Source organism: Streptomyces sp. NPDC001852 (assembly GCF_042891825.1).
Classification (GTDB): domain Bacteria; phylum Actinomycetota; class Actinomycetes; order Streptomycetales; family Streptomycetaceae; genus Streptomyces.
The window spans coordinates 1-51,145 of sequence record NZ_JBIATN010000042.1; the positions used below are offsets into that span (position 1 = coordinate 1).

The window sequence follows — 51,145 nt, forward strand, 5'->3', positions numbered from 1 at the left end:
CAAACACCGGGCCAGGCACCACGACGTCGGCAAGACGCTCAAACGCGCCGAGTCAATCAAGGAACACCAAGCCCGCCGAGGATAAACGCCAAGCTAAGAAGCTGTATCTCAACCGAACGTGATCCCTTGATTTCCGCTGTTCAGGCATGGTTTCGCTCAGGGTGAGGGAGGCATCCGGCGTCTTGTGTGCGCTTCATGACGAGGGGTGCACGGTGGTGTCGGTGCTGGGAATGCTGGAGGGGCTGCCCGCGTGCGGGTGGAGGGTCTGCGGGAGGAAGCGGCGCGGTTGGCTGAGGTGTTGGAGGCCGCGGAGATCGAGCTGGACCGGCGAGTGATCGCGCGGGAGGAGTTGGTCCAGGCCCTGGCTGTGTCCGCCACCGGAACGACTGCCGTGACCGAGGCGGAGCTGGAAACGGCCTGCTCACCGGTGCCGGTGCCGGGCTCGACGGTGCCGCCCTGGCGGGACGGGCTGCCGTTGACGGTACTGGCACCGGACTGCTGCAAGGACGTCCAGGTGGACACCGAGCACGATGCCGGGATCCGCCGGGAGTTCGTGGACGGTCGAAGTACGCGTCAACCGGCCCGAAGACCGACCGCCAGCGTCAGTTCAAGGACCCGGTGTGGCGATGCGAGATCCGGAAACAGCTCCCGCAGCTGCGACATCCGGTACCGGACTGTCTGGGGATGGACGAACAGCGCCGCCGCCACCTCGTCCCGCCTGCCCTGGTGCAGCAGCCACGCCCGCAACGTCTCCTCCAGCCGCCGTGCGGTAGCGACAGGCAAGGTGCGCAACGGTGCGAGGGCTCGGACACGCAGGTCTGCGAACGCGTCCACGTCGGCGCTCAGCACCAGCTCGGGCAGGTGGTCCTCGGTGTCGCGGATATCAGAGGAGAGGGAGCGCGCGCGTACGGCTCGTGCGTACGAGGCGGACGCACGAGTCCATGGCCGGGCCGGGCCGACCACGGCGGTGCGGTCGGTCAGCTGCCGCAAGAGATGTGATCGGTCGGAATCGGGGACGAGCAGCACACCGGTGGCGTCCGGCAGATCGTCGAGGACGAGGGTGCTCGGGTCGAGCGCGCGGTAGGCAGGCCGGGCCTGGGCGGCAGGCAGCAGGACCGCCGTCAGCGTAACCGGAGGCTGCCATCCGGCCCGTTGAGCAGAGGCCAGCAGCACGTCCGGGCTCGCGCCGGCGAGGAGGTCGCGGGCCAGGTGTTCCAGGTGGCGCTCGTGGGCCCTGCCCCGGGCGGCCAGTTCGTCGGCGTGGCCCGCGGCGCTCGCGGCGGAGAGCTCGTCGATGTAGGCGAAGGTCAGCTCGGCGAACTTGGCGACCTCGGCGGCGGGCAGACCTGCGGGCACGGCGCCCGCTGCCAGGCATCGCCAGGCCACGCGGGCGCCGACGCGGTAGGCGCTGAGCAGGGCGTCCATCGAACGGCCGTCGCGCACCTCGCCGCGGCCCAGCTCGTAGGCCGCGTCACCGCCGTCGCCGCCCGTGGCGTTCCCGCTCGCGAGGTCCAGGTAATGCCCGAGGGCGGTGCGAACGGCTCGGCGGATGGTGCCGCCCATGCTGCCCGAAAGGGCGTTGGCGTAGGGAGGGACCTCGTCGATGATCGCCTGGACGACCTCGTCGGCGGTGGTCTTCAGTGCGGCCCGAAGTGCGGTGACCGTCGTCTCATCCAGGGCCAGTTCGCTGGCTCTCTGGGTGACACGACTCACGTTTTTATTCCCTGCGAACAATTCCACCTACCAGATTCACGTCCTACGGTCAGGACTTTACGCCCTGAGACGCAGCAAGCTGGAGTCATGACGAGTGCAGCCCTTCGCAGCAGGGCGTGGAAACTGCTGGAGATGGTCACGACGCCGCTGCTGCCGTCGGACTACCTCGACCTGGTCAGCCCACTGCGTGCGGGCGCTGACCTGCGGGGGCGCATCGAGGCCGTGCACCCCGAGACGGATGACGCGGCGACCATCGTGATCAGGCCGGGACGGGGCTGGCGCGGCCACACGGCCGGTCAGTACGTGCGGATCGGGGTCGACGTCGACGGGGTGCGCCTGTGGCGTGCCTACTCCCTCACCTCGCCGACGAACCGTCAGGACGGCCGCGTCACGATCACCGTGAAGGCGATCCCGGACGGCAAGGTCAGCAACCACCTGGTCCGCAGGGCGAAACCGGGCACGCTGATCCAGCTCGACCAGGCGACCGGTGACTTCGTGCTGCCGCAGGCCACGCCCGCCAAGGTGCTCTACCTGACGGCCGGCAGCGGCATCACACCCGTGATGGGCATGCTGCGCGACACCGAGTTCGACGACGTCGTCATGGTCCACTGCGCGCCACGGCCGCAAGACGTGATCTTCCGCAACGAACTGCACGACCTGGTCGCGGACAAGAAGCTGCGGCTCACCGAGGTGCACACCGACACGGACGGCATGCTCGACATCGCCCGTCTCGACGAACTCGTGCCCGACTGGGCCGAGCGCGAGACCTGGGCCTGCGGACCCGCGGGCCTGCTCGACGCCGCCGAAGAGCACTGGAGCGAACACGGCGTCCAAGAGTGCCTGCACACCGAACGCTTCCGCCCCGGCATCGTCGTCGCCGGCGACGGTGGCGAGGTCACGTTCAGCGCCACCGGCAAGACCGTCGACGCGGACGGCGCCACGCCGTTGCTGGACATCGGCGAGGAGGCCGGCGTACTCATGCCGTCCGGGTGCCGCATGGGCATCTGCTTCGGCTGCGTCACGCCGCTCAAGGCGGGCGCCGTCCGCGACCTGCGCACCGGCGAGATCACCGAGGCCGAGCCGGGCGTCCTCATCCAGACCTGTGTGTCCGCCGCGGCGGGCCCCTGTGACATCGAACGGTAGGAGCACCTTGACCGCCATCGACCCCACCGCCCACCTGACGGCGGAGCAGATCGAGGAGCTCGGCCGCGAGCTGGACGCGATCCGTGACGAGGTGATCGCCGGCCGCGGCGAGAAGGACGCCGCCTACATCCGCAAGGTCATCTCGGCGCAGCGCAAACTCGAGCTGGTCAGCAGGGGCGTGCTGCTGTTCTCGATGTTCCCGCCCGCGTGGCTGCTCGGCACCGCCGGGCTGTCCGTGGCGAAGATCATGGACAACATGGAGATCGGCCACAACATCCTGCACGGCCAGTGGGACTGGATGCGAGACCCGAAGATCCACTCCACGACCTGGGAGTGGGATCACGTCTCGCCGGCCGACCAGTGGAAGCACTCCCACAACGAGCTCCACCACACGTACACCAACGTGATCGGCAAGGACAACGACCTCGGCTACGGCATCATGCGCGTCGACGAGGACCAGAAGTGGCACCCGTTCCACCTCGGCCAGCCGCTGTGGAACTTCGTCAACGCCTGCTTCTTCGAGTACGGCATCGCAGCGTACGACCTGGAGCTCGGCAAGAACCTGCACAAGCGCCGCCGCAACAACCCGGAGTTCCGCGCCCGAGCCAAGGCTGTGGGCCGCAAGATCCGCAAGCAGGTGCTCAAGGACTACGTGCTCCACCCGATGCTGTCGGGCCCCTCGTTCCTCACCACGCTCGCCGCAACGTTCACCGCGAACCTGGTCCGCAACATCTGGTCCCACTCGGTGATCATGTGCGGGCACTTCCCCGAGGGCGTACAGGTCTTCGAGCGCCGGTCCATCGACGGCGAGACCCGCGGCCAGTGGTACCTGCGCCAGATGATGGGCTCGGCGAACATCAGCGGCAGCAGGGCCATGCACTTCATGACCGGCAACCTGTCGCACCAGATCGAGCACCACCTGTTCCCGGACCTGCCGAGCAACCGGTACGCCGAGGTCGCGGTGAAGGTGCGCGCGCTGTTCGAGAAGTACGAGCTGGAGTACGTCACCGGACCGCTGCCCAAACAGGTGTTCTCCGCGTGGCGCAAGGTCTTCCGGCTCTCGCTGCCGAACAAGAAGCCCGAGGTCAAAACGCCGGACCGTGAACAGGAGCTCGTCGCCGCCTGATGGTTACAAGCGCCTGGCTCAGGCCTTCCAGGGTTGGATGACCGCACAACGGCATCGCGATGGCAGTCACAGCCGAGATCCCCATGCCGCTGCCATGCCGGGCCGGACGCACCGCGCGAGGCCGCCGCCCGGGTGCAGCTCGCGACGTACCAGGCCGAACATCATCGGGACCTCAGCAGGGCCCGGTCGTGCCTTCCGGTCAGTGTGTGCCGGAAGGCAGGCGTGCGCTTCCCTGCACGGCCCGGGCGGGGCGGTCGGCATGGTGAGGGAAGACCGACCCGCCCGGGAGTCATCTGGGGCTACAGGCCCACGTCACGGCTGCGGATGTCCTCCAGGGATTCGCGGCGTACGAGAAGGCGGGCGGATCCGTCGCGCACGGCGACCACCGGCGGGCGGCCGACCAGGTTGTAGCCGGAAGCCATGGACAGGTGGTAGGCGCCGGCCACGGGGACGGCGAGCAGGTCTCCGGGGCGTACGTCTGCGGGGAGTTCCGCGTCGGCGGCCAGGGTGTCCCCCGCCTCGCAGTGCCGGCCGACCACGGTGACCCGGGCGCGGTCCGCCGTGCTGTGCCGGCCGATCAGGCGGGGTGCGTACCGGACGCCGTACAGGGCCGGGCGCGGGTTGTCGCTCATGCCGCCGTCCACGGCCACGAACACGTACTCACCCGTCCGCTTCACGGACAGGACGCGGTACACGGCGATACCGGCGGGGCCCGCGATGGCCCGGCCCGGCTCGATGATCAGCCGGGGAACGGGCAGCCCGGCCGTCGTGCAGGCGTCGGCGAGTTCCGCGCGGACCTTGCGGGCCAGCGCCGTCAGGTCCAGGGCCGGCTCACCGGGGCGGTAGGCGATGCCGTGGCCGCCGCCGAGGTCGAGTTCGGGCAGGACCAGTCCGTGCTGCTCGTGCAGGCGGGCCATCAGGCCGACCAGGCGGCGCACGGCTCCGAGGTACGGCTTGACACTCGTGATCTGGGAGCCCAGGTGGCAGTGCAGGCCGGTGAGTTCGAGCTGGGGCTGGTCGAGGATGCGGGTGATGGCGTGCTGGGCGTAGCCGTCCGCGATCGACAGGCCGAACTTCTGGTCGTCCGTGCCGGTGCGGATCTTCTCGTGTCCGCCGGCGCTGATCCCGGGCACCACACGCACCATCACCTTCTGGTGCCCGTCCGGCCCGACGGCCGCCGCCAGCCTCGCGATCTCAGAGGGGCTGTCGATGACGACGCGTCCGACGCCCAGGCGCAGCGCGGTGTCCAGGTCGCGCGGCGACTTGGCGTTGCCGTGCAGCACGATCCGCTCGGCCGGGAAGCCGGTGGTGACGGCGAGTTCGAGTTCACCGGCGGAGCAGACGTCGAGGCCGAGTCCCTCCTCGGCCGTCCAGTGGGCCATGGCCCGGCACAGGAACGCCTTGGCCGCGTACACGATGTCAGCGTCGGGGAAGGCGTCCCGGTAGGTGCGGCAGCGGTCGCGGACCTCGGCCTCGTCCAGGAGGTAGACGGGGGTGCCGAAGCGCTCGGCGGCCTCGGCGAGTGGTACGCCGCCCACGGTGAGGTCGCCCGGGCGGGGCTCGGTGGTGGAGGCGGGCCATACCGCCAACTCGGCGGCAGCAGTGATGGGTTCGTGAACCGTGGTCATCGTGGCCTCCCCTTTCAGGCGGCGAACGCGGGTGCCGGCGCGGGCATCGGCCTGGGAGCCGGGGCGGTGAACTGCGGGTCCACCGTGACGGTGGTGACCCCGAGCGGGGCTGCCAGCGCCCGCAGTGCGGGCTCGGCGAGACGGATCCACGCCTGGTCGGGTCCGAGCATGGCGGTCAGCCGGAGTGCGGAGGTGAAGCCGACGGCCGTGCGGTCGCCGAGCGGGGTGCGGAAGAGCCGGGCCGCACAGCCGGAGGGGCCCGGCCGGACCGGGACGTACAGGGGTCCGGCCGGGGACGGATCGGAGGGCTCGGGGTCTTCGCCGTAGCGGAGTTCTGCCATGGGGTGCCTCCCGATAGGCAAGGAGCGTGGGATCTGGGTGCCCCGGACGCGGGGAGGCGGACCGGGGCTCGCCCTCGACGGTATGCCCGGTGTTCCCAGGTTCCGGACCTGCCCTGACGGGATGCTGATGGTGATGGGGACGACCTTGACGGGACGCTGACGCCCTGGCGAGAGGGCGTGGAACGGGACGTCAGAAGGGTGCCAAGAACGGGCGTGCGGACTGTTCGAAAGCCTCGGGCAGAGGTGAGATGGAAGCGGTTCCGAGAAGGATCGCCGGCCCGGAAGCCGCTGCCGGCGCGTGCAGAACGGTGAAAGCGATGTCCGAGTCCCGTCCGTCCTCAGCAACTCGTTTCGTGGTGGGGGTGAGCGGCTCGCCGGGCAGTCTCACCGCCATGAGCCGGGCGGCCGACGAGGCCCGGCGCCGAGGGGCGGAGCTGTGGCCGGTGCTGGCCTGGGAGCCGCCCGGCGGGGATCCTGCCGCCCGCAGGTTCCCGGCCGCGGCCGTCATGGTCGAGGAGTGGGACCGGCTGGCGCGGGAGCGGTTGCTCAAGGCGCTGTGCGACGTGTTCGGCAGCACGGACACCGGGCTGCCCGGACACGCGCTCGTCGTACGAGGCGCCCCCGGGCCGGCTCTGGTGCGGACAGCCGGCCGGGAGGGCGACGTCCTCGTGGTCGGCGCGGGCGGTCGTGGCCGACTGCGCCGTGCGCTGTGGCCTTCGGTCAGCCGCTACTGTCTCGCCCGCGCCGCGTGCCCCGTGCTCGCGGTGCCGCCGTCGCCGCTGCAGACAGCTCTGGCAGCCGTGCGCCGGAGGAATGCCTTGCGGCTGCCGCTGGACATGGAGCGTCTTCAGCGGGAGTTCGAGTCCGTGCCGCCCGGCGCCTGATGTCCTCAGTGGGCAGCGGTGGCCGGCAGGTCCGGCTGCTCCGGACGCCGTGCCGGGGCCGTCGGCACGGCGAGCACCATGGTGAGGCCGCCGCCGGGCGTGTCCTCGGCGTGCAGGGTGCCGCCTATGGCCTCGGCGAAGCCGCGGGCGACCGCGAGTCCGAGGCCGACGCCGACACCGCGCGGCGAGTCGCCGTACCGCTGGAAGGGCTCGAAGATGCGGTTCTTGGCCTCGTCCGGAACACCGGGCCCGCGGTCCACGACCCGCAGTTCGACCCGGTCGGCCAGGGCGCTCGCGGACACCAGCACCCTCTCCCCCGGCGGACTGTATTTGACGGCGTTCTCGACGACGTTGGCGACGGCCCGCTCCAGCAGGCCCCGGTCGACCCACACCATGGGCAGGGTCTCGGGGATGTCCAGGTCCACGCTGTCCTCCGGCACCCCGCCGAGCGCCATGGGCACGACCTCGTCCAGGTCGCTCTCGCGGATGATGGGCGTGACGGTGCCGGTCTGCAGCCGGGACATGTCCAGCAGGTTGCCCACCAGGTGGTCGAGCCGGTCGGCGCCCTCCTCGATGGACTGCAGCAGCTCCGCCCGGTCCTGTTCGGACCACTCGACGTCGTCCGACCTGAGTGAGGTCACCGCGGCCTTGATCCCCGCGAGCGGGGTGCGCAGGTCGTGGCTGACGGCGGCGAGCAGAGCGGTGCGGATGCGGTTGCCCTCGGCCAGTTCCTTGGCGCGATCGGCTTCGCGCTGCAGGCGCTGGCGGTCCAGGACGACGGCGGCCTGCGCGGCGAACGCGGCCAGCACCCGGCGGTCGGCGGCGGGCAGCACCCGGCCGCGTAGGGACAGGGCCATGTGGTCGCCGACGGGGACGTCGACGTCCGCGTCCTCCGGGACCTCGGCCGGCTGGGGCCCCACGCTCCCGGCGCGGGTCCAGGGTCCCGTCTCGCCGGTCCGTTCGAGCAAGGCCACCGACTCCATGCCGAAGGTTTCCCGCACCCGTTCCAGCAGCGCCTCCAGGGTGGTTTCACCGCGCAGGACGTTGCCCGCGAGGAAGGAGAGGATCTCCGACTCGGCGCGCAGCCGGGCGGCTTGATGGGTGCGGCGGGCGGCGAGGTCCACCACCGAGGCCACGGACACGGCGACCCCGACGAAGATCGCGATGGCGACGATGTTCTTCGGGTCGGCGATCGTCAGGGTGTGGACGGGCGGGGTGAAGTACCAGTTGAGCAGCAGGGAGCCGACCACCGCGGAGGCCAACGCGGGGAAGAGGCCGCCCAGCAGGGCCGCTGCCACCGTCAGCGTCAGGAACAGCAGCATGTCGTTGGCGAGGCCGACGTCCGGTAGGGCACTGGTGAGGAGCCAGGTGAGCACGGCGGGGCCGAGCACTCCCACGGCCCAGCCCCAGATGACCCGGGAGCGGCCGAGGCGGGCGCCGCGCGCCACCGGCAGTCCCCGTCCCTTGCCCGCCTCGTCGTGCGTGATGAGGTGCACGTCGAGGTCCGGACCGGACTCCACGGCCACCGTGGCACCGACCCCGGGCCCGAGGACGTACTGCCAACTGCGTCGGCGCGAGACGCCCAGGACGATCTGGGTGGCGTTGACGCCGCGTGCGAAGTCCAGCAGGGCGGCCGGTATGTCGTCGCCGACCACGTGGTGGAAGGTGCCGCCCAGGTCCTCCACGAGGGTGCGCTGTACGGCCAGTTCCTTCGGGGAGGCCGAGGTCAGCCCGTCGCTGCGGGCTATGTACACGGCGAGCACCTCACCGCCGGCACCCTTCTCGGCGAGGCGCGCGGCACGCCGGATCAGGGTGCGCCCCTCGGGACCGCCGGTCAGGCCGACCACGATCCGCTCCCGGGAGCCCCAGATCTTGGAGACCCGGTGCTCGCTGCGGTAGGCGGTCAGGTACTCGTCGACCCGGTCCGCCACCCACAGCAGCGCCAGCTCGCGCAGGGCGGTCAGGTTTCCGGGGCGGAAGTAGTTGGACAGGGCCGCGTCGACCTTGTCCGGCTGGTAGATGTTCCCGTGCGCCATCCGGCGGCGCAGCGCCTCCGGCGACATGTCGACCAGCTCGATCTGGTCGGCCCGCCGTACCACCTCGTCCGGGACCGTCTCGCGCTGCCGCACGCCCGTGATCGACTCGACCACATCGCCGAGTGACTCCAGGTGCTGGATGTTGACGGTCGAGACGACGTCGATGCCCGCGGCGAGCAGTTCCTCCACGTCCTGCCAGCGCTTGGCGTTGCGGGAGCCGGGGACGTTGGTGTGGGCGAGTTCGTCCACCAGGGCGACGGCCGGAGCACGCCGCAGTACGGCGTCGACGTCCATCTCGGCGAACGTGGCGCCCCGGTACTCCAGTTGTCCGCGGGGCACCTGCTCCAGGCCGTGCAGCATCACCTCCGTGCGCGGCCGGTGGTGATGTTCCACGAAGGCGACGACGCAGTCGGTGCCCCGCTCGATACGTCGGTGGGCCTCGGACAGCATCGCGTAGGTCTTGCCGACGCCGGGTGCCGCGCCGAGGTAGATCCGGAGCTTGCCGCGTGCCATGTCATCCTTCGAAGCGATAGCCCATGCCGGGCTCGGTGATCAGATAGCGGGGGTGGGAGGGGTCCGTCTCCAGTTTGCGGCGGAGCTGGGCCATGTAGACGCGCAGGTAGTTGGTCTTGTTGCTCTGCGAGACGCCCCAGACCTCCTGGAGCAGCTGCTTCTGCGTGATCAGGCGGCCGGGGTTGGTCACGAGGATCTCCAGCAGGTGCCATTCGGTCGGGGTCAGCCGGACGTCCTTCCCGTCCCGCAGGACCTTCTTGGCGAACAGGTCGATGCTGAAGTGCTCCGTCTCGACCAGAGTCGTCTCGGGGACGAGCGGGGTGTCCTCGGTGCGGCGCACGGCGGCCCGCAGCCGGGCCAGCAGCTCGTCCATGCTGAACGGCTTGGTGACGTAGTCGTCGGCGCCGGCGTCGAGCGCGGCGACCTTCTCGTCGGACGCCTGGCGGGCGGACAGCACCATGATCGGTACGCGACTCCAGCCGCGCAGCGCCTTGATGATGTCGACGCCGTCCATGTCGGGCAGGCCGAGGTCGAGCAGGACCACGTCGGGCTGGCGCGCGGCGGCGAGCCGCAGGGCCGTGGCGCCGTCGGGGGCGGCGTCCACACCGTAGTGACGTGCCTGCAAGTTGATGACGAGGGCCCGCACGAGCTGCGGGTCGTCCTCCACCACGAGCACCCTGGTCATGGGTGTGTGCCTCTCCTGTCATGCGTCGGGCCGTGGGCACGGGAAGCCGGGCGGCCGACTTCACGGCTGCGGGAGCCGGCGGTCCCGGAATGCCTCCCAGACCGCCGACTCCCGTGTGGATCGCGTAAGGCCGTCACTTCTTCGCCACGAGGTCCTTGAGCGCGATGTTGAGTTCCAGGACGTTCACCTGCGGCTCGCCGATGAAGCCGAGGGTGCGGCCCTGGGTGTGCTCCTTGACCAGCTTCTCTACCTGGGCGACCGCCAGACCGTTCTCCGCGGCGACCCGGTGCACCTGGAGTTCGGCGTACTCCGGGGAGATGGCCGGGTCCAGTCCGGAGCCGGAGGAGGTGACGGCATCGGCGGGGACGTCGGCCGGCTTGACGGTGTAGCCGGGCACGGAGTTGTCCTTGACGACAGCGGCCTTGGCGGCGAGTACCTGGGCGCAGAGCGTCTTGTCGGCGGGCTTGTCCGGGCACTTGCCGTTCACCGCGCCGCTGTCTGCGGACAGGTTGGTGGCGCCGGAAAGGATCAGCTTGTACTGCGTGTTGACGCTGTTGGCGCCGAGGCCGTTGACCGGACGGCCCTGGAACCACTTCAGGTCCGGGTCCGGGGTGTCCTGGCCCTTCTTCAGCGGCAGGTTGTACGACTGGCCGATGAGGGACGAGCCGACGACCTTGCCGTCCGCCTTGATCTCGGAGCCGTTCGCCTTGTCGTGGAACAGCCCCTGGGCGATGCCGGTGACGACCAGCGGGTAGATGACGCCGGTCACCAGGGTCAGCACGAGCAGGGCGCGCAGGCCCGCCCCGAGCAACCGGGCGGTGTTCGTAACGGAGTTGTTCATGGCGATCAGCCGATTCCGGGGATGAGGGAGATGAGCAGGTCGATGATCTTGATGCCGATGAACGGCGCGATCAGGCCGCCGATGCCGTAGATCCCGAGGTTGCGGCGGAGCATCCTGTCGGCGCTCATCGGCCGGTAGCGCACGCCCTTCAGGGACAGCGGCACCAGCGCGACGATGATCAGCGCGTTGAAGATGACGGCCGACAGGATCGCGGAGTTCGGGCTGGACAGGTGCATGATGTTGAGCTTGTCCAGGCCCGGGTAGACCGCCGCGAACAGCGCCGGGATGATCGCGAAGTACTTGGCGACGTCGTTGGCGATGGAGAACGTCGTCAACGCACCGCGCGTGATCAGGAGTTGCTTGCCGATCTCCACGATCTCGATCAGCTTGGTCGGGTTGGAGTCGAGGTCGACCATGTTGCCGGCCTCCTTGGCGGCCGACGTGCCGGTGTTCATCGCCACGCCGACGTCCGCCTGGGCGAGCGCGGGCGCGTCGTTCGTACCGTCACCGGTCATCGCGACGAGCTTGCCGCCAGCCTGCTCCCGCTTGATGAGGGCCATCTTGTCCTCGGGAGTCGCCTCGGCGAGGTAGTCGTCGACGCCCGCCTCCTCGGCGATCGCCTTCGCGGTCAGCGGGTTGTCACCCGTGATCATGACCGTCTTGATGCCCATGCGGCGCAGCTCCTCGAACCGCTCCCGCATGCCCTCCTTGACGACGTCCTTGAGGTGGATGACGCCCAGGACGCGGGCGCCCTGCTCGTCCTCGACCGCGACGAGCAGCGGAGTGCCACCGGCCTCGGAGATCCGGTCGGTCAACTGCTGGGCGTCCGAGGCGACTTCGCCGCCCCGTTCCTTCACCCAGGCGATGACGGAGGCGGTGGCGCCCTTGCGGATCTTCCGTCCGTCGACGTCCACGCCCGACATACGGGTCTGGGCGGTGAACTCGATCCACTCCGCGCCGGCCAGCTCGCCCTGGTGACGCTCCCGCAGCCCGTACTTCTCCTTCGCGAGGACGACGATGGAGCGGCCCTCGGGGGTCTCGTCCGCGAGGGACGACAGTTGGGCCGCGTCGGCGACCTCCGCCTCGGTGGTGCCCTGGACCGGTACGAACTCGACGGCCTGGCGGTTGCCGAGGGTGATGGTGCCGGTCTTGTCCAGCAGCAGTGTGGAGACGTCACCGGCGGCCTCGACCGCGCGCCCGGACATGGCCAGCACATTGCGCTGGACCAGCCGGTCCATGCCGGCGATGCCGATCGCGGAGAGCAGGGCACCGATGGTGGTCGGGATCAGACAGACCAGCAGGGCCACCAGCACGACCATGGTCAGGTGCGTGCCCGCGTAGTCGGCGAGCGGCGGCAGGGTGGCGCAGGCCAGCAGGAAGACGATGGTCAGCGAGGCCAGCAGGATGTTCAGCGCGATCTCGTTGGGCGTCTTCTGCCGGGCCGCGCCCTCGACCAGGTTGATCATCCGGTCGATGAAGGTCTCGCCGGGCTTCGTCGTGATCTTGATGACGATCCGGTCGGACAGCACCTTCGTACCGCCCGTGACCGCGGACCGGTCGCCGCCGGACTCGCGGATGACCGGGGCGGACTCGCCGGTGATCGCCGACTCGTCCACGGAGGCGACGCCCTCTACGACGTCACCGTCACCGGGGATGATGTCGCCGGCCTCGCAGACGACCAGGTCGCCGATGGTCAGCGCGGTGCCGGGGACCTGCTCCTCCGACGTGCCGTCGGTGAGCAGCCGGCGGGCGACGGTGTCGGTCTTGGCCTTGCGCAGGGTGTCGGCCTGCGCTTTGCCGCGGCCCTCGGCGACCGCCTCCGCCAGGTTGGCGAAGATCACCGTCAGCCACAGCCAGACACTGATCGTCCAGCCGAACCAGTCACTCGCGTGCTGGAAGGAGAACACCGTGGTCAGGACGGAGCCGATCCACACCACGAACATCACGGGCGACTTGACCATCACCCGCGGGTCCAGCTTGCGGAACGCGTCCGGCAGCGACTTGAGCAGCGCCTTGGGGTCGAAGAGGCCCGCTCCGACACGGCCCTCGACGGGCTTGTGCCCGGTGGGTGCGTCCTGGTGGGGCGCAAGGGTGGGTGTGGACATCGCGTCCTCGTGGTTTTCCGTTCGGGTGGTCATGACGCCAGCCCCTCGGCGAGCGGGCCCAGCGCGAGGGCCGGGAAGTACGTCAGACCGGTGATGATCAGGATCGCGCCCACCAGCAGCCCGGTGAACAGCGGCTTCTCGGTGCGCAGGGTGCCCGCGGTCACCGGGACCGGCGTCTGCTCGGCGAGCGAGCCGGCCAGCGCCAGGACGAAGATCATGGGCAGGAAGCGGCCGAGCAGCATCGCGAGTCCGGTCATGGTGTTGTACCAGTCGGTGTTCGCGTTCAGACCGGCGAAGGCCGAACCGTTGTTGTTCGCCGCCGACGTGAACGCATACAGCACCTCGGAGAACCCATGCGCGCCGGAGTTGAGCATCGAGTGCGGCGGGGTCGGCAGGGCCATCGAGGCGGCCGTGAACACCAGCACCAGGGCGGGGGTGATGAGGATGTAGCAGGCGGCGAGCTTCATCTCGCGGCCGCCGATCTTCTTGCCCAGGTACTCGGGCGTACGGCCGACCATCAGACCGGCGATGAACACCGCGATCACGGCCATGATCAGGATGCCGTACAGGCCGGAGCCGGTGCCGCCGGGCGCGATCTCGCCCAGCATCATGCTCAGCATCGTGATGCCGCCGCCCAGACCGGTGAAGGAGGAGTGGAAGGAGTCCACCGCACCGGTCGAGGTGAGCGTGGTCGCCACCGCGAAGATCGACGAGCCGCCGACGCCGAAGCGGACCTCCTTGCCCTCCATCGCCCCGCCCGCCGCCTGCAGCGCCGGACCGTGGTGGGCGAACTCGGTCCACATCATCAGCGCGGTGAAGCCGAGCCAGATGGTGAACATCGTGGCGAGGATCGCGTAACCCTGCTTCACGTTGCCGACCATCACGCCGAAGGTGCGGGTCAGGGAGAAGGGGATGACGAGGATCAGGAAGATCTCGAAGAGGTTGGTGAAAGGCGTCGGGTTCTCGAAGGGGTGGGCGGAGTTGGCGTTGAAGTAGCCGCCTCCGTTGGTGCCGATCTCCTTGATGGCCTCCTGCGAGGCGACCGCGCCGCCGTTCCACTGCTGCGAGCCGCCCATGAACTGGCCGACCTCGTGGATGCCGGAGAAGTTCTGGATGGCACCGCACGCGACGAGGATCACCGCGGCGACGACCGACATCGGCACCAGGATGCGCAGCGTGCCGCGCACGAGGTCTGACCAGAAGTTGCCCAGTTCACCGGTGCGCGAGCGGGCGAACCCCCGAACGAGAGCCACCGCCACGGCGATGCCGACGGCCGCCGAGAGGAAGTTCTGCACGGCCAGACCGGCGGTCTGCACGACGTGCCCCATGGTCTGCTCGCCGTAGTACGACTGCCAGTTGGTGTTGGTCACGAAGGACACGGCCGTGTTGAACGACTGCGCCGGGTTGACCGAGGAGAAGTGCAGTGAGCCGGGCAGGACGCCCTGCAGCCGCTGCAGCAGGTACAGGAACAGCACGCTGACGGCCGAGAAGGCCAGCACACCGCGCAGATACGCGGGCCAGGTCATCTCGGTGTCAGGGTTGGCACCGATGGCCTTGTAGATCCACTTCTCCACCCGCAGATGCCTGCTGGAGGAGTAGACCTTGGCCATGTAGTTGCCGACGGGGACATAAACGAGCGCCAACGCGCCTATCAGGGCGAGCAGTTGGAGCACGCCTGCAAGTACGGGTCCCATGTCTTGTCTCAGAACCTCTCCGGGAAGATCAGGGCGAGGACGAGATAGCCCAGCAGGGCGACGGCCACGACGAGGCCGACGATGTTCTCGGCGGTCACAGCTTCGTCACCCCCTTGGCGACGAGGGCCACCAGCGCGAAACCCGCGAGCACGGTGACGACGAAGGCCAGATCGGCCATCGCTAACTCCTGGAGTGAGGTTCGGTTGAAACGGACGTGTAAGAGGAAAGCGCCTCTCTGGCCGGTTCTGGTCGCCCGTTGACGGCCCTCATACGGCGGACCCAGCACCTTTGACGGGACTCTTACGACTCCTGACTCCTACCGGTCAGTGGGCGGCTGTCAGAGTGGGTGACCTGGCTCACAGCCGGAAGCGCAGTCGACAGATCACGGCGTCCGTCTCCCGGCGCACGGCGTGCGCGACGACGGCGCCCCGCTGGTTCTGCAGCAGCCGCTGCCAAAGCCGCTCGGGCTCGGCCTCCGGGATCAGCACGGTGACCCGTGTGGCCGGTTCTGCGGCGGTGACCTCGCGCACGTAGGCGGCGATGGGACGGCCGAGGCTGCGCCGCTCGCACGCCAGCCGTACCAGCTCGACCCCGGGCTCCCACTCCGCCCAGGAACGCTCCAGGACGTGCAGTTGCGACCGGTCTTCGGGGTCCGGATAGCACACGGTCACCGCGCGGACCTCGTCCCCGAGGGAGGCAGCCGCGGTCAGCGCCTCCGAGGTCAGCCGGGACAGCGTGGACACCGGGACGATCACCAGCGACCGCTGGCGGTGCGGGACCTCCGGAACACGGCCGAGGCCGAGCCGCTCGCCGATCCTGCGATAGGCGCGGTGCACGATCTCGAAGGCGGCCACCAGCAGCGGCAGAGCGATGACGATCAGCCAGGCGCCGTCCATGAATTTACTCGCGGTGACGACAACGGTCGCGACACCCGTGAGCACGGCCCCGAAGCCGTTCAGCAGCGCCTTCCCGCGCCAGCCGGGGCCCTTTTCGATCCGCCAGTGCCGGACCATGCCCACCTGGGCGATCGTGAAGCCGACGAAGACCCCGATGGCGAACATCGGCACCAGGGTGTTGGTGTCGCCGCCGGAGAACAACAGCAGCGCGGCGGAGACGACGGCCAGCGCGAGGACACCGTGCCGGTGCACCTGGCGGTCGGCCTTCAACGCGAACACATGCGGTGCGTAGTTGTCACGGGCGAGCAGCTTCAGCAGCACCGGCAGCCCGCCGAACGAGGTGTTCGCGGAGAGCGCCAGCAGCAGCATCGTCGCGAACTGGATGACGTAGAAAGCCCAGTTGTGGCCGAGGGAGGCGTCCGCGAGCTGGGCGAGGACCGTGACACCCTCGACCGGCTGCAGATGGAAGCGGCCGATCAGCACCGACAGGCCGATCAGCATCAGGCCCAGGACGGCGCCCAGGGCGACCTCCGCACGCTGAGCGCGCTTCACGCGAGGGACCCGGAACGAGGGGACGGCGTTGGCGATGGCCTCCACGCCGGTCAGCGCCGCACAACCGGAGGCAAATGCCTTCAGCAGGAGCAGCGCCCCCACCGTGGAGGCGTTGTCCGCGAGGACCGAGGCGTGCCCGGCCGCGGTCACCGTGCTCACGGGGTGGGAGCGGAACAGGCCGACGCCGATCAGCACGAAGATCGAGTCGACGAACACGACCGTCGGCACGATGAACGCCTTCGCCGACTCCACGATCCCGCGCAGATTGACGCCCGTGATCAGCGCGAGCACCGCCAGGCACAGCCACAGCCGGTCGCCGTACAGGGAGGGGAAGGCGGAGGTGAGGGCCGCCACGCCTGCCGTGACGGCGACCGCCACGTTGAGTACGTAGTCCAGCACCAGCGAGGCCGCGGCCACCAGGCTGGTGCGCGCGCCCAGGTGCGTCTTCGCCACGGCGTACGAGCCGCCGCCGTCCGGGAAGGCGGCGATCACCTGCCGGTAGGAGGCCACCAGCACCGCCAGCAGGGTCGCGATGGCCAAGGTCACCGGCATCGTGAAGCCGAGGCCGTGGGCGCCCGCGGCGGCCAGCACGAGGACGATGGCCTCCGGCCCGTACGCCACCGACGCCATCGCGTCCAGCGACAGCGCCGCGAGCCCCGTGACCGCGGTCAGCCGGTGCCGTTCCTCGGTGTCGGGCGGTTCCTCGCCGGCGGGGACGGCATCCGGCTGCTCGGTGGTCACAACGGACATGGGCGCGTGCTCCCTCTTCGTTCGGCCGCGCGCGAAGGTCCGAGCACGCGGGTGCACCCAGGTTCCGGCCGTTTCCCGCCGCGGCCGACCGTTCCTTGCGGCATCTTCGCGCCCAACCGCCCGACCTTGACGCGATCTTGACGGCTGTCCGGCGTCAGAGCCGTGTCAAAGTCCGCGGTTCCGATTCCGCAGGTCGTTACCGTCCGCTCCAGGGGACGCCCCGATGAGTCAGGTGAGGCGGCGACCGACCTGGAATGGACGCGGGAGTTGTGGAGCGCCGTCCGCTGCGCCGGCGCGCTGCTCACCCTGCTGTTCCTGACCGACCGGGGGTCCGGCCGCATCGCCTGTGGCGCGCCGCCCTGTGGGTCGCGCTCGCGGGGCTGCTCTTCGGCGTGCTGTATCCAGCCCGGGTGTCCACCGGCGGGAACTGGCCGGCCTCGCGCCGGCTGGTGTGCGAGCGACGGGTGCGGACGGACTTGCTGGTGACGGTCCGCTGCCTGGACGGCATCTTGCCGCGGCTCCTGCTGCGGGACACCCCGGTCGGCCGTGTCGAGATCGATCCCGAGGCCCTCGTCCGCGACCCGCACCTGTGGTTCCGGCTGAACGAGGGCGCGCGGACGGCGGCGGACGACGTACTGCTGCTGTGCGGCCAGACCGCGCTGCGCCGCCTTTCGATCCGCATGGACCGCGAGACGGCACGGGCCGTGTTCAAGGCGTCCGGCCTGGACCAGGACGACTCAGTCCCTGCGGTTTGCCGTATGCGGTTGTACGCCCGTCATGGGGCAGGGAATCCGGCGCGCCCGGCCTCACCGCCTCCGTACTGTTTCCGCGATGTCCGGCCTCATCCCCCGCGTACCGGTCCCGCCGTGTCCAGTGCGGCACCCGTCTGGTCGGCCAGGGTGACGGCGACCAGCCGGGCCTGGAGCGGGGGCACCGGTCCCGGGCCGGGGGTGAGCATGAAACGGCCGAGGTAGTGGCCGTTGCCGTACGCGCGCAGCTCGATCTCGCCCTCCGGCCATCCGTCGGTGTCCGGGTTCCGGGTGCGGCGGCCCACCGTCACGCCGCCGTCCTTCTCCAGGCGCGGCGGGCGGCCCAGGAGCGCGCCGTACTCGAAGCGGCAGGCGCGCAGTCCGAGCAGGCCGGTCAGCTCGCCTCGGACGTGGTCGACCACGATGTCCGCCGAGTTGGCGGACTGCACGAGGTCGGCCGTCCGACGGATCCGCGCGAGGTGGTCCGCGTCGGTCACCGTCATGACCTCCAGCCGACCGGCCCAGGCCGCGAGTTGGGCGACGATCACGCCGACGACCAGCAACAGCACTGCCGTTTCGATGTCCGCCGAGGCGGTGATGTCGAAGGTCTCGTACGGCCGGGTGAGGAAGAAGTCGAACCAGGCCGCCGCCGACAGTGCCGCGACCACACCCGCCGTACGGCTGCCCAGGGCAGCCACGGCGACGACCACGACGACGAGGGCCAGGGCAGCGTTCGTGTGCGTGAGGCTCGTACGGAACGGGACGAGCGCCAGGGCCACGAGGAACGGGGCGGCCAGGCCGACCGTCAGGGCGAGCCGGTCCCGCAGCGGCAAGTGCCGCGCAGCCCGGCTTCCTCGCGTGCGGTGCAGCTTCCAGGTACCGGGCACAGTGCTCATCACGCACCTCCTACGCTCTGTTCGGCACCCGCCGTGCGTGCCGCGAACGGCAGCGAGACGACCATGGTCAGTCCGCCGCCGGGGGTGTCCTCGGGGTTCAGGGTGCCGTTCATCGCCTCGGTGAGTCCCCGCGCGAGGGCCAGCCCAAGGCCGAGTCCTGCGGTGCTGTCGGTGTCGCCTAGTCGCTGGAAGGGCTCGAAGAGCCGTTCCCGGCCCTCGGGCGGAAGCCCTGGTCCCCGGTCCACCACCCGCAACTCCACCCGGCCCGCCAGGGCACTGGCGGTGACCAGCACCCGCTTCCCGGGCGGGCTGTGGCGGGCGGCGTTGCCGACCAGGTTGGCGATCACCCGCTCCAGCAGCGGCGGGTCGGCCAGCACCGCCGGGATGTACTCCACGTCCGCCACCTCGACCTCCGACACGTCCGCCAGTGCCATCGGCAGCACCTCCTCCAAGGAGGTCTCTCGCAGGTTCAGCGTCAGGGCGCCGGCCTCCAGCCGGCTGAGGTCGAGAAGGTTCTCCACCAGCCGGTTGAGCTTGGCCATGGACTCGTCGGCGGTGGCCAGGAGTTCCTCACGGTCCTCCAGGGAGAACTCGACGTCCCGGCTGCGCAGGGAAGTGACCGCGGCCCAGCCGGCGGCGAGCGGGGTGCGCAGGTCGTGGCCGACGGCCCGCAGCAGGGCCGTACGCAGCCGGTCGGCAGCCTTGACCGGCTCCACCTCAGCCGCCGCCTCAGCGAGCCGTGCCCGCTCCACCGCGGAGCCCACGTGCGCGGCGAACGCGGCCAGCACCCGCCGCTCGGAGGAGGAGAGAGTACGGCCGCGCAGCACGAGATGGGCACCGGGGCCCGCCGCAACGGCCATCACCCCGGGTGTCGCGTCCGGTGGCTCGTCCACCAGGTCCGCCGATTCCATGCCGAAGGTCTCGCGGGTCCGCTCCAGCAGGGCCGGAATGGTCGCTTCCCCGCGCACGATGCTGCCGGCCAGGGACGACATGGTCTCCGCCTCGGCGGTCGCCCGGGCGGAACGGCGGCCCAGGCGCAGGGAACGGTCGACGACCGCGGCGACAGTGGCCGCGACGACCGCGAACACCGCCAGGGCCAGCAGGGCGTTCGGATCGTCCAGCGTGAAGGCGCCGATGGGCGGGATGAACCAGTAGTTGAGCAGCAGGGACGCCGTCACCGACGCGATCACCGCGGAAGCGACACCGCCTATGCAGGCCACGCCCACCACGGCCAGCAGGAACAGCAGGGCCTCACTGGTCAGGTTCAGCGTGCCCCGCAATTGGGCCAGGACCGTGGTGAGGAGGACCGGCAGCACCAGTCCGGCCACCGGGCCCGCGATCAGCCGGGCCGTCGACAGCGTGCGCCGCCGGGACGGCAGCAGGGTGCCGCGCCCGGCCCGCTCGTGGGTGACCCGGTGCACGTCGATGTCCCCGGACAGCTCGGTCACTGTCTCCCCCGTGCCGGGCCCGGTCAGGAACCGCGCCAGGCGTCCCCGTCTGCTGGTGCCGAGCACCAGCTGGGTGGCGTTCTCGGCGCGCGCGAACTCGACCAGGGTGGTGGCCACGTCGTCGCCGACCACGGAGTGGTAGCTGCCGCCCAGGTCCTCCACCAGCCGGCGCTGCCGGGCCAGCGAGGCCGCCGAAACCCCACCGGCCAGGCCGTCGCTGCGGGCCACGTGCACGGCGAGCAGGTCGCCGCCCGCCGACCGGTCCGCGATCCGGGCAGCCCGCCGGACCAGGGTGTCCCCCTCCGGTCCGCCGGTCAGGGCGACGACGACCCGCTCCCGGGTCTCCCACACCCCGCCTATGCCGTGCTGCGAGCGGTACTCCTGCAGGGCCTCGTCCACCCGGTCGGCCACCCACAGCAGCGCGAGCTGGCGCAGGGCCGTGAGGTTGCCGGGCCGGAAGTAGTTGGCGAGCGCGGCGTCGATCTTCTCGGGGGCGTAGATGCTGCCGTGTGCCATACGGCGGCGCAGGCCCTCGGGAGGCATGTCCACCAGCTCGATCTGCCAGGCCCGCCGGACCACCTCGTCGGGCACGGTCTCGTGCTGCGGCACCCCGGTGATCTTCTCGACCACGTCGTTGAGGGACTCCAGGTGCTGGATGTTCACCGCGGTGATCACGTCGACGCCGGCGTCGAGCAGTGCCTCGATGTCCTGCCAGCGCTTGGCGTTGCGGCCGTCGCCGGGGACGTTGCTGTGGGCGAACTCGTCCACGATCGCCACCTGCGGCCGGCGGCCGAGGACCGCGCCCAGGTCCATCTCCTCGAAGTCGCCGCCGCGGTAGGTGCAGGACGTGCGAGGGACGACCTCAAGGCCGTCGATCATGGCCTGCGTGTGCGGGCGCCCGTGGCACTCCACGAAGCCCACCACCACGTCCGCACCGCGGGCGGCGCGGCGCCGCCCCTCGTCGAGCATCCGGTACGTCTTGCCGACGCCTGGGGCCGCCCCGAGATAGACCTTCAGCCGTCCGGACCGTACGTCACTCATCGCCGTCGACGCGCTCCGCTCACTGATCCAACTCCCCTTCTCGGGAAAGTTCCTCCTCCAAGAAAGCCGCTTCACGGAGCGTTCGGCGTGAGTGTTAGCGACTTCTTGGCGGCGGTGCCGGGGACCTTGACACCGCCTTGACGTGCCCTGGCCCGATGGGGTGAGAGCAGCTGCCCGCGCCCGCTCAGCGGAACTCGGCCAGCCGTGGCCGCAGCCCCGGCACGGCCAGGAGCATCGCCGCGCCCAGCAGGCCGCCCACCCAGGGCAGAAGGCCGTTCAGCGCTGAGCGGCCTTCGTCGACGGAGGACGTGAAGTGGGCGCGGTTGATGCCCGCCACCCGGTCCAGGGCGGCCATCCACGCGCCGAAGTGGGCGTTGGACGTGCCCGGCGCCCAGTCCATGCAGAACTCGACCGCCTCGCGCTCCTTGCCGGCCGCGAGCAGCGCGCGGATCTTCCGGTCGTCGCGCTGGTAGACGGCGTAGGTGTCCACCGTCTTCTCAGCGGCGGCCCGCTCGCCGGGGAAGGTGATGTTGTCCAGCTCGCGGCGGAACTCGCCGGTGAAGCGCAGGTCGTGGTGGTCGGCCCGGTACGCCCGCCAGGAAGTGGCCAGTTCGTCGTCGTACGTCGACAGCGTGGCGCCCTTCAGACCGTACAGCGCTTGGGACTTGGCGAGGAACGAGTCCTCGTACTGGATGCGGCGCTGCGGGTCGAGCAGGTAGCGGCTCTCGTCGGCGTTGGCGTCGTAGGCGACGGCGCGGGCGCGGGAGAGTGCGACGACGGAGTCGAAGGCATCGTGCCTGGCCACGCGCAGGTGATCGGCGGAGGCGGACAGCACCTTGGAGGCGAGTGCCACCGCGAGCAGGGTGCAGACGGTGGCGGCCAGCACAGCGGGGTTGAGGATGCGCCGGAAACTGCGCGCGAGGTACCACTGCAGGACGCCGAGCACGGCCAGCAGCAGCACACCCAGGGCGAGCACGGCGGCGAACTGCGCGGAGAGGGTGGAGCGCGCCGAGGAGTACTCGGCTTCGAAGGCCGCATTGTTGGAGGACACCAAATTGCCAGCGGCTGGCAGGAGTTGGGTGCGCAGCAGGTCCGTGGCGCGCCGGTAGTCGGCGAGGGCGGCCGGTTTGCCGCCGTGGTGGCCGTCGTTCTCCAGGGCCCGGCCGATCAGCTCCTGGTATGCGGCGAAGTCGTCGGTCAGCGACTCCACGGTCTTCTCGTCGGCCGGGCTGCCCTGCGCGGCGACGGCGAGGGTGCGCAAATCATGGCCGATCTGGCGCCGGGCGTCGCCGTAGAAGCCGACTGCCCTTGTGTAGGGCGTCTGCAGGCGCCCCTTACCAGCATCGCCGTTCGACAGCAGGATGTTGGCGGCCTGGGCGTCCATGTCGTTCAGGGCCAGGCCGAGGTCGGCGGCGCTGGTGGTGCGGGGCGCGTCGCGATCGGCCACGCTGCTCCAGGTGCCGAGGGTGGCGAGCCCGGCAACCAGCAGGAGTATGACGAGGCCGGCGGCGAGCAGGACCGTGGCCGCGCGCAGAAGGCGCAGCCGTGCGGGCACGGTGGCCCAGTAGCGGCGGCGCAGAGCGGCCCGCGCGGCCCCGGTCCGCCGCCACAGGCGCAGCCCCGGACCCGGTTCTGCCGTCCGCGAGCCCCCTCGCCGGCCCGGTACGGGGCTGCCCCCTGGTTGGGCGACCATCTCTCTCCGTGGCGGTGCTCCTTGCTCGGTCCGAGGACCCTGCGCTGATCCGGCCGTGAGAGTCACGGTCCCTCCAACGTCACTGCCACGGACGGTCGCCCGTCCCCCGTTGGTGATCAGTCTGCGACGGGATTCGGCCACTGGTGGCTGACGTTGATGGGTCCCTGACGGTTTCTCGGCTTTGTTTGACGGCACTTTGACGGCGCCGCCGCACGGGCCGTATGAGTGCCGCCAATTCCCCGCCGAACAGGGCGGTCGTGAAGGGAACGGGGCTAGATTCGCTGTCGGCCGCCGAGGGGGCCGCGGACGTCAGCGGCCCCCACGACTGAAGGAGTCCCCGCTCCGAAGCGGCGCGAAGGCGGTCCGGTGCGTGTCCGAGGGGCAGGCACCCGCGCACGACGTCTTACGTCGTCCCGTGCCGGCGTCCGTGCGCCGACGTGCGGCGCCGGGGCCCCGGCGCCGCACGGTCCCGTGGCCACGTCCCCGTCACGCCTCCGTCCCTGTCATCCGTCGAGACACGAAGGTGTCCATGCTTCCCGCTGCCCCTGAGAAGGCCCCACCGTCACGCCCCGCGCCCGGAGCCCGGACCAGACCGGAGCGAAGGCCGAGGCGGCGCGCCCGGAGCGGGCTGTTCGAGCCCGCCCAGCTCGTCCGTTCCTTCCCCGAGGCGCTGCGCAAACTGCACCCGCGCGTCCTGGTGAAGAACCCGGTGCTGTTCGTCGTGTCCGTGGGCGCGGTCCTGACCACGCTGTCGGCGTTACTGCACCCGGCGGTCTTCACCTGGGTCATCAGTCTCTGGCTCTGGCTGACGGTCGTCTTCGCCAACCTGGCCGAGGCGGTCGCCGAGGGCCGTGGCAAGGCGCAGGCCGACTCGCTGCGCCGGGCCCGTATGGACACGGTCGCGCTGCGGCTGCAGCACTGGAGCTACGGCACGAACCCGGCCACCGCCCGCACCGAGGCCGTCGCCACCACCGATCTGAAACCGCTGGACGTCGTGCTGGTCGAGGCGGGCGAGATGATCCCGGCGGACGGCGATGTCATCGACGGGGTCGCGGCAGTGGACGAATCCGCCGTCACCGGCGAGTCGGCTCCCGTGATCCGGGAGGCCAGCGGAGACCGCAGCGGGGTCACGGGCGGTACGACGGTGCTGTCCGACCGGATCGTCGTACGAGTCAGCGCACGCCCCGGGCACAGCTTCCTTGACCGGATGATCGCGCTCGTGGAAGGCGCCTCCCGGCAAAAGACCCCGAACGAGATAGCTCTGAACATCCTGCTGGCCTCGCTCACGATCATCTTTCTGCTGGTGGTGGTCGCCCTGCAGCCGATGGGCGAGTACGCGGGCGCCGCCCAGTCCACAGCCGTGCTGGTCGCGCTGCTGGTCACGCTCATCCCCACGACGATCGGCGCCCTGCTGTCCGCGATCGGCATCGCCGGCATGGACCGGCTGGTGCAGCGCAACGTGCTGGCCATGTCCGGCCGCGCGGTGGAGGCGGCGGGTGACGTGAACACCCTGCTGCTCGACAAGACCGGCACCATCACCCTCGGCAATCGTGAGGCCACCGCCTTCGTCCCGCTGCCCGGCATCGACGAACGCCAGCTCGCCGACGCCGCCCAGCTGTCCTCGCTGGCCGACGAGACGCCCGAGGGCCGCTCCGTCGTCGTCCTCGCCAAGGACCGGTACGGCCTGCGGGCCCCCGCCCGGGGCGAGCTGGCGAACGCCCGCTGGGTGCCGTTCAGCGCGCAGACCCGCATGAGCGGCGTCGACCTGCGCTGGAACAACGGAGCCGTCTGCGCCATCCGCAAGGGCGCCGCCCAGCAGGTCATCGACTGGGTGCAGATGTACGGCGGCCAGGTCCCGCCCGAGGCACGCAGGTACGCCGACGCCGTGGCCGCCGCCGGAGGGACACCGCTGCTGGTCGCGGTGCACGACTGGGACGGGCCGCGCGCCCTCGGCGTGATCCAGCTGAAGGACGTCGTCAAGGACGGTATCCGCGAACGCTTCGCCGAGCTGCGCCGCATGGGCATCCGCACAGTGATGATCACCGGTGACAACCCGCTCACCGCCCGCGCCATCGCCGAAGAGGCGGGCGTGGACGACTACTTGGCCGAGGCCACCCCCGAGGACAAACTCGCCCTGATCAAGCGGGAACAGGAGGGCGGCAAGCTGGTCGCGATGACCGGCGACGGCACGAACGATGCCCCGGCCCTTGCGCAGGCGGACGTCGGAGTGGCCATGAACACCGGTACATCGGCCGCCAAGGAGGCCGGCAACATGGTCGACCTCGACTCCAACCCGACCAAGCTCATCGACATCGTCGAGATCGGCAAGCAACTCCTCATCACCCGAGGCGCGTTGACCACGTTCTCCATTACCAACGACGTGGCGAAGTACTTCGCCATCATCCCGGCGATGTTCGCGGGCACATACCCGGGACTGGAGTCCCTGAACGTGATGGGCCTGCACAGCCCGACCTCTGCGATCACTTCCGCGATCATCTTCAACGCCCTGATCATCGTGGCGCTGATCCCGCTCGCGCTGCGCGGCGTGCGCTACACCCCCGCCTCCGCGCACGACCTGCTGCGCCGCAACCTCCTCGTCTACGGCCTCGGCGGCCTCGTACTGCCCTTCGTGGGCATCAAGCTGATCGACCTGCTGATCTCGGAGGTGCCCGGCCTTGGCTGAGCCGCGCCCAGTGTCCTGGCTCGCCCGTCAAGGTCCCGTATGCGCACGTCAGAGCCCCGTCAGGGAAGGGGATTTCGGCTTGCCCCGCCCGTGCGGCACGGCTTCCATCGATGACGTGAACAGCGCCTGGCTCCTCCTCGACCGGCCCCCGAGTCCCCAGCCTTCGGCCGGGGGTGCCCCCATCTCGCTTCGCTCGGCCGTCGCGTCGCCAGCCGCGCTGACCGGAAGCGCCCGCGCCACGCCGGCATCGCGTCCCGCCGACGCCATGCCGCACCGGCGCCGCGTCCCGCCGACGCCGCTTTCCGAGACTCGATGGGCGCCGTGATCGGCTCCCGGCGCCCCTCGCCCTCACTACGCCGCCGGCAGCCCGATGGGGAGCCGGCGCAGCCTCAGCGCGTAACGCCCACCCCGGTAGGGCGCAGTCGCTCTCCGGGCAAGGGATAGCCTCAGACCTTGATGTGCGGGCAGCGTTCACCCGACCGGTCTTAACGGAAGATTGACGCCCTCCGGCGAGATGATCCGTGGGCTCAGCTGTCACTCTCCGCTTACGCTGGTGCGGCCGTCCGTGTGATGGCCGAAACCCCACGCTGAGCCCCACATCAGGAGAGCGCGTCGATGGCCACCACCGAACACCCTCCCAGTACCAGCCGCCTGCGGACGTGGATGCTGGAGGGCCTGTCCGACATGGGCAAGGACGGCGGCCACACCGGGCCCCACGCCGAACCCGAACCCCCGCACCAGGGGCAGCGCTGGTGGCGGGTGATGTGCCTGACGGGTGTCGACTACTTCTCCACCCTCGGGTACCAGCCGGGCATCGCGGCGCTCGCGGCCGGCCTGCTGGGGCCGATCGCGACCATCGTCCTCGTCATCGTGACCCTGGCCGGCGCGCTTCCGGTGTACCGCCGGGTCGCCGTGGAGAGTCCGCACGGCGAGGGTTCGATCGCGATGCTGGAGCGGCTGCTGTCCTTCTGGCAGGGCAAGCTGTTCGTGCTCACACTGCTCGGCTTCGCCGCCACCGACTTCCTGATCACCATCACCCTGTCGGCCGCCGACGCCTCCACCCACCTGGTGGAGAACCCACATCTGACGAACGCACTGCACGGCCAGCAGATGCTGATCACCCTGATACTGGTGGCGCTGCTCGGCGCGGTCTTCCTCAAGGGCTTCCTGGAGGCGATCGGCGTCGCGACGGCGCTGGTCGGCGTCTACCTGGCCCTCAACGTCGTCGTGGTGATCGTCGGCCTCTATCACGTGATCACCGCCGGCCATGTGATCACCGACTGGTCCAGCGCGCTGACCGCACAGCACGGCAACATCTTCGTCATGATCGGCCTGGCCCTGCTGGTCTTCCCCAAGCTCGCGCTCGGCCTGTCCGGGTTCGAGACCGGCGTCGCCGTCATGCCGCACGTTCAGGGCGACCCGGACGACACGGAGGAGAAGCCGACCGGCCGCATCCGGGACACCAAGAAGCTGCTCACCACGGCCGCGATCATCATGAGCGCGTTTCTGATCACGTCCAGCTTCATCACCACACTGCTCATCCCGGAGAACGACTTCAAGACCGGCGGCCCGGCCAACGGACGCGCCCTCGCCTACCTCGCGCACCAGTACCTGGGTGGCGCCTTCGGCACGGTCTACGACGTTTCGACCATCGCCATCCTGTGGTTCGCCGGCGCCTCCGCGATGGCCGGCCTGCTGAACCTGATGCCGCGCTACCTTCCCCGCTACGGCATGGCCCCGCACTGGGCCCGCGCCGTGCGCCCGATGGTCATCGTCTTCACCCTGGTCGCCTTCCTGGTCACCTGGATCTTCGACGCCAACGTCGACAAACAGGGCGGCGCCTACGCCACCGGCGTGCTGGTACTGATCAGCTCGGCCGCGATCGCCGTGACCATCGCGGCACGCAAGGCCGGGCAGCGCAAGTGGACCATCGGCTTCGGCGTGATCTCCGCGGTGTTCCTCTACACCACGGTCGTGAACGTCATCGAGCGCCCGGACGGTGTGAAGATCGGCGCCTGCTTCATCGCCGGCATCATCCTCGTCTCGCTGCTGTCCCGCCTCGCCCGCGCCTTCGAACTGCGCGTGACCAGCGTGACGCTCGACCCCTTGGCGGAACGGTTCATCCGCGACATGGCCAGCCGCAAGATGCGGTTCATCGCCAACGAGCCCGGGCACCGCGACAAGGCCCAGTACCGCGACAAGATCGAGCAGATCCGCGCCGACAACGACATGCCAGAACAGGATGACTTCGTCTTCGTCGAGGTCACGGTCACCGACCCCTCCGAGTTCGAGGCGGGCCTGACCGTGCGCGGCGAGGTGCTGCACGGCCGCTACCGGGTGCTGACCCTGGAGTCCGCCTCCATCTCCAACGCCCTGGCGGCCCTCCTCCTGCACGCCCGCGACATGACGGGCTGCACCCCGCACATCTACTTCGAATGGACCGAGGGCGGCCCCTTCGCCAACTTCCTGCGCTTCTTCCTCTTCGGCCAGGGCGAGGTCGCCCCGGTCACCCGAGAGGTCCTGCGCGAGGCGGAACCGAACCGCGCCCGACGCCCCCGCGTACACACCGGCTGAGAACCCGGCCAGTCCGCCGCCCGCGTTAGGAATCCGTCAGGATCCACCCGTTCGGCGCTAGGAGCCCGTAAGCAGCGGTCGTCGCACCCCGCACGGCCGCCTAGCGTCGGCGTCATGCGACGGAGCGGACCGCCAGGCTCGGCCGGCGACCGCCACTGGCGTGGCAGCGCTCGGCTCGCGCTGAGCTGCGCTCTGCTGTTCTGCGTCCTGAGCCTTCTCGTCGACTGGGACGCGGGAAGCCTGACCCCCCTGCGCGCCCTGCTCTGGATCACCCTCTCGTCCGCGGTGGGCACCGTCCTGCTTCCCCACCGGGTGAGCGCGGGTCCCGGCTGGCTCGCGGTCCGCACACCTTGGCGTCGGCACATGGTCCGCACGGACGCATTGACAGTCGTACGTCAGTACGACGGCCCCTCCTCACACCTTGTCCTGCGGGACGTCTACGGCCACCGCCTGGAACTCGACCCACGCATCCTCACCGCCAACCCCCTGCTGTGGCACGAAGTCGACACGGGCGTCCACCACTCGCTGGAGCGTGGCACGCTGCGCCAGGGAGCGGAGGTCCTCGAACGGCTCGGCCACGACATCGACGAGGAGACGGTGCAGGCGGTGCTCCGGGCGTCGGGGCTTACTTGACCTCACGCGAGCCCAAGCCCCGGTCATGCCAGACCGTGCGGGCGTCATACCCGTGGCGACAGGTAGCAAAGCCGTCCCAGTGGAGACTCCCGGTTGTTGCGACGACCACTGGAACGGACGGGCACGGCACCGGTCGGGCCCAGGAGCATCAGGCGGATCGGGACGATGAAGGGTCGTCGGCCGGCCCCAGGACCACGAGCCACCGTGGAAGCCCAGACGCAGACACCCTTGAGTCGAAGCGACCGGCCCCACCTACCGGTATTCGCGCTGATGATCGGTATCGTCCGACGCGCCGGGCCTTCCGCACAGCGGCCCGCGAGGAGGAGGACCAGATGGCCGATTACCGGCAGGGTGTCGCACCGGACGACGGGTTCCCGTCGCGAGCGTTGGAGGCTCGTCACGCGAACGCTCGCGACACGGCACGTCTCGCGCTGGTGATCGGCGCCCTGGGGGTGGTCTTCGGCGATATCGGGACAAGCCCGATCTATACCCTCCAGACCGTGTTCAACCCGAGCGACCCGCACCCCGTCCCGGTCACCCCACAGAACGTGTACGGGGTGGTGTCGCTGGTGTTCTGGTCGGTGGTGATCATCGTCCTGGTCACCTATGTGCTGCTGGCGATGCGCGCCGACAACGACGGCGAGGGCGGCATCATGGCACTGATCACCCTGGTACGGCGATACACCTCGCGGCCGGCCGGACGGACCGCTGCCGTACTGGCCGCGCTGGGCATCTTCGGCGCGTCGCTGTTCTTCGGCGACAGCATGATCACCCCGGCGATCTCGGTGCTGTCCGCGGTCGAGGGACTCAAGGTCGTCCAGCCGTCGCTGGAGAGCGCGGTCGTGCCCATCACCGCGGTCATCATCGTGCTGCTGTTCCTCGTCCAGCGCAGGGGAACCGCGGCGGTGGGCCGGGTGTTCGGCCCCGTCATGATCGCCTGGTTCGTCGCCATCGGCGCCTGCGGCATCGCCGGCATCGCCGACCACCCGGCCATCCTCAGGGCACTGTCACCGACGTACGCCCTCGGCTTTCTCTTCGGCCATTTCGGCACCGCCTTCTTCGCCCTGGCCGCCGTCGTGCTGGCGGTCACCGGCGCCGAGGCGCTGTACGCCGACATGGGGCACTTCGGCCGCCGGGCGATCACCCGCGCCTGGCTGTTCCTCGTCTTCCCCGCCTGCATCCTGAGCTATCTCGGGCAGGGCGCGCTGATCCTCGCCGGTCCGCACAACATCAGCAGTCCGTTCTTCCTTCTCACGCCCGACTGGGGACGCCTGCCGATGGTCGTGCTGGCCACGGCGGCCACGGTGATCGCCTCCCAGGCCGTGATCACCGGCGCGTACTCGGTCACCTCCCAGGCCGCCCAGCTCGGCTACCTGCCGAGGCTGCGGATCGCGCACACCTCCGAATCCACCATCGGCCAGATCTACGTGCCCTGGATCAACTGGCTGCTCATGGTCTCGGTCCTCACCCTGGTCTTCGCCTTCCGCAGCTCCGCGGCCCTGGCCTTCGCGTTCGGCATGGCGGTCACCGGCACCATCACCATCTCCACCCTGCTGTTCTTCTACGTCGCCCGAGCGAAATGGGGCACGCCCAGGTGGCTGGTCGCCACCGGCGCCACCGTGCTCCTCTTCGTGGACCTGCTGTTCGTGGCGGCCAACATGACCAAGCTCGTCCACGGCGCGTGGCTGCCGCTGCTGATCGGCATCACCGCGTTCACCGTCATGACGACCTGGCGACGCGGCCGCGAGATCGTCACCACCGAACGCGCACAACTCGAAGGCCCGCTCCCCGAGTTCATCGAAGACCTCCGCTCAGAGAAGGTGTCGACGCTCCGGATCCCGGGCACGGCCGTCTTCCTCAACCGGGGCAAGCAGACCGCGCCCCTGGCCATGCGGGCCAACGTCGAGCACAACCACGTACGCCACGACCAGGTCGTGATCCTGTCCCTGGAGACAGAGCCCGTGCCCCGCGTCCCGGCCGACCAGCGGATCGTCGTCGACGACCTCGGCTACACCGACGACGGGATCATCCACGTCACCGCCCGGTTCGGCTACATGGAGACACCGGACGTACCCAGCGCCCTGGCCCTGCTCACCCCGGCCCAGACCGAAGGACCGTTGAACCTCGACCAGGCGTCCTACTTCCTGTCGAAGATCGACCTCCGGCGCGGCAAGTCACCGACAATGGCGCCCTGGCGCAAGCGACTGTTCATCGCCACCTCCTACATCACCGCCGACGCCGCCGAGTACTTCGGCCTCCCCCGCGACCGCACCGTCATCATGGGCTCACACATCGAGGTGTAGACGCGCTCCACCCGCTGATCGCCCGGCGGAGCGGGCCTGAGGTGCACTACGCACCAGGTTCTTCGGGTCCGGTTTCGTCGCTTCCCGCTCCTGCCGCGCGGACGACGGCATACCCACCGAGCGACACCACGATCCAGGCTGACGTCGCCACCGCCAGGGCGAGCCATGCCGAGTGGTGGCGCAGGAGGACGGCGGTGGTCAGTGCGAACGCCAGAAGGCCGATGGTTCCCAGGGCGGCGCCGCGGGCGTCGTCGCGGGCGCTGCGCAGACCCTCCTCCTTGGCCACGAGGGTCAGACTGGCCAGCAGGATGGCGGGAAAAGCGAGGAAGACCCCGCCGACGAACGGGCCGACCAGCTTCGACACGACAGCAGCCAGCAAGGACACACCCGCACCGAAGAAGAACCGGATGAGCAGGTCCTTGCGCGGCATCTCCCGGGCCCTGCGCAGTTCCAGGCGTACCCGGTCGGCGTTCTGCGGCTGCCCTCGACCGCCTCCGTGCCCTGCCGAACCGCTCATGACGCCACCGCGAAGGCAACGGCCGCCGCTACCACGCCCCACATGACAAGAGCCACCACTGAGCCGCGCTTGGCTCCGAGTCGTCCCAGAGCCGGCACGTCGACCAGGCAGTAGACGGTGAAGGCGAGCGCTCCGGCAAGCATGCCCCGGGTCGCGTCCAGGGCTTCGTGATCGCCCTTGAACACGACCGTCAGGATCAGACCGGCCAAGGCCACCGAGGGTGCGGCGGCGAAGACGCCGGCCAACCGCTTGGGCTCGACGGTTTCCGCCACCAAGGCGAAAACCACGACGAACAGGCCACCGGCCAAAGCCTTCAGGGAGATCTCCAGCAAGGACTTCATCGGTCCAACGTGAGCCCCGCCAAGCAGCATGGCAATCGCCCACGCCGACAGGCGGTGGCCACTCACTGGCCACCGCTCCACCTTCTTGATGCGAGCGCCCATTGCCGCTCTCCCGCAGGACTCGACGCTCGAACCGCACCCCGTCCTGGTACACAACCTGACACTCGTCAGAGCGAGCGTCACATCAGCGTCAAGACGGCCTCGCGCGGACCCTGCGAAGATCAGCGGCAACGCACGCCCGCCTTCCCGTCACTGATCGTGCTGCGGGATGCCCGGCGCAGCGCTCGCCACCGGGCCGCCGGGCCGACCCGGTGGGCCGGTGATGAGGCTGGACATCAGGACCGACTCGTCGCCGGGTTTCACCTCGTGCACATCGGCGTCCGCCCCCGGGCGCCTGCCCGGGTGTGACTCAGGCGTCGATGATGACGGGGATGATGAGGGGCTTGCGGCGGTGGGTGCGGAACGCCCAGTTCGCCACGGCGCGGGCGAGGAGCTGTTCGAGTTGGCGCGCGTCCCCGACGCCTTCCTCGGCTGCGGTGGCCAGGGTCTTCTCGATGACGGGGATGACCGACTCGAAGGTGGCGTCGTCGTGGACGAAGCCCCGGGCCAGAAAGTCGGGGGCCTCGGCGAGGGCGCCGGTGTCCGCGTCGACGATCGCCACCACCGTCACCACGCCTTCGGCGGCGAGGGTGAGGCGGTCCTTGAGAGACGCCTCGGTTGCGCCACCGACTTCCATGCCGTCCACGTAGACGTTGCCGGCGACGACCTTGCCGGTGATGGACGCGCGTCCGTCGATCAGGTCGACGACGACGCCGTCCTCGGCGATGACGACCCGGTCCGGGTCGACACCGGTACGGATGGCGAGGTCGGCGTTGGCCCGCAGGTGGCGCCATTCGCCGTGCACGGGCATGACGTTGCGGGGTTTGACGATGTTGTAGCAGTAGACGAGTTCGCCGGCGCTGGCGTGCCCGGAGACGTGCACCTTGGCGTTGCCCTTGTGGACCACGTGGGCGCCCCACCGGGTGAGTCCGTTGATCACCCGGTAGATGGCGTTCTCGTTGCCGGGGATGAGGGAGCTGGCGAGCAGGACGGTGTCGTCCTTGCCGATGCGGATCATGTGGTCGCGGTTGGCCATCCGTGACAGCGCGGCCATCGGCTCGCCCTGGGAGCCGGTGCACACCAGAGTGATCTTGTGGTCCGGGAGCTTCTCCAGCTCCTTCGTGCTCACGACCAGACCGGAGGGAACCTTCAGATAGCCCAGGTCACGGGCGATGCCCATGTTGCGGACCATCGACCGGCCGACGAAGGCGACCTTGCGGCCGTGCTGGTGGGCGGCGTCCAGGACCTGCTGGATGCGGTGCACGTGGCTGGCGAAGCTGGAGACGATGACCCGGCGCGGTGCGGTGCGCATCACCTGCTCGATCGCCGGGTTCAGCTCTCGCTCGGAGGTGGTGAAGCCGGGTACTTCGGCGTTGGTGGAGTCGGTGAGGAACAGGTCCACGCCCTCCTCGCCGAGGCGGGCGAAGGCGCGCAGGTCGGTGATGCGGTCGTCGAGAGGGAACTGGTCCATCTTGAAGTCGCCGGTGTGCAGCACCATCCCGGCCCGGGTGCGGATCGCGACCGCGAGGCTGTCGGGGATGGAGTGGTTGACCGCCACGAACTCGCAGTCGAAGGGCCCGAAGCCACGCCGGTCGCCCTCCCGCACCCGCACCGTGCGCGGCCGGATGCCGTGTTCCTTGAGCTTGGCCTCCAGGAACGCCAGCGTCAGCTTGGAGCCGACGACGGGAATGTCGCGCCGTTCGCGCAGGAGGTACGGCACGCCGCCGATGTGGTCCTCGTGGCCGTGGGTGAGGACCACGGCCACGATGTCGTCCAGCCGGTCCCGGATCGAGGTGAAGTCCGGCAGGATCACGTCCACACCGGGCTGGGTCTCCTCGGGGAACAGCACGCCGCAGTCGACGATGAGCAGCTTGCCCGCGTGCTCGAAGACGGTCATGTTGCGGCCGATCTCACCCAGGCCGCCCAGGGCGACGACCCGCAGCCCCCCTTCGGGAAGGGGCGGGGCGGCTTTCAGCTCGGGGTGCGGATGACTCATACCCTGACGGTACCCGGAGAACGGGACAGGTGATCCATTACCTCCTCCCGACAGGGTCGGGGCACCACAACGGGTGTCCGGGGACGATCCGATGACGCCGGCGGCCGGACAGGGAGGGGTCAAGGCGGGGTCCTGCCAAGGTGAGCCCAAAAGCCGCCACGAGATGATCTGCGTGCGCGGGCCGTAGCGCAGGCGGGTGAACACGATGCGGTGCAGTGCGGCGTTGGCTTGGCGGTCGCCGCCATGGTTGAGCCGACGCGAGTTCCGACGGCCCGACGAATACCCGACCGGGCTGACCCCGCACAATGCAGCGAACGACAGAAACTCCAGACCGCGTTCAGGTCGAGGGAGCACCAGGCGAGGGCGATCGCGGCGATGGCCGCGGCGAAGAGCGCGGCCGACACCCAGTAGCCGAGGTCTATCTCCTCGGCGACCAGGTCGTCGGCGGAGGTGCCGAATGCGAAGGTGAACAGGACGGCGAGCCAGTAGAACGCCTCGCGGCGGGTGGTGTCGATGTGGTGGATCGACAGGGTGCGCTCGGCGCGGTGCCAGAGGGCGAAGACAATCACCAGGGCGATCGCAAAGACCGTGGTGGTGGTCCCCAGCGACACGCCCATGTTGTCGGTGAGGCAGTCGCTGACCAGGGTGCCGACGACGCTGATCAGGGCGACGGCGGGCCAGTACACGCCCGGGCGGTAGCCCTTTGTGCGGAACTGCACCGCCAGGACGACGGTGAGCAGCACGCTCATCAGCAGCGAGACTCCGGTCAGCCCGAGGCCGGCCTTCTCGTTCAGAAGGCCGGCGGCGGTCTCGCCGACCGTGGTGCACAGCACCTTGATCACCCAGAAGCAGACGGTGACCTCGGGCACCTTGTTCCAGCGCAGGCGGTGACGGGAGGGGCTGCCCGGCCGACCTCCTCAAGCACCGGATCCTCATGTTGCCCGACCGTGGCACCGGGTGCCTGAACACATCCTGACTGCCGCCGTGGATCACCCGCCCCGCCCGTTCCGGTGCGCGCGCCATGGCTCCCTGCACACGCACGCACATGGTCTCCGCATAACAGTCTTCCGTCCCGCCCCTTCCCCCGCGACGGAAGAAGACCGCCATGCACGCACCAGCTCCCACCGCCACACCGGCGCCCACTGACCGTGCGACCGCCTGGCTGCGGCGCCGTCTGGGCCGGGCCGTCGTCCTGTCGTACGCCGCAGCCCTGCTCGTGCCGGGCCCCGGCCTGTGGCTGCGCCACTCCCCCGCACTGCCGCTGGGACCACTGATCCGACTGCCGGTGTCCACCGCACCATGCCTGCTGTGGCTGATGTTGTTCTCATCCGGACTCCAGGTCCCCGTCCGTGAGCTGGTCCGAGTCCTGCGGCGTCCGAGCATCACTGCTCGCCGGGCTCGCGCTGCACCTGGCGATCCCGTTGCTGGTCATCCCGCTCATCGCGGTCCTGCTGCACGCCTCGCCCGACTCCGACGGCGGCAGCGGCCTGGTCACCGCGATGATCCTGATCACGGCGATGCCCGTCGCGGCCGGCGCCACGGTGTGGACCAGCAAGGGCGACGGCGACCAGGCCGACCATGGTCGGCCTGGTCCTCGCCTCCACCCTCATCAGCCCACTCACCACACCGCTGGTGATCGAGCTGCTGTCTCCGCTGCTCAGTGGCGGCTACGCCGGCTCGCTCGCCGCGAGTGTCCACACTGCGGGCGGTGGCTTCACCTACGTCGGCGTGGTGCTGCCCTGCGCGGCGGGCATCCTGGTCCGGCTCGCCCTGCCCGCGTCGTTGCTCGGCCAGGCGCTGCGCGCAGTCGTGCCTGTGGCCCTGGCCGGCTCGCTGGTCCTGACGTACGTCAACGCCGGCGGCGCCCTCGGCTCCTTCGTCGCTCGGCCGCTGCGCGGCGCGGCTGCTGCTGGACCCGCCCGCCGCCTCCTCGCTCGCCCTCGCCTGTGGCATGAACAACAGCAGCGCCAGCGCCGTACTGATCACCGCCGTGCTCCCGGACAAACCCCACCTACTGCTCCCGGTCCTCGCCTACGGCCTGCTCCAGAAGACAGCCGCCAACCGAGTCGTACGGGTCCGGCCTCGCGCGGTCTTGCGTTCCATCGCCTAGAACATCGCCGTCCCCGGCCTGACGCCGGGAACCGCAGGACCAAGGAACGTCACCGCACATTCAACCGCGAGGCCGGAAGGCGGTCGGGCCATCCAGGGGCCGCCTGGCTGTGCCTGCGTGCAGGGCCGGGTCCCCGGTCAGGGCTTCAGCGCGGCACGGATGAGAGCGCGCAGTTCATCGTCGGTGACGGCCGCCATGTCCGTGGACCGCAGCCGAATGGTGGCCTTTCCGCTGATGAGCTCGGGATGGCGGGAGCTGAAGCCACCATCGCGGTCCGTTCCCCACCCGTAGATCGAGACGCCGTGCTGCCAGACACCGATGTGCAGCCTGCGCCTTTCGACCCAGTAGGTGGGCATTCCGTAGGACAGCGCCACGCTCGCCTGCGGGAATTCCTCAAGGATCAGCCCGCTCACCCGGTCGAAGAGCCAACGGTGACCTGGCGCAATGGCGTCGACGTACTCCTGAACAGAGCCCATGCGACCCATTGTGGTCCTCCCGCGCACACCGCTGCTGCAGGCTCGGCCCCTCGCGCACGACCGTCGCGGCTTCATGGCAGGGCAGGGCCGTGCGGCACCAGTGGACTGTTCCCGACCGTCAGGCGGTTGACCTGGGAAGATGGAGAACTGAGCCGGGAGTATCTAGGGTCAGCCCGTGGCTTTCATCATGGTGTGCGAAGACGACGCGGCGGTCCGCGGCGTCCTCAAGCGCGCCCTGGAGCACGACGGCCACACCGTCTCCGTCGCCGCCACGGCCGACAGTCTGCTGCGGCAGCTCGCACCGGCGCCGCATCTGGTCGTCCTGGATCTCGGGCTCCCGGACGCCGACGGCCGCGACGTCTGCCTGGCCCTGCGGGCTCGCGGCGTCGACGCGCCGGTGTTGATGCTCACCGCCCTGGACGGCCTGCATCACAAGGTGGGCGGCTTCGAGGCCGGCGCCGACGACTACATGACCAAACCCTTCGACATCCCGGAACTGCTGGTCCGCGTACGGGCCCTGCTGCGCCGGGCCACCGTGGCGCCCGCACCCCGCGAGGTCGTCCTCGATCCGGCGAAGCACGTGGTGACCTACGATTCGGTGAGCATGAGCCTGACCCCGACCGAGTTCCGGCTGCTGGGCCGCCTGATCGCCTCGCAGGGCGACGCGGTACGCCGCCACGCCCTCATCGCCGCCGGCTGGCCGCACGGAGCGCGGGTCAGCGACAACACCCTCGACTCCTATGTGCGCCGGCTGCGGGCCAAGCTCGGTCCGCTGGGTGTGGCCGAGCGGCTGGCGACCGTCCGCGGCGTGGGCTACCGATGGCAGTGACGGGATTCCGTAAGCGGGTCGTCGCGCTCACCGTGCTGATCGCCACCGCCGTGGTCGCGGTCCTGGTCGTGGTCTCGCACGTGCTGCTGAGCCGGGTGACGGACGCCGACGCGCACGACCTGGCACGTACTCGCGCCGAGGCGGTCGCGTCGAACGTCACCGCCAAAGGCGGCCGTGTCGTACTCACGGAGAACAGCAGCGAGGCGCTGGACGAGGTCGCCTGGGTGTATGCCGACGGCCGCCTGATCGACGGAAACGTCCCGCCGAGCCTGGTCGATCGCGTCGAGGAGCTCGCGGACTCCGGGCGACCGCAGACCGCGACGGTCGACGATTACCTCCTGTACGCACGGAAGGTCCCGATCCACGGCCACCACGTCATGGTGATCGTCCGGGTGGACCTCACGCCCTACGAGACATCCGAGCAGCGCAGCCTGGCCTTGTCCCTGATACTGGGCGGCCTCACGATCCTCCTCGCCGGCGGTGTCGCACACCTCGTGGTGCGCCGCGCGCTGCGGGTCGTGCACGAGATGGCCGCCCTCGCCGACGACTGGGGCCAGCACGAACCCGGGCGCCGCTTCAACCTCGGAGTCCCCCGCGACGAGTTCGGGGAACTGGGGCGGACCCTGGACCACCTCCTGGAGCGCGTCGACAACGCGCTGGCGGACGAGCGCCGGCTCACCGATGAGATCGCCCACGAGCTGCGGACACCGCTCACGGTCCTGCGGGCCGAGGCGCAGCTGGCGCAGTTGTCCGGCGAGCCGGTGCCGACGGAGGCGGTGCTGAGCGAGGTCGACCGCCTCGATACGGCGATCACGACGCTTCTGAGCGCCGCGCGCGCACGGACGGACAAGGGGACCTGGTGCGATCTGCGCTCCGCCGCACGGCAGGCGATCGCCGGCCGCGCGGTCGAGGTCGCCTTCCCCGCGAAGGTCGAGGTCGCCGTGGCGGCCGACGTCGCGGTGTCGCTGCTGTCCCCCCTGCTGGACAACGGCCTGCGGCATGCGAAGTCCCGGGTGTGGATCACCGCCCGCGACCAGGGCGAGGCCATCGTGGTCGATGTCCTGGACGACGGCCCCGGAATCGATCCCGCGGACGTCGACCGGGTCTTCGAAGCGGGGGTGACCGGCGGCGGCGGGTACGGGCTGGGGCTGCCGGTGGTCCGGCGCATCGCCGCCTCGGCCGGTGTGGAGGTCCGCGCGATCGCGGACGGTCGCGGTCATGTCGAGGTGACGCTCCCGGCGGCGCATGCGGCGGCCACGTAGTCAGGTTATGTGCAGGTTCCTCGCGTAAGCCTCCCTGCATGACAACGACAACGGAAGCACGCACGCGCAGCGGGCGTCTCATGCTCAACAAGGTTCCCGAGGTCACCGTCTGGTTCTGGGTGATCAAGGTCCTGTGCACGACCGTCGGTGAGAGCTTCGCCGACTGGATCAACATGAAGCTGGGCGTCGGCCTGGTGAACACGGCCTGGATCTTCACCGCGGTCTTCGTGGTGGTCCTCGCTGTCCAGCTGCGGCTGAAGCGGTACGTCCCGTTCCCCTACTGGCTGACCGTCGTCGTTGTCAGTGTCACGGGCACCCTGTACACCGACATCCTGACCGACCAGCTGAACGTGCCGCTGTGGATCAGTTCCGCGGTCTTCTCGGTACTGCTCGCGGTGGTCTTCGGCGTGTGGTGGGCGCGTGAGCGCACGCTGTCGATCCACTCGGTCACGACGCTTCCGCGGGAGTCGTTCTACTGGCTCGCCGTTCTCGTCACCTTCGCGCTCGGCACCGCGACAGGCGACTGGACCCTCGAGCTCACCGGCTGGAGCCCGGGCGTCTCGGTCCTGCTGCCGCTCGGCCTCATCGCGGCGATCACGCTGCTGTGGAAGTTCGGCGCCAACCCGGTGCTGTCCTTCTGGCTCGCCTACATCCTGACCCGCCCGCTGGGCGCGAACATCGGCGACTGGCTCGCCTCCCCCAAGGTCGCCCAGAACCCGGGCGACCCGACCGGCCTCGACCTGGGCACGTTCACCACCAGCCTGATCTTCCTCGGCCTGATCCTGGCGACGGTGGTCTACCTGACGGTGACGCGCTCGGACGTGACCGAGACCCACGAGGCGACCCACGCCGCACCGGCCACCAGCGACCCGCGCAAGGAGCGCACCGCGCTCGTCGGCTTCGGACTGCTCGCCGTCGCCACCGCGGGCCTGCTGGTCTGGGCCCACGGCCAGCCGCACGTCGGCCCGGCGCCGGAGACCGACAACACCTCCGCCGTCCAGATGGCGCCCGGCCAGGCGGTGAAGAAGTTCCCGCCCGCCAAGGTCGATGCGCTGAAGAAGCTCGCCTCCACCTCGCTCAAGGACGCACGCTCGGGGAACGCGGCCGGCGCGCACGCGGCCGCCCAGTCGCTGCGTGACCTGTGGGACGCCGACCAGGCTTCGCTGCAGCCGCTGGACCAGACCGGCTGGACCTCCATCGACGCCCAGATGGACAAGGTGCTGGGGACCTTCGGCATCGATCACTCGAACCCGCCGATGTCGCCTGCCCAGCAGGAGAAGGAACTGAACGCCCTCCTGACGGACATGGGCTGACAGACCGCACTGAGCCCGGCCGGCCCACCCGGCCGGGCGGGCTCAGTGTGCCGCAGAATCCCGTGGGACCGGCGCTGACCAGGGCCAGTCAACTCTGCGTCCCGGCCCACCGCCCTAACCGCAGCACTCAAGGCGGTAACCATGTCCCCTGAGCGTGGTGATGTGAGGCAACCGGCAAGGGCGCGCGGACTCCTCGGCGGCCTGAATGAGACGGCGACGCAGGCCGGCCATGGTGACGTCCAAGGTCTTGGTGGGGCCGAACCAGTTCTCGTCCCACACCTGCGCCATCAGCGTCTCGCGCGAGACGGCGGTGCCGGGGTTGTGAGCGAGCAGGGCGAGGAGGTCGAATTCCTTCGGCCGCAAGGAGATCTCCGTGTCGTGGAGGGTGCAGCGGCGTGCGGTGGTGTCGATGACCAGGTCGCCGAGCCGTAGTGGGGGCTGCGGCTGTGACGTGCTGGTCTGTCGGCGCAGGTGGGCGCGGAGGCGGGCCAGCAGGACGGTGAGGCTGAAGGGCTTGACCAGGTAGTCGTCGGCGCCTGCGTCCAGGCCGGCGATGACGTCGATGTCGTCGGTGCGGGCGGTGAGGATCACGATCAGCAGGTCGGGGAAGCGGGCGCGCAGGGTGCGGGCGAGGTCCAGTCCGTCGAGGTCGGGCAGGCCGAGGTCCAGGAGAACGGCGTCGTAGGCGGTGCGGTCCGTCTCCGCCAGGGCCGAGGCGCCGGTGCGGCTCCAGGTGGCGGCGTAGCCGTTGACGAGCAGGCCGGTTTCCAGGTGGCGTCCGATGGTGTCGTCGTCCTCGACGACCAGGATGTGCAGGCGGCTGCGGTCCGGTGCGGCAGGCGTGCCCATGGCAACAGAGTAGACAGGTCGCTCCCCTGCAGGCGGGCTCACAGGTCGCGGAGTTCCTCCACCGCGGGGCGCCGGGCACCGCGGATGCCGTTCAGGGCCGCGGCCAGTACGGCGATCAAGGCGGCCAGTCCGGTCAGGGTCAGGTAGACGCCGGGCACCGCCAGGGCGGCGGGCGGCGGGTCGAACACGCCGGTAAGTACCTTGACCAGCATCTCCGACAGTGCCCATCCGATGACGGCACCCCCGGCCAGGCCACCCGCGGCCAGCAGGAGGGCCTCGGTGAGGACCATGCCGCGCAGCTGGCGTGTGCGTGCGCCGAGGACGGTGGCGATGGCGAAGGTCCGGCGGCGTTCGGCGAGCCCGAGGGCGAGAACCAGTCCTCCGGCTCCGGCAGCCAGCAGGACGGCGAAGGCGAGTTCGATGCGGGTGAGTCCGGCCAGGTCGACGGAGGTCAGGCTGGTGCCGACGGTGCCGCGGGTCTGGGTGAGGTCGCTGACGGTGGCGCTGGTGCCGAGCTGCGAGCGCAGGCGCGTGGCGATCTGCTGCTGGTGGGTGCCGCCGGTGTCGAGGAGGAAGGCGCCGACCGCGTCGCTGCCGGTCGCCTTGGCGATGTAGGCGGCGTTGGCGACGAAGAAGCTGTCCTTCGGTGCCGTGGGGAACTCCTTGGCGATGCCCGCGTAGTGGAAGGGGACGGTGCGCAGGGCTTTGGTGCGGGCGTCCTGGATGCGCAGGTTGACGGTGTCGCCGGGCGCGAGCTGGAAATCGTTGACGGTTTCGACGCTGACCAGCAGGTTGTCCGGGCGCTGGGCCAGCTTGCGCATGAGCTGCCGGGCGGTGCCGCCTGCGAAGTAGGCGTCCTGGAGTGAGGTGGCCCGGGCGATGGTGTCGGGGCGGACGCCGTAGAGGTCCTGCAGGTCGGAGCCGACGTAGGCGAAGCGGTGCTGGAGGGGTTCGACGTGCCGTACGCCGGAGATTTTCAGCGGGCCGGCCGCACTGGGTGAGACTCGGGCGCCGGGTGGTTCGGTGACGGTGACGTCGGCGCCGTTGGTCAGGCGGGCGTCGACCTCGGCCTGCTGGCGGTAGGTGGCGTTGAAGACGGCGGTGGAGAGCGCGAAGGACACGGCGAGGGCGAGCAGCACCACCGAGCGGGCCAGGGGGCGGCGGCGGCGGGAGAGGGTGGCGGCGGTGGTGCCGGCGAGGGTCGCGGTCAGCGGGCGGGCCAGCCGGGCCAGGCCGGGGCGGCCGTGAGTGAGGGCGAGGAGGGTGAGCCGCCACAGCAGCAGGGCGGCGCCGATCCACAGTAGGGCGGGGCCCAGGAAGGCCCAGTACGACACGGAGATGCTGGGCACGCCTTCCGGGGCGAGGACGAGGGCGTACTGGTTGCCGGAGGAGGCGCGGAATACCAGCCAGGAGCCGACCAGGAGGGCGAAGTCCAGGCCGTACCGCATCCACCAGGGGTTTCGTGTGCTGCGGGCGCCGGACTCCTTCCGGCTTTCCGCGACGGTCACCATGCGCAGGTCACGCAGGGCCGGGACGAGGACGGCTCCCGCGGCGACGGCGGCGCCGAGGACGAATGCGATGCCGTACCAGGCGGCCCAGGTACCCGCGCCCGCTCCGAAGGAAGCGGCACCGAAGGCGAGGCGGCCGGTCAGCGCGGCGACGCCCAGTCCGGCCAGGCCGCCGAGGACACCGATCAGCGCCGCTTCCAGCCCGGCGAGGGCGGTGATCTGGCGGGGGCGCAGGCCGCGCAGCCGCAGCAGGCCCTGCTCCTGCCGGCGCCGTTCACCGCCGGCGGAGGCGACGGCGGCGGTCAGGGCGGCGGCCAGGACCGCGCCGGGGACGCCGAGGAAGAGAAAGAGGATCTGGGCATACAGGGCGTCCTGGCGGGCGGAGTCGAGGGCGGCGCCGATGTTGTTGCCGACGAGTGCGGCGCCTGCGGCGCGGGCCTCCAGGTTGTGGGCCGCGCCGGTGACGGCGGTGAAGGCGGCAGCCGGGTCGGAGGGCAGGCGGGCGTCGTCGCGCGCCACGTGGATCTGGGTGGTGACCGCAGAGGCACCCCGGGTCAGCGCGGCGAACCTGGCGGCGGGCAGCAGGACGACGTTGTCCGGGGGTGCGGTCGGCTGGGACTGGCTGGGTGCGCCGACGGTCTGGAAGAGGGAGTCGGCCTGGGGCAGGTCGATCACGCCGTCCACCTTCACCTGTCGCACTCCGATGCCGGGAAACTGGACGCCGATGGTGTCGCCGGGAGCGGCGTGCAGGTTCGAGGCGGTCTGCTGGGCCAGCAGGACGCCGGTCGGGGAGCCGGAGAGGGTGCGGATGGCGTCGGGGAAGAGGGCGCGGTAGCCGTCGGGCAGGCCGAGGGCCATGCCGGGGCCCGTGGTCTGGGTGCTGCCCTGGACGCGCGCGGTGAAGCCGGTGGTGTGGGCGAAACCGACGGGCAGGGCGGCGCGGGTGCCCGGCGCCTTGCGGACCAGGGACATCACCGCGCCGGAATCGGCGCCGGGCTGTACCTGGACCTGCCAGTCGACGGCGACCGAGCGCACGGCGCGCTGGGTCATGGTCGCCTTGGACGCGGTGAGGAAAGAGCCCAGCGCGGCGACCAGGGCGACGGCGAGGGCGATCCCAGTCAGCGCGGCCAGCAGGCGTCCGGTGCGGTGGCGGGCCAGGCCGGCCGTCCACGAGCCGATCATGGCACCTCCTCGGGTGCGAGCAGCCAGCCGTCGCGCATGGCGCGCCGGGTGGTGAGGCGGGCGGCCACGGCGGGATCGTGGGTGGTGACGACGAGGGCCGCGCCCGCTTGATCGGCGGCGGTGAGGAGGGCGTCGAGGACACGGCCGCCGGTGGCGTGGTCGAGGCGGCCGGTGGGCTCGTCGGCGAGGATCAGGCGCGGGGACTGGGCCAGCACCCGGGCGACGGCCACCCGCTGGGCCTGACCACCGGAGATCTCCTCGGGCAGCCGGTCCGCCACATCGGCCGCGTCCACCAGCGCGAGCGCCGCTAGGGCGGCCTGCCGGGCTTCTTGCTCCGTCCGGTCGGCGAGGACCAGGGGCAGGGCGGCGTTCTCGACCACGTTGAGCGCGGGGATCAGGCTGTCACCCTGGAAGACCAGACCGATGTCGTACGGCCCAAGGGAGGCGGCCCGCCTCACCGTGCCGCTGGTGGGGTGCTCGAGCCCGGCCAGCAGATGCAGCAGCGAGCTCTTGCCCGACCCGGAGGGGCCGACGACGGCGAGCCGATCGCCGGACCCGATCTCCAGGTCGGAGCCGTGCACGGCCACGACCGCCTGCGCACCCCTGCCGAAGGTGAGAGCCGCGTCGGTGCAGGTCACGAGCACTTCATCCCGTGGCATCGGGCACCCCCTGCGCCGCGGGACAGGCGGCGTCGGTTGCCCTGCCGTCCTCGAGCGTGATCACCCGATCCGCGCTCCGGACGACTTCCGCACTGTGCGTCACGATCAGCACCGCACACCCCTGTGCGGCCCGCTCCCGCAGCATGGCGAGGACCACCCGCTCGGTCTCTCCGTCGAGTTCGCCGGTCGGCTCGTCGGCCAGCAGGACAGCGGGCGCGTTGGCCAGCGCCACGGCGAGCCCGGCCCGGGCCAGCTCGCCACCGGACAGCTGCCGGGGCAGCGCATGCATCCGTTCGCCGAGGCCCACCTGGGTCAGCAGTTCCCTGGCCGAGGTGACGGGTTTGCGGGCCGCGGCGCGCTGCGGCAGGCGGACGTTGTCCCGCACGCTCAAATGCGGCAGGAGATTGCGGGTCTGCAGCAGCACGCCGATGTGCCGGGCGCGCAGCCGTGCCCGCTCGGTCTCGGGCCGGTGGCTGATGCGTACGCCGTCCACACGGACCTCGCCGCCCGAGGGCTCGTCGAGCCCGGCCAGACAGGCCAGCAGGGTGGACTTGCCGGATCCCGAGGGACCCACGACCGCCACCGTCTCGCCCCGCCCGACCCGCAGCGACACCCCGCGCAGCGCGAGCGTCTCCTCCTCGCCGGCCCGGTAGAAGCGGTACAGCTCACGGGCGGCCAGCACCGGCTCGGACGCCATGGTGCTCACCGCCAGGCAAAGAAGTCACTGATGATCCGCCACGGGTCGACGTTGTCGGCGTTGACCGGGCCGGACAAGGTCAGATCCACCTCGTGGCCCGACTTGTAGAAGGCGTACCGCTCGAACCCGTCGCGCACCACCTTGCCCGTGACCGGGTCCTTCGCCGAGTCACCCTGATAGGTCAGCCGGACGACACGGCCCGCGTGCCGGGACACCTCCGACACCTTCGGCGCGGCGAACTTCGGCACCTGGGAGCGCAGCTTGGGGACTACCGACTTGGTGACCGAGTCGACCGTGGGCGCGGTAGAGGCCGAGACCGCCGTGATCCTCACGGTGTTCAACTTGTCAGTGAACACCGTGCTGCCGCCCTGCTCCGTACGGGCCCAGCCCTCAGGCACCTTCACCGTGAAAGCGGAGAAGGACCCACCTGTCGGCCGGTAGACGACGTACACCTGGTTGTCGGGGATGTCGCCAGGTGGATTGGACTCGGTGGGAGCGGGTGTCGGTTTGTTCTGCCCGTTTCCGACGCGCTCCGAGGAGGCCGGCGGTGTTGATGTCGTCGAACCGGAAGCGGAGTGCGAGCCGGAGCCGGAACAGCCCGCGGTCACCGCTGCGACGAGCACCAGCCCGACTGTCGCGGACGTCCGTGCGTGTGCTGCCATCACCACTGCCCTCCAAGGAATCCCCCGGACCGGACGGTCATGGCACCCACGCTAGGAAGCGGCCGGTTAACGCCCTGCTCGCCGAGGGTTAGACGACGGCAAAAGCGTGAGCCCAGCCCCGCGCGCCCCGCCGAACCGCCGCATGATGAGGGCATGAGACAGCGCGTGGCGCGAGTCGCCCTCACCGCCGCGTTGGTCGCCGTGGTCCTGCTCGCCGTCCCCCTGGCCCTGGCCATCAGGTCCTCCCTGTACGCCGGGCAGCGGGACACCCTGGAGCGCGCGGCCCTCGCCGCGGCCGTACGGGTGAGCCCGGACTATGCGACCGGTGACCCGGTGGAACTGCCCAGGGCGCCGGCAGGGGGGCATCTGGGCCTGTACGACCCGCAGCAGGACAAGCGGGCGGGCACCGGCCCTGGGACGGCGGACGCGCCGGTCCACCGCGCCTTTGGCGGAGAGGTGGTCCGGGGGCAGTCGGGCGGCGATCTGGTCGCCGCCGTACCGGTCTCCCACGCCGAGCGGGTGATCGGCGTGGTCCGCGCGTCCTCCCCCGCCGGCGCCGTACGCGACCGGGTCCTGGCCGCGTGGGGCGTACTACTCGGCGTGACCGTAGTCGCGCTGACCATCGCGGTACTGGTCGCCCGCCGGCAGGCTCGGGCGCTGGCCGCCCCACTGGAGGACCTCTCCCGCCACTGCCGGGCCGTCGCCGAAGGGGACCTTAACGCGCGGGCGGCCCCCAGCAGCATCGCCGAGATCGATCAGGTGGCCCGCACCCACAACGCGATGCTTCGCAGCCTGTCCGAACTCCTACGACGCGAACGCGACTTCGCCACCAACGCCTCCCACCAGCTGCGCACCCCGCTCACCGGCCTGCAACTCACTCTGGAGGCGGGGCTCGCCCAGGACGACGACACCCGACTACGCCCCGTGCTGACCGAGGCACTGGACACCACCCATCGCCTCCACCACACCGTGGAGGAAGTGCTACGCCTGTCCCGCTCCCCGGACCGGCCCCGCCCCGCCGCCGGGGACATTGCGGTGGCACACCTCCTTCTGGAGACGCAGGAGCACTGGCATGGCCTGTTCGCCGCCGACGGCAGACGCCTGGAGTGCGGCACACATGACGCACCCGCGGATGTCCTGGTCCCCAGCGGCCCCGTTTCGGAGGTGCTCGGCGTCCTGCTGGACAATGCACGGGTGCACGGACGCGGAACCGCGCGACTGGTGGTGCGGGACCTGGACGACGCCCTCGCCTTCGACGTGAGCGACGAGGGAGCCGTGGAGGGCGAGCCGGCGCAGCTGTTCGACCGGGGACACACCGGCGGCGGCCACGGGACGGGCATCGGCCTCGCACTCGCTTCCGAACTGGCCCGATCCATCGGCGGCCGTCTCAGCCTCACCAGAAGGGCTCCGGCCACGTTCACCCTCCTCGTCCCGGTCCGCGGGGCCGGCTCCGAAGGCAACGCACCGGCCTGCAGATGAATGCCTCTCTCCGACGTGCTCGGCTCCGGGTGCGGCCTGTTCGCCTGCCCTGGTGTCGAGCCGGTCCGATGGGCCCGGATCCACGACGGCCACCCGCACGGACGGTGGACATGGTCGGATCGGCTCCGGAGGCGGAGAGTTGGGGACGGGTCGGGCACGCGCGACGACACCGATGGTCGTCAGCTGCGGGGTGGCCCCGGATGCCAGGACTGGTACGGCGCGATACCTGGCGCGGATTGCTGGTGCGGCATCACCGTAGGGATCGGGTGGTGGGTGCGTAGCAGTGCCTCGAACCCGGAGTGCAACTCGCGGGCCGTGTCGGGCCGGGCGGCGTAGGCGACGACCGATCCTTCGACGCGCTGGAGCGTCACCACGGCGTCGGTGCTCGGATCCTCCTGGCCCAGCCACACTCCGCCGAGGGCAGTGGCAGGCACCCACCCCGGCTCGGACTCCGGTCCGCCACCGCTCCATCGGCGCAACACCTTCCGCCGATAAGCCGGGATCAGCAGACCCGGGAGCGTCACCACGACGATGAAGAAGACCACGATGTTCCCCACCGCCTCGGCCGCCCACCGCAGTAGCGCGAGGAGCGCCGCGTAGCAGACCGAGACGATGAACACCCAGAGGCAACCCACGGCGACGACGTGCGGCGCACCAACCTTGGTCAGCAGGCTGTGGAGGCCCACTGAAGCGAGCACCACCAAGAGGGTGACACACCCGGCCGTGTCGCCGAGGAACGCTTCAGCGATACGGCCGGCGAGCCGGTCGCGTCTGACGACGAACCCGTGGTCATGGAATTGGACACGTACACGTCCCCCGGGCATGGCTCTGACGCCAGCGATCTCACGCACGCCGCTCACCCTAGACGAACATTCGTCGCTCACATGTCCCGCACGAACGCCACCACTGCCGTCCTGCACGGGAGTGGCTCGGCGCTTGGGAATCGGCACCATGTCCGGCGATCGTCTTCGGAAGGGTGAAGCGTCGGCTTGGCATCTCAGCGGGCGAAGCCCGCGGCAGCGTACGGCGTCCCCTTCCCACCGTAGCCTGACGAGGACGCCGTGCCCTCTCGGCTTCACAGGTGGATGGGCAGGTGGCGGGGGCCGCGGAGCATCGCGTTCTGCCGGTAAGGGGGCGGGTCTTCGACCAGGCGGGCGCTGCCGAGATGGGGAAGCAGGGCGCCGAGCGCGGCGTACGCCTCGATGCGGGCCAGGGGTCCGCCGTAGCAGGCGTGGATGCCGCTGCCGAAGCCGAGGTGCTGGTTGTCCGGGCGGGCGGGGTCGAACCGGTCGGGATCGCGGAACCGCATCGGGTCGCGGTTGCCGGAGGCCAGCACCAGAACGACGGACGCGCCTGCGGGGACGAGGGTGCCGGCGACGTCGATGTCGGCGTGCGGGATGCGCTCGCGCATGTGGACCGGGGGCTCGTAGCGCAGCAGTTCCTCCACCGCTCGCGGGAGCAACTCCGGTTCCCGGCGCAGCCGGTCCAGCTGCTCGGGCTGGCGCAGGAGGGTGAGGGCGCCGTTGGTGATGAGGTTGACCGTGGTCTCATGTCCGGCGATGAGGAGCAGTACGGCGGTTTCCGCGAGTTCCTCGTCGGTGAGGCGCAGGGCCGGGTCCGGCTCGTTGGCGAAGGCGGAGAGCATGTCCTCGCCCGGCTTGCCGCGGCGCTGTTCCGCCAGGTTCAACAGGTATCCGCCCATCTCCATCCGCGCCTGGTCGCCGGCCTTGTCCGGCTCGGCGGTGTCCTCGCCGGGCCTGACGTCGGCGGCTGCGACGATCGCGTCGGACCAGGCCCGGAAGAGCGGCTCGTCCTCGTGCGGCACGCCGAGCAGGCGGCAGATCACGGTGACGGGCAGCGGATAGGCGAAGTCGTCGACGATGTCGATCTGCCGACCCGCCTCGAACGGCTCCAGCAGTTCCCTGGCGATCCGGTCGATCTCGCCGCGCATGCCGTCGACCCGGCCCGGGCTGTGCGGGGGGCCGAAGGGCCGCATGGCGAGGGTGCGCAGCCTGTGGTGCTCGGGGTCGTCGAGCCGCAGGAAAGGCGGCTTGTGGGTCGCCTCGCCGCGGGTGCGGGGGTCGGCACTCATCCGTGGGTCGTGGAGCAGAGCGGCGATGTGGTGGTAGGTGCCGATCAGGTAGCTGCCATCGGCCTGCGGCACCACGGGACCGGCCTCGCGGAGTTCCGCGTACAACGGGTAGGGGTTGGGACGGCTGGCGTAGTCGGTGATCCGTGCCAGCAGGGTCGCGGAGTCCATGACGGCTCCTCGTAGGGGGCGGGACGGGGGCTACACCACCGTCAGCCGACGGTCGGGAAGGTGACCGGTGAGTGCGACGGTCGGGCCGTGGGACAGCACGGAGGGGTCCGGTACGGCGGAGGGGATCGTGATGTCGGCGGCGATCGCACGGTCCTGCGCGCCGGGCGGCGGCGGGAAGGGAGCGGCGGTCTCGATCAGGTGCCGGTAGTAGTCGAGCGCCTTGGCCATGTCGACGGTGACGGCGGCGGTGACCCGGCCCTGATAGCCGTAGACCATCGCCAGACGGCGGGCCTCCAGGGAGCCCTGGGCGATGACCACGTGGTCGGAATAGGTGGGCACGCCCACCGACTTGATGTTGAGCCCGAACTGGGTCGACCAGAAGACCGGGATGGCCAGGTGGGGGCGCTGCAGCGGTCCGGGGTTGACCATGTTGTGGGCCGCGACCTCGGCCTGCTCGACGGCGTTGCCCCAGTGTTCCAGGGACAGCATCTGGTAGCCGAACAGCGGGTGGGGGAAGCGGGAGACGTCGCCGGCCACGAAGACGTCGTCGGTGACGATCCCGTACATGTTGAAGGCCCGGCAGCCTGCGTCGCAGGCGATGCCGCGCGGTCCCGCCGCCAGCCCGGACTCCGCCAGCCACTCCACATTGCGGATCGCCCCCAGCGCCACGACGCACACGTCCGCCTCGACGCGGCTGCCGTCGGACAGCTGCGCGCCGGTGAAGCTGCCGTTGCCGTTCAGGGCGGTGACCGTCACCCCGGTGCGCAGGTCCACGCCGTGGTTGCGCTGCATGACGGCCGCGAGCTTGGACAGGGTGCCGCCGAGCGCACCCACCAGGGGTGCGGGACCGCGTTCGGCGACGGTCACCTCAAGGCCCAGTTCCCGGCAGGCCGAGGCGATCTCCGAGCCGGTGAAGCCTCCGCCGATCACCAGCACCCGCTCCGGCCTCGCGACCAGCCGCTCGGCCAGTCCCGCGCCGTCCTCGCGCGTGCGCAGGGTGAACACGCCGTCCAGGGCGCCTTCCTGCGGGTTGGGCCAGGGCCGCGCGCGGGTCCCGGTGGCGATCAGCAGCCGGTCGTAGGGCAGGGACTCACCGTCTTCGAGCGACACCCGTTTCGCCAGCAGGTCCACACCGGTGGCGCGCACGCCGAGGCGCCACTCGGCGTCCGGGTCCCGCCGCGTCGGCAGCTCGAGGGTGTCCGCCGTCGCCTGGCCCAGCAGCACCTGCTTGGACAGCGGCGGCCGGTCGTAGGGCGCATGGGGCTCGTCCCCCACCACCGTCAGTGAACCCCTGAACCCTTCCTCGCGCAGCGCCTCGGCTGCTCTCAGCCCGGCCAGCGACGCCCCGACGATGACGATGCGGCCGTCTTTCAGGTCACCGGGCACCGGTGCTCACCTCTTCCCCCAGGAGGATCGCCTGCACCGGACACGCGGCCGCGGCCTGGCGCACGCGCTCCACCTGGTCTTCGGGCACGGCCGTGGCGTACAGCAGCCCCTCCTCGCCGTGCAGCTCGAACACCTCCGGCGCGAGGAACACGCACTGCGCATAGCCCTGGCAGCGTGTGAGGTCGACAACGGTCCGCATCTCCATCACTTCTTCCTCCGTTGTCACACCCCCCTCCTCTCCAGCATGGGGCCAGATCTGAGTGCCTGCATGCCTTGCGATCGAGAGCTGGTATTCGGGCCGGCAGGGCGAGGGGGGAAGGAGACGAACTCCCGGGAGCAGCCTTCCAGTTGCCGAGAAGTGTTCAGGTACGTCTCCTTCGACCAGGTGTCCGGGTGACCCGAGTCACTGTCACCGCCTTCCCATTTCCATACGTCGTATGGTTATCCTGGCAGGGCGATTCCATACAGCGTATGGAACTGCTGGCGGACAACGCCACACAACGCCAGGCGCCTCACATCGCCTGCAAAAGCAGCCGTTGGTGCAGATCGCACCAACCGGAAGGAAAGATCATGAAGAAGCTCACGAAGCGGAT

At 70.4% G+C, this 51,145-nt stretch carries 37 protein-coding genes and 3 pseudogenes; 12 read left to right on the plus strand and 28 right to left on the minus strand.

Annotated features, from left to right (window positions below; genetic code table 11):
- Positions 1-573: 573 nt before the first annotated feature.
- Positions 574-1,713: a PucR family transcriptional regulator gene (locus tag ACFYZB_RS41925; RefSeq protein ID WP_388767142.1), complete on the minus strand. Its 1,140-nt coding sequence runs from the start codon at positions 1,711-1,713 to the stop codon at positions 574-576.
- An 87-nt stretch (positions 1,714-1,800) separates the two neighbouring features.
- Here ACFYZB_RS41925 and ACFYZB_RS41930 point away from each other — a divergent pair, with 87 nt between their 5' ends.
- Together ACFYZB_RS41930 and ACFYZB_RS41935 are read left to right on the plus strand one after the other, a co-directional pair.
- A complete protein-coding gene (locus tag ACFYZB_RS41930; protein ID WP_388767143.1) occupies positions 1,801-2,856 on the plus strand; it encodes a ferredoxin reductase in 1,056 nt (351 codons plus the stop codon).
- Between the two features lie 7 nt (positions 2,857-2,863).
- Positions 2,864-3,982, plus strand: coding sequence for a fatty acid desaturase family protein (locus ACFYZB_RS41935; protein WP_388767144.1), 1,119 nt, complete (start codon positions 2,864-2,866; stop codon positions 3,980-3,982).
- 299 nt (positions 3,983-4,281) lie between these two features.
- Here the strand turns inward: ACFYZB_RS41935 and lysA are convergent, their stop codons facing one another.
- On the minus strand, positions 4,282-5,610 hold the full coding sequence (gene lysA / locus ACFYZB_RS41940; RefSeq protein ID WP_388767145.1) for a diaminopimelate decarboxylase: 1,329 nt from the start codon (positions 5,608-5,610) through the stop codon (positions 4,282-4,284).
- 14 nt (positions 5,611-5,624) lie between these two features.
- Positions 5,625-5,951, minus strand: a complete 327-nt coding sequence (locus ACFYZB_RS41945; RefSeq protein ID WP_388767146.1) for an SAV_915 family protein — start codon at positions 5,949-5,951, stop codon at positions 5,625-5,627.
- A 317-nt stretch (positions 5,952-6,268) separates the two neighbouring features.
- Here ACFYZB_RS41945 and ACFYZB_RS41950 point away from each other — a divergent pair, with 317 nt between their 5' ends.
- Positions 6,269-6,835: a universal stress protein gene (locus tag ACFYZB_RS41950; protein WP_388767147.1), complete on the plus strand. Its 567-nt coding sequence runs from the start codon at positions 6,269-6,271 to the stop codon at positions 6,833-6,835.
- Positions 6,836-6,840: 5 nt separating this feature from the next.
- Here ACFYZB_RS41950 and ACFYZB_RS41955 read toward each other — a convergent pair whose 3' ends face one another.
- The 10 genes from ACFYZB_RS41955 to ACFYZB_RS42000 all read right to left on the minus strand — a co-directional run bounded on the left by ACFYZB_RS41955 (position 6,841) and on the right by ACFYZB_RS42000 (position 22,734).
- Entirely contained in the window at positions 6,841-9,384 is a 2,544-nt protein-coding gene (locus ACFYZB_RS41955) for a DUF4118 domain-containing protein (RefSeq protein ID WP_388767148.1), read from the minus strand.
- A gap of 1 nt (position 9,385) precedes the next feature.
- Positions 9,386-10,069, minus strand: a complete 684-nt coding sequence (locus ACFYZB_RS41960; protein ID WP_388767149.1) for a response regulator — start codon at positions 10,067-10,069, stop codon at positions 9,386-9,388.
- A 133-nt stretch (positions 10,070-10,202) separates the two neighbouring features.
- Positions 10,203-10,910 (minus strand): potassium-transporting ATPase subunit C, encoded by a 708-nt coding sequence (locus tag ACFYZB_RS41965; RefSeq protein ID WP_388767150.1) that lies wholly within the window; start codon positions 10,908-10,910, stop codon positions 10,203-10,205.
- A 5-nt stretch (positions 10,911-10,915) separates the two neighbouring features.
- Positions 10,916-13,048, minus strand: a complete 2,133-nt coding sequence (kdpB, locus tag ACFYZB_RS41970; protein WP_388767151.1) for a potassium-transporting ATPase subunit KdpB — start codon at positions 13,046-13,048, stop codon at positions 10,916-10,918.
- Complete coding sequence (gene kdpA / locus ACFYZB_RS41975; RefSeq protein WP_388767152.1) at positions 13,045-14,709, minus strand: potassium-transporting ATPase subunit KdpA; 1,665 nt, start codon at positions 14,707-14,709, stop codon at positions 13,045-13,047. The genes kdpB (ACFYZB_RS41970) and kdpA overlap by 4 nt, the downstream gene beginning before the upstream one ends.
- 8 nt (positions 14,710-14,717) lie before the next feature.
- Positions 14,718-14,807, minus strand: a complete 90-nt coding sequence (kdpF, locus tag ACFYZB_RS41980) for a K(+)-transporting ATPase subunit F (protein ID WP_016434100.1) — start codon at positions 14,805-14,807, stop codon at positions 14,718-14,720.
- A 258-nt stretch (positions 14,808-15,065) separates the two neighbouring features.
- Positions 15,066-16,907 carry an APC family permease gene (locus tag ACFYZB_RS41985; protein WP_388767153.1) on the minus strand — a complete coding sequence of 614 codons (1,842 nt, stop codon included), beginning with the start codon at positions 16,905-16,907 and terminating at the stop codon, positions 15,066-15,068.
- A gap of 841 nt (positions 16,908-17,748) precedes the next feature.
- Positions 17,749-18,552 (minus strand): DUF4118 domain-containing protein, encoded by an 804-nt coding sequence (locus ACFYZB_RS41990; RefSeq protein WP_388767155.1) that lies wholly within the window; start codon positions 18,550-18,552, stop codon positions 17,749-17,751.
- Entirely contained in the window at positions 18,552-21,041 is a 2,490-nt protein-coding gene (locus ACFYZB_RS41995; protein WP_388767156.1) for an ATP-binding protein, read from the minus strand. Before ACFYZB_RS41995 ends, ACFYZB_RS41990 begins: the two co-directional genes overlap by 1 nt.
- Before the next feature lie 184 nt (positions 21,042-21,225).
- The gene (locus ACFYZB_RS42000) at positions 21,226-22,734 is read right to left on the minus strand and encodes a hypothetical protein (protein ID WP_388767158.1); all 1,509 of its coding nucleotides are present in this window, start codon (positions 22,732-22,734) and stop codon (positions 21,226-21,228) included.
- Between the two features lie 529 nt (positions 22,735-23,263).
- On the opposite strand from ACFYZB_RS42000, the gene kdpB (ACFYZB_RS42005) reads away from it, so the two are divergent.
- From kdpB (ACFYZB_RS42005) to ACFYZB_RS42020, 4 genes are all read left to right on the plus strand, one after another.
- Positions 23,264-25,417 carry a potassium-transporting ATPase subunit KdpB gene (gene kdpB / locus ACFYZB_RS42005; RefSeq protein WP_388767159.1) on the plus strand — a complete coding sequence of 718 codons (2,154 nt, stop codon included), beginning with the start codon at positions 23,264-23,266 and terminating at the stop codon, positions 25,415-25,417.
- Between the two features lie 615 nt (positions 25,418-26,032).
- Entirely contained in the window at positions 26,033-27,991 is a 1,959-nt protein-coding gene (locus tag ACFYZB_RS42010) for an amino acid transporter (protein WP_388767160.1), read from the plus strand.
- Positions 27,992-28,105: 114 nt separating this feature from the next.
- Positions 28,106-28,624 carry a hypothetical protein gene (locus ACFYZB_RS42015; protein WP_351204573.1) on the plus strand — a complete coding sequence of 173 codons (519 nt, stop codon included), beginning with the start codon at positions 28,106-28,108 and terminating at the stop codon, positions 28,622-28,624.
- 332 nt (positions 28,625-28,956) lie between these two features.
- Positions 28,957-30,927 (plus strand): potassium transporter Kup, encoded by a 1,971-nt coding sequence (locus ACFYZB_RS42020; protein ID WP_388767161.1) that lies wholly within the window; start codon positions 28,957-28,959, stop codon positions 30,925-30,927.
- A gap of 46 nt (positions 30,928-30,973) precedes the next feature.
- Here ACFYZB_RS42020 and ACFYZB_RS42025 read toward each other — a convergent pair whose 3' ends face one another.
- From ACFYZB_RS42025 to ACFYZB_RS42045, 5 genes and pseudogenes are all read right to left on the minus strand, one after another.
- Positions 30,974-31,444, minus strand: a complete 471-nt coding sequence (locus ACFYZB_RS42025; protein ID WP_388767162.1) for a DUF3147 family protein — start codon at positions 31,442-31,444, stop codon at positions 30,974-30,976.
- Entirely contained in the window at positions 31,441-31,887 is a 447-nt protein-coding gene (locus tag ACFYZB_RS42030; RefSeq protein WP_388767164.1) for a DUF3147 family protein, read from the minus strand. Before ACFYZB_RS42030 ends, ACFYZB_RS42025 begins: the two co-directional genes overlap by 4 nt.
- Positions 31,888-32,194: 307 nt before the next feature.
- Positions 32,195-33,880, minus strand: coding sequence for a ribonuclease J (locus ACFYZB_RS42035; RefSeq protein ID WP_351204565.1), 1,686 nt, complete (start codon positions 33,878-33,880; stop codon positions 32,195-32,197).
- A gap of 231 nt (positions 33,881-34,111) precedes the next feature.
- A pseudogene (locus tag ACFYZB_RS42040) lies at positions 34,112-34,234 on the minus strand (transposase); the annotation flags it as partial.
- A pseudogene (locus tag ACFYZB_RS42045) lies at positions 34,201-34,749 on the minus strand (hypothetical protein); the annotation flags it as partial. The pseudogenes ACFYZB_RS42040 and ACFYZB_RS42045, both read right to left, overlap by 34 nt.
- Before the next feature lie 236 nt (positions 34,750-34,985).
- On the opposite strand from ACFYZB_RS42045, the pseudogene ACFYZB_RS42050 reads away from it, so the two are divergent.
- Positions 34,986-35,990: pseudogene (locus ACFYZB_RS42050) on the plus strand (sodium-dependent transporter).
- A gap of 137 nt (positions 35,991-36,127) precedes the next feature.
- Here the strand turns inward: ACFYZB_RS42050 and ACFYZB_RS42055 are convergent.
- Positions 36,128-36,466, minus strand: coding sequence for a DUF1801 domain-containing protein (locus ACFYZB_RS42055; protein ID WP_388767165.1), 339 nt, complete (start codon positions 36,464-36,466; stop codon positions 36,128-36,130).
- Positions 36,467-36,641: 175 nt separating this feature from the next.
- On the opposite strand from ACFYZB_RS42055, the gene ACFYZB_RS42060 reads away from it, so the two are divergent.
- The 3 genes from ACFYZB_RS42060 to ACFYZB_RS42070 are packed head-to-tail and all read left to right on the plus strand — an operon-like array spanning position 36,642 to position 39,870.
- Entirely contained in the window at positions 36,642-37,295 is a 654-nt protein-coding gene (locus ACFYZB_RS42060; protein ID WP_351204559.1) for a response regulator transcription factor, read from the plus strand.
- Positions 37,286-38,557, plus strand: a complete 1,272-nt coding sequence (locus tag ACFYZB_RS42065) for a sensor histidine kinase (protein ID WP_388767166.1) — start codon at positions 37,286-37,288, stop codon at positions 38,555-38,557. The genes ACFYZB_RS42060 and ACFYZB_RS42065 overlap by 10 nt, the downstream gene beginning before the upstream one ends.
- Before the next feature lie 38 nt (positions 38,558-38,595).
- The gene (locus tag ACFYZB_RS42070) at positions 38,596-39,870 is read left to right on the plus strand and encodes a hypothetical protein (RefSeq protein WP_388767167.1); all 1,275 of its coding nucleotides are present in this window, start codon (positions 38,596-38,598) and stop codon (positions 39,868-39,870) included.
- Between the two features lie 114 nt (positions 39,871-39,984).
- On the opposite strand, the gene ACFYZB_RS42075 is transcribed toward ACFYZB_RS42070, so the two are convergent.
- From ACFYZB_RS42075 to ACFYZB_RS42095, 5 genes are read right to left on the minus strand one after another with little or no spacing between them, the layout of a single operon-like run.
- Positions 39,985-40,719 (minus strand): response regulator transcription factor, encoded by a 735-nt coding sequence (locus ACFYZB_RS42075; protein ID WP_388767168.1) that lies wholly within the window; start codon positions 40,717-40,719, stop codon positions 39,985-39,987.
- A 38-nt stretch (positions 40,720-40,757) separates the two neighbouring features.
- Positions 40,758-43,409, minus strand: coding sequence for an FtsX-like permease family protein (locus tag ACFYZB_RS42080; RefSeq protein ID WP_388767169.1), 2,652 nt, complete (start codon positions 43,407-43,409; stop codon positions 40,758-40,760).
- Complete coding sequence (locus ACFYZB_RS42085; protein WP_388767170.1) at positions 43,406-44,068, minus strand: ABC transporter ATP-binding protein; 663 nt, start codon at positions 44,066-44,068, stop codon at positions 43,406-43,408. The genes ACFYZB_RS42080 and ACFYZB_RS42085 overlap by 4 nt, the downstream gene beginning before the upstream one ends.
- Complete coding sequence (locus ACFYZB_RS42090; RefSeq protein WP_388767171.1) at positions 44,055-44,765, minus strand: ABC transporter ATP-binding protein; 711 nt, start codon at positions 44,763-44,765, stop codon at positions 44,055-44,057. The genes ACFYZB_RS42085 and ACFYZB_RS42090 overlap by 14 nt, the downstream gene beginning before the upstream one ends.
- Positions 44,766-44,770: 5 nt before the next feature.
- The gene (locus ACFYZB_RS42095) at positions 44,771-45,427 is read right to left on the minus strand and encodes a hypothetical protein (protein WP_388767173.1); all 657 of its coding nucleotides are present in this window, start codon (positions 45,425-45,427) and stop codon (positions 44,771-44,773) included.
- A 153-nt stretch (positions 45,428-45,580) separates the two neighbouring features.
- Here ACFYZB_RS42095 and ACFYZB_RS42100 point away from each other — a divergent pair, with 153 nt between their 5' ends.
- Entirely contained in the window at positions 45,581-46,906 is a 1,326-nt protein-coding gene (locus ACFYZB_RS42100; protein ID WP_388767174.1) for a sensor histidine kinase, read from the plus strand.
- Between the two features lie 179 nt (positions 46,907-47,085).
- On the opposite strand, the gene ACFYZB_RS42105 is transcribed toward ACFYZB_RS42100, so the two are convergent.
- From ACFYZB_RS42105 to ACFYZB_RS42120, 4 genes are all read right to left on the minus strand, one after another.
- Positions 47,086-47,604: a hypothetical protein gene (locus ACFYZB_RS42105; RefSeq protein WP_388767175.1), complete on the minus strand. Its 519-nt coding sequence runs from the start codon at positions 47,602-47,604 to the stop codon at positions 47,086-47,088.
- Between the two features lie 377 nt (positions 47,605-47,981).
- Complete coding sequence (locus ACFYZB_RS42110) at positions 47,982-49,166, minus strand: cytochrome P450 (protein ID WP_388767176.1); 1,185 nt, start codon at positions 49,164-49,166, stop codon at positions 47,982-47,984.
- Positions 49,167-49,196: 30 nt separating this feature from the next.
- Positions 49,197-50,552 carry an NAD(P)/FAD-dependent oxidoreductase gene (locus tag ACFYZB_RS42115; protein ID WP_388767178.1) on the minus strand — a complete coding sequence of 452 codons (1,356 nt, stop codon included), beginning with the start codon at positions 50,550-50,552 and terminating at the stop codon, positions 49,197-49,199.
- A complete protein-coding gene (locus ACFYZB_RS42120; protein ID WP_362159889.1) occupies positions 50,542-50,751 on the minus strand; it encodes a ferredoxin in 210 nt (69 codons plus the stop codon). The genes ACFYZB_RS42115 and ACFYZB_RS42120 overlap by 11 nt, the downstream gene beginning before the upstream one ends.
- Between the last annotated feature and the right edge of the window lie 394 nt (positions 50,752-51,145).

Excerpts from the sequence above, each read along its gene's own strand:
- ACFYZB_RS41985 (WP_388767153.1), bottom strand. The coding sequence starts at position 16,907 with ATGTCCGTTGTGACCACCGAGCAGCCGGATGCCGTCCCCGCCGGCGAG.
- ACFYZB_RS41995 (WP_388767156.1), bottom strand. The coding sequence starts at position 21,041 with ATGAGTGACGTACGGTCCGGACGGCTGAAGGTCTATCTCGGGGCGGCC.
- ACFYZB_RS42020 (WP_388767161.1), top strand. The coding sequence starts at position 28,957 with ATGGCCGATTACCGGCAGGGTGTCGCACCGGACGACGGGTTCCCGTCG.
- ACFYZB_RS41950 (WP_388767147.1), top strand. The coding sequence starts at position 6,269 with ATGTCCGAGTCCCGTCCGTCCTCAGCAACTCGTTTCGTGGTGGGGGTG.
- ACFYZB_RS42090 (WP_388767171.1), bottom strand. The coding sequence starts at position 44,765 with ATGGCGTCCGAGCCGGTGCTGGCCGCCCGTGAGCTGTACCGCTTCTAC.
- ACFYZB_RS42055 (WP_388767165.1), bottom strand. The coding sequence starts at position 36,466 with ATGGGCTCTGTTCAGGAGTACGTCGACGCCATTGCGCCAGGTCACCGT.
- kdpB (WP_388767159.1), top strand. The coding sequence starts at position 23,264 with ATGCTTCCCGCTGCCCCTGAGAAGGCCCCACCGTCACGCCCCGCGCCC.
- ACFYZB_RS42030 (WP_388767164.1), bottom strand. The coding sequence starts at position 31,887 with ATGGGCGCTCGCATCAAGAAGGTGGAGCGGTGGCCAGTGAGTGGCCAC.
- ACFYZB_RS41945 (WP_388767146.1), bottom strand. The coding sequence starts at position 5,951 with ATGGCAGAACTCCGCTACGGCGAAGACCCCGAGCCCTCCGATCCGTCC.
- ACFYZB_RS42070 (WP_388767167.1), top strand. The coding sequence starts at position 38,596 with ATGACAACGACAACGGAAGCACGCACGCGCAGCGGGCGTCTCATGCTC.
- ACFYZB_RS42010 (WP_388767160.1), top strand. The coding sequence starts at position 26,033 with ATGGCCACCACCGAACACCCTCCCAGTACCAGCCGCCTGCGGACGTGG.
- ACFYZB_RS42110 (WP_388767176.1), bottom strand. The coding sequence starts at position 49,166 with ATGGACTCCGCGACCCTGCTGGCACGGATCACCGACTACGCCAGCCGT.
- ACFYZB_RS42015 (WP_351204573.1), top strand. The coding sequence starts at position 28,106 with ATGCGACGGAGCGGACCGCCAGGCTCGGCCGGCGACCGCCACTGGCGT.
- ACFYZB_RS42080 (WP_388767169.1), bottom strand. The coding sequence starts at position 43,409 with ATGATCGGCTCGTGGACGGCCGGCCTGGCCCGCCACCGCACCGGACGC.
- ACFYZB_RS42120 (WP_362159889.1), bottom strand. The coding sequence starts at position 50,751 with ATGCGGACCGTTGTCGACCTCACACGCTGCCAGGGCTATGCGCAGTGC.
- ACFYZB_RS42075 (WP_388767168.1), bottom strand. The coding sequence starts at position 40,719 with ATGGGCACGCCTGCCGCACCGGACCGCAGCCGCCTGCACATCCTGGTC.
- ACFYZB_RS42035 (WP_351204565.1), bottom strand. The coding sequence starts at position 33,880 with ATGAGTCATCCGCACCCCGAGCTGAAAGCCGCCCCGCCCCTTCCCGAA.
- ACFYZB_RS42065 (WP_388767166.1), top strand. The coding sequence starts at position 37,286 with ATGGCAGTGACGGGATTCCGTAAGCGGGTCGTCGCGCTCACCGTGCTG.
- ACFYZB_RS41960 (WP_388767149.1), bottom strand. The coding sequence starts at position 10,069 with ATGACCAGGGTGCTCGTGGTGGAGGACGACCCGCAGCTCGTGCGGGCC.
- lysA (WP_388767145.1), bottom strand. The coding sequence starts at position 5,610 with ATGACCACGGTTCACGAACCCATCACTGCTGCCGCCGAGTTGGCGGTA.
- ACFYZB_RS42100 (WP_388767174.1), top strand. The coding sequence starts at position 45,581 with ATGAGACAGCGCGTGGCGCGAGTCGCCCTCACCGCCGCGTTGGTCGCC.
- ACFYZB_RS42085 (WP_388767170.1), bottom strand. The coding sequence starts at position 44,068 with ATGCCACGGGATGAAGTGCTCGTGACCTGCACCGACGCGGCTCTCACC.
- ACFYZB_RS42025 (WP_388767162.1), bottom strand. The coding sequence starts at position 31,444 with ATGAGCGGTTCGGCAGGGCACGGAGGCGGTCGAGGGCAGCCGCAGAAC.
- kdpB (WP_388767151.1), bottom strand. The coding sequence starts at position 13,048 with ATGACCACCCGAACGGAAAACCACGAGGACGCGATGTCCACACCCACC.
- ACFYZB_RS41930 (WP_388767143.1), top strand. The coding sequence starts at position 1,801 with ATGACGAGTGCAGCCCTTCGCAGCAGGGCGTGGAAACTGCTGGAGATG.
- ACFYZB_RS41955 (WP_388767148.1), bottom strand. The coding sequence starts at position 9,384 with ATGGCACGCGGCAAGCTCCGGATCTACCTCGGCGCGGCACCCGGCGTC.
- ACFYZB_RS42095 (WP_388767173.1), bottom strand. The coding sequence starts at position 45,427 with ATGGCAGCACACGCACGGACGTCCGCGACAGTCGGGCTGGTGCTCGTC.
- ACFYZB_RS41965 (WP_388767150.1), bottom strand. The coding sequence starts at position 10,910 with ATGAACAACTCCGTTACGAACACCGCCCGGTTGCTCGGGGCGGGCCTG.
- ACFYZB_RS41990 (WP_388767155.1), bottom strand. The coding sequence starts at position 18,552 with ATGAGCACTGTGCCCGGTACCTGGAAGCTGCACCGCACGCGAGGAAGC.
- ACFYZB_RS42000 (WP_388767158.1), bottom strand. The coding sequence starts at position 22,734 with ATGGTCGCCCAACCAGGGGGCAGCCCCGTACCGGGCCGGCGAGGGGGC.
- kdpA (WP_388767152.1), bottom strand. The coding sequence starts at position 14,709 with ATGGGACCCGTACTTGCAGGCGTGCTCCAACTGCTCGCCCTGATAGGC.